At 62.7% G+C, this 56,745-nt stretch carries 49 protein-coding genes and 5 tRNA genes (1 of these 54 only partly in view); 42 read left to right on the top strand and 12 right to left on the bottom strand.

From position 1 onward, the window contains the following. The 7 genes from AB5Y51_RS06140 to AB5Y51_RS06110 form a co-directional block, all read left to right on the top strand. On the top strand, nt 1-1,103 hold the 3' portion of the coding sequence (locus AB5Y51_RS06140; protein WP_368178163.1) for a M3 family metallopeptidase. It extends 748 nt beyond the left edge of the window; only the last 1,103 of its 1,851 coding nucleotides appear in the window; its start codon lies off the left edge, out of view; its stop codon occupies nt 1,101-1,103. Nucleotides 1,104-1,505: 402 nt separating this feature from the next. Next, entirely contained in the window at nt 1,506-1,982 is a 477-nt protein-coding gene (locus AB5Y51_RS06135) for a murein L,D-transpeptidase family protein (protein WP_029313677.1), read from the top strand. A 121-nt stretch (nt 1,983-2,103) separates the two neighbouring features. Beyond that, nucleotides 2,104-2,817, top strand: coding sequence for an AzlC family ABC transporter permease (locus tag AB5Y51_RS06130; RefSeq protein WP_048206875.1), 714 nt, complete (start codon nt 2,104-2,106; stop codon nt 2,815-2,817). 2 nt (nt 2,818-2,819) lie between these two features. Beyond that, the gene (locus tag AB5Y51_RS06125; protein WP_010672834.1) at nt 2,820-3,155 is read left to right on the top strand and encodes an AzlD domain-containing protein; all 336 of its coding nucleotides are present in this window, start codon (nt 2,820-2,822) and stop codon (nt 3,153-3,155) included. Nucleotides 3,156-3,277: 122 nt separating this feature from the next. Further along, nucleotides 3,278-4,804 carry a YjjI family glycine radical enzyme gene (locus tag AB5Y51_RS06120; RefSeq protein ID WP_368178162.1) on the top strand — a complete coding sequence of 509 codons (1,527 nt, stop codon included), beginning with the start codon at nt 3,278-3,280 and terminating at the stop codon, nt 4,802-4,804. A gap of 10 nt (nt 4,805-4,814) precedes the next feature. After that, nucleotides 4,815-5,696, top strand: coding sequence for a YjjW family glycine radical enzyme activase (locus AB5Y51_RS06115; protein ID WP_368178161.1), 882 nt, complete (start codon nt 4,815-4,817; stop codon nt 5,694-5,696). Between the two features lie 117 nt (nt 5,697-5,813). Then, nucleotides 5,814-6,137: a DUF1820 family protein gene (locus AB5Y51_RS06110; protein WP_010672837.1), complete on the top strand. Its 324-nt coding sequence runs from the start codon at nt 5,814-5,816 to the stop codon at nt 6,135-6,137. 16 nt (nt 6,138-6,153) lie between these two features. Here AB5Y51_RS06110 and AB5Y51_RS06105 read toward each other — a convergent pair whose 3' ends face one another. Together AB5Y51_RS06105 and AB5Y51_RS06100 are read right to left on the bottom strand one after the other, a co-directional pair. Next, nucleotides 6,154-7,086, bottom strand: a complete 933-nt coding sequence (locus tag AB5Y51_RS06105; RefSeq protein WP_042880335.1) for a LysR family transcriptional regulator — start codon at nt 7,084-7,086, stop codon at nt 6,154-6,156. Nucleotides 7,087-7,144: 58 nt separating this feature from the next. Then, nucleotides 7,145-8,341, bottom strand: a complete 1,197-nt coding sequence (locus AB5Y51_RS06100) for an amino acid aminotransferase (protein ID WP_102949194.1) — start codon at nt 8,339-8,341, stop codon at nt 7,145-7,147. Nucleotides 8,342-8,734: 393 nt separating this feature from the next. Here AB5Y51_RS06100 and bcsG point away from each other — a divergent pair, with 393 nt between their 5' ends. From bcsG to bcsC, 7 genes are read left to right on the top strand one after another with little or no spacing between them, the layout of a single operon-like run. Continuing rightward, nucleotides 8,735-10,381, top strand: a complete 1,647-nt coding sequence (gene bcsG, locus AB5Y51_RS06095; protein ID WP_368178160.1) for a cellulose biosynthesis protein BcsG — start codon at nt 8,735-8,737, stop codon at nt 10,379-10,381. A 14-nt stretch (nt 10,382-10,395) separates the two neighbouring features. After that, nucleotides 10,396-10,620: a cellulose biosynthesis protein BcsR gene (gene bcsR, locus AB5Y51_RS06090; protein WP_010672842.1), complete on the top strand. Its 225-nt coding sequence runs from the start codon at nt 10,396-10,398 to the stop codon at nt 10,618-10,620. Continuing rightward, a complete protein-coding gene (gene bcsQ, locus AB5Y51_RS06085; RefSeq protein WP_039039465.1) occupies nt 10,617-11,279 on the top strand; it encodes a cellulose biosynthesis protein BcsQ in 663 nt (220 codons plus the stop codon). Before bcsR ends, bcsQ begins: the two co-directional genes overlap by 4 nt. Next, nucleotides 11,276-13,843: a UDP-forming cellulose synthase catalytic subunit gene (gene bcsA / locus AB5Y51_RS06080; protein WP_368178159.1), complete on the top strand. Its 2,568-nt coding sequence runs from the start codon at nt 11,276-11,278 to the stop codon at nt 13,841-13,843. The genes bcsQ and bcsA overlap by 4 nt, the downstream gene beginning before the upstream one ends. After that, on the top strand, nt 13,843-16,065 hold the full coding sequence (gene bcsB / locus AB5Y51_RS06075) for a cellulose biosynthesis cyclic di-GMP-binding regulatory protein BcsB (RefSeq protein ID WP_042880032.1): 2,223 nt from the start codon (nt 13,843-13,845) through the stop codon (nt 16,063-16,065). The genes bcsA and bcsB overlap by 1 nt, the downstream gene beginning before the upstream one ends. A 3-nt stretch (nt 16,066-16,068) precedes the next feature. Next, on the top strand, nt 16,069-17,178 hold the full coding sequence (gene bcsZ, locus AB5Y51_RS06070) for a cellulose synthase complex periplasmic endoglucanase BcsZ (protein WP_223925101.1): 1,110 nt from the start codon (nt 16,069-16,071) through the stop codon (nt 17,176-17,178). Then, nucleotides 17,163-20,603 (top strand): cellulose synthase complex outer membrane protein BcsC, encoded by a 3,441-nt coding sequence (bcsC, locus tag AB5Y51_RS06065; RefSeq protein WP_368178158.1) that lies wholly within the window; start codon nt 17,163-17,165, stop codon nt 20,601-20,603. The genes bcsZ and bcsC overlap by 16 nt, the downstream gene beginning before the upstream one ends. Nucleotides 20,604-20,631: 28 nt before the next feature. Here bcsC and AB5Y51_RS06060 read toward each other — a convergent pair whose 3' ends face one another. Next, nucleotides 20,632-20,907, bottom strand: coding sequence for a metal/formaldehyde-sensitive transcriptional repressor (locus AB5Y51_RS06060; RefSeq protein WP_041214512.1), 276 nt, complete (start codon nt 20,905-20,907; stop codon nt 20,632-20,634). A 71-nt stretch (nt 20,908-20,978) separates the two neighbouring features. On the opposite strand from AB5Y51_RS06060, the gene dmeF reads away from it, so the two are divergent. After that, entirely contained in the window at nt 20,979-21,920 is a 942-nt protein-coding gene (gene dmeF, locus AB5Y51_RS06055) for a CDF family Co(II)/Ni(II) efflux transporter DmeF (RefSeq protein WP_041214513.1), read from the top strand. A 15-nt stretch (nt 21,921-21,935) separates the two neighbouring features. On the opposite strand, the gene AB5Y51_RS06050 is transcribed toward dmeF, so the two are convergent. Then, nucleotides 21,936-22,337, bottom strand: coding sequence for a hypothetical protein (locus tag AB5Y51_RS06050; protein WP_041211001.1), 402 nt, complete (start codon nt 22,335-22,337; stop codon nt 21,936-21,938). 261 nt (nt 22,338-22,598) lie between these two features. On the opposite strand from AB5Y51_RS06050, the gene pulA reads away from it, so the two are divergent. Next, nucleotides 22,599-26,636, top strand: coding sequence for a pullulanase-type alpha-1,6-glucosidase (pulA, locus tag AB5Y51_RS06045; protein ID WP_368178157.1), 4,038 nt, complete (start codon nt 22,599-22,601; stop codon nt 26,634-26,636). Between the two features lie 193 nt (nt 26,637-26,829). On the opposite strand, the gene AB5Y51_RS06040 is transcribed toward pulA, so the two are convergent. Continuing rightward, a complete protein-coding gene (locus tag AB5Y51_RS06040) occupies nt 26,830-29,253 on the bottom strand; it encodes a zinc/cadmium/mercury/lead-transporting ATPase (protein ID WP_368178156.1) in 2,424 nt (807 codons plus the stop codon). A gap of 253 nt (nt 29,254-29,506) precedes the next feature. Here AB5Y51_RS06040 and tpx point away from each other — a divergent pair, with 253 nt between their 5' ends. Both tpx and AB5Y51_RS06030 read left to right on the top strand, forming a co-directional pair. Continuing rightward, nucleotides 29,507-30,007 (top strand): thiol peroxidase, encoded by a 501-nt coding sequence (gene tpx, locus AB5Y51_RS06035; RefSeq protein ID WP_010672853.1) that lies wholly within the window; start codon nt 29,507-29,509, stop codon nt 30,005-30,007. Nucleotides 30,008-30,153: 146 nt separating this feature from the next. Then, a complete protein-coding gene (locus AB5Y51_RS06030; RefSeq protein ID WP_368178155.1) occupies nt 30,154-31,374 on the top strand; it encodes a DEAD/DEAH box helicase in 1,221 nt (406 codons plus the stop codon). A 96-nt stretch (nt 31,375-31,470) separates the two neighbouring features. On the opposite strand, the gene AB5Y51_RS06025 is transcribed toward AB5Y51_RS06030, so the two are convergent. From AB5Y51_RS06025 to AB5Y51_RS06015, 3 genes are all read right to left on the bottom strand, one after another. Then, nucleotides 31,471-33,030, bottom strand: coding sequence for a PAS domain-containing methyl-accepting chemotaxis protein (locus tag AB5Y51_RS06025; protein WP_042014595.1), 1,560 nt, complete (start codon nt 33,028-33,030; stop codon nt 31,471-31,473). Between the two features lie 151 nt (nt 33,031-33,181). Beyond that, a complete protein-coding gene (locus AB5Y51_RS06020) occupies nt 33,182-33,481 on the bottom strand; it encodes a hypothetical protein (RefSeq protein ID WP_167826205.1) in 300 nt (99 codons plus the stop codon). Nucleotides 33,482-33,591: 110 nt separating this feature from the next. Beyond that, entirely contained in the window at nt 33,592-35,196 is a 1,605-nt protein-coding gene (locus AB5Y51_RS06015; protein ID WP_128318329.1) for an ABC transporter substrate-binding protein, read from the bottom strand. Between the two features lie 174 nt (nt 35,197-35,370). Here AB5Y51_RS06015 and AB5Y51_RS06010 point away from each other — a divergent pair, with 174 nt between their 5' ends. Together AB5Y51_RS06010 and AB5Y51_RS06005 are read left to right on the top strand one after the other, a co-directional pair. Continuing rightward, nucleotides 35,371-36,078: a ParB-like protein gene (locus AB5Y51_RS06010; RefSeq protein ID WP_041214520.1), complete on the top strand. Its 708-nt coding sequence runs from the start codon at nt 35,371-35,373 to the stop codon at nt 36,076-36,078. A gap of 85 nt (nt 36,079-36,163) precedes the next feature. After that, complete coding sequence (locus AB5Y51_RS06005; RefSeq protein WP_039039476.1) at nt 36,164-36,592, top strand: DUF2753 family protein; 429 nt, start codon at nt 36,164-36,166, stop codon at nt 36,590-36,592. Nucleotides 36,593-36,594: 2 nt separating this feature from the next. On the opposite strand, the gene AB5Y51_RS06000 is transcribed toward AB5Y51_RS06005, so the two are convergent. After that, nucleotides 36,595-37,344, bottom strand: a complete 750-nt coding sequence (locus AB5Y51_RS06000; RefSeq protein WP_368178154.1) for an enoyl-CoA hydratase-related protein — start codon at nt 37,342-37,344, stop codon at nt 36,595-36,597. A gap of 89 nt (nt 37,345-37,433) precedes the next feature. On the opposite strand from AB5Y51_RS06000, the gene AB5Y51_RS05995 reads away from it, so the two are divergent. From AB5Y51_RS05995 to AB5Y51_RS05985, 3 genes are all read left to right on the top strand, one after another. Next, a complete protein-coding gene (locus AB5Y51_RS05995) occupies nt 37,434-37,874 on the top strand; it encodes a copper chaperone PCu(A)C (RefSeq protein ID WP_039039478.1) in 441 nt (146 codons plus the stop codon). A 92-nt stretch (nt 37,875-37,966) separates the two neighbouring features. Beyond that, nucleotides 37,967-38,596 (top strand): TIGR04219 family outer membrane beta-barrel protein, encoded by a 630-nt coding sequence (locus AB5Y51_RS05990; protein WP_010672862.1) that lies wholly within the window; start codon nt 37,967-37,969, stop codon nt 38,594-38,596. Between the two features lie 18 nt (nt 38,597-38,614). After that, complete coding sequence (locus AB5Y51_RS05985; RefSeq protein ID WP_041214522.1) at nt 38,615-39,295, top strand: SDR family oxidoreductase; 681 nt, start codon at nt 38,615-38,617, stop codon at nt 39,293-39,295. 195 nt (nt 39,296-39,490) lie between these two features. Here AB5Y51_RS05985 and AB5Y51_RS05980 read toward each other — a convergent pair whose 3' ends face one another. From AB5Y51_RS05980 to AB5Y51_RS05970, 3 genes are all read right to left on the bottom strand, one after another. Further along, entirely contained in the window at nt 39,491-40,120 is a 630-nt protein-coding gene (locus AB5Y51_RS05980) for a PolC-type DNA polymerase III (RefSeq protein ID WP_368178153.1), read from the bottom strand. Between the two features lie 194 nt (nt 40,121-40,314). Then, nucleotides 40,315-42,039, bottom strand: coding sequence for a proline--tRNA ligase (locus AB5Y51_RS05975; RefSeq protein WP_128296422.1), 1,725 nt, complete (start codon nt 42,037-42,039; stop codon nt 40,315-40,317). Between the two features lie 137 nt (nt 42,040-42,176). Next, the gene (locus AB5Y51_RS05970) at nt 42,177-44,186 is read right to left on the bottom strand and encodes a methyl-accepting chemotaxis protein (protein ID WP_368178152.1); all 2,010 of its coding nucleotides are present in this window, start codon (nt 44,184-44,186) and stop codon (nt 42,177-42,179) included. 232 nt (nt 44,187-44,418) lie between these two features. Here AB5Y51_RS05970 and ruvA point away from each other — a divergent pair, with 232 nt between their 5' ends. The 19 genes from ruvA to AB5Y51_RS05875 all read left to right on the top strand — a co-directional run bounded on the left by ruvA (nt 44,419) and on the right by AB5Y51_RS05875 (nt 56,737). Beyond that, on the top strand, nt 44,419-45,033 hold the full coding sequence (gene ruvA / locus AB5Y51_RS05965) for a Holliday junction branch migration protein RuvA (protein ID WP_010672867.1): 615 nt from the start codon (nt 44,419-44,421) through the stop codon (nt 45,031-45,033). A gap of 8 nt (nt 45,034-45,041) precedes the next feature. After that, nucleotides 45,042-46,052 carry a Holliday junction branch migration DNA helicase RuvB gene (gene ruvB / locus AB5Y51_RS05960; RefSeq protein ID WP_041211014.1) on the top strand — a complete coding sequence of 337 codons (1,011 nt, stop codon included), beginning with the start codon at nt 45,042-45,044 and terminating at the stop codon, nt 46,050-46,052. Between the two features lie 10 nt (nt 46,053-46,062). Next, nucleotides 46,063-46,305: a hypothetical protein gene (locus tag AB5Y51_RS05955; RefSeq protein ID WP_029313687.1), complete on the top strand. Its 243-nt coding sequence runs from the start codon at nt 46,063-46,065 to the stop codon at nt 46,303-46,305. 686 nt (nt 46,306-46,991) lie between these two features. Beyond that, nucleotides 46,992-48,548, top strand: a complete 1,557-nt coding sequence (locus AB5Y51_RS05950; protein WP_010672869.1) for a cytochrome ubiquinol oxidase subunit I — start codon at nt 46,992-46,994, stop codon at nt 48,546-48,548. A gap of 12 nt (nt 48,549-48,560) precedes the next feature. After that, complete coding sequence (gene cydB, locus AB5Y51_RS05945; protein ID WP_010672870.1) at nt 48,561-49,697, top strand: cytochrome d ubiquinol oxidase subunit II; 1,137 nt, start codon at nt 48,561-48,563, stop codon at nt 49,695-49,697. A gap of 14 nt (nt 49,698-49,711) precedes the next feature. Continuing rightward, nucleotides 49,712-49,828: a cytochrome bd-I oxidase subunit CydX gene (cydX, locus tag AB5Y51_RS05940; RefSeq protein ID WP_005331536.1), complete on the top strand. Its 117-nt coding sequence runs from the start codon at nt 49,712-49,714 to the stop codon at nt 49,826-49,828. Continuing rightward, on the top strand, nt 49,815-50,126 hold the full coding sequence (locus AB5Y51_RS05935) for a cyd operon YbgE family protein (RefSeq protein WP_039039483.1): 312 nt from the start codon (nt 49,815-49,817) through the stop codon (nt 50,124-50,126). Before cydX ends, AB5Y51_RS05935 begins: the two co-directional genes overlap by 14 nt. A gap of 286 nt (nt 50,127-50,412) precedes the next feature. Continuing rightward, nucleotides 50,413-50,820, top strand: a complete 408-nt coding sequence (ybgC, locus tag AB5Y51_RS05930; protein WP_010672872.1) for a tol-pal system-associated acyl-CoA thioesterase — start codon at nt 50,413-50,415, stop codon at nt 50,818-50,820. Beyond that, nucleotides 50,810-51,496, top strand: coding sequence for a protein TolQ (gene tolQ / locus AB5Y51_RS05925; RefSeq protein ID WP_010672873.1), 687 nt, complete (start codon nt 50,810-50,812; stop codon nt 51,494-51,496). The genes ybgC and tolQ overlap by 11 nt, the downstream gene beginning before the upstream one ends. Then, the gene (gene tolR / locus AB5Y51_RS05920; protein WP_010672874.1) at nt 51,496-51,942 is read left to right on the top strand and encodes a protein TolR; all 447 of its coding nucleotides are present in this window, start codon (nt 51,496-51,498) and stop codon (nt 51,940-51,942) included. The genes tolQ and tolR overlap by 1 nt, the downstream gene beginning before the upstream one ends. A gap of 5 nt (nt 51,943-51,947) precedes the next feature. Continuing rightward, nucleotides 51,948-53,078: a cell envelope integrity protein TolA gene (gene tolA, locus AB5Y51_RS05915; RefSeq protein WP_042014603.1), complete on the top strand. Its 1,131-nt coding sequence runs from the start codon at nt 51,948-51,950 to the stop codon at nt 53,076-53,078. Nucleotides 53,079-53,170: 92 nt separating this feature from the next. Continuing rightward, on the top strand, nt 53,171-54,496 hold the full coding sequence (gene tolB, locus AB5Y51_RS05910) for a Tol-Pal system beta propeller repeat protein TolB (protein ID WP_010672876.1): 1,326 nt from the start codon (nt 53,171-53,173) through the stop codon (nt 54,494-54,496). A 48-nt stretch (nt 54,497-54,544) separates the two neighbouring features. Further along, a complete protein-coding gene (gene pal, locus AB5Y51_RS05905; RefSeq protein ID WP_010672877.1) occupies nt 54,545-55,069 on the top strand; it encodes a peptidoglycan-associated lipoprotein Pal in 525 nt (174 codons plus the stop codon). A 157-nt stretch (nt 55,070-55,226) separates the two neighbouring features. Next, nucleotides 55,227-56,036 carry a tol-pal system protein YbgF gene (ybgF, locus tag AB5Y51_RS05900; RefSeq protein ID WP_183149320.1) on the top strand — a complete coding sequence of 270 codons (810 nt, stop codon included), beginning with the start codon at nt 55,227-55,229 and terminating at the stop codon, nt 56,034-56,036. Nucleotides 56,037-56,210: 174 nt separating this feature from the next. Further along, nucleotides 56,211-56,286 (top strand) — tRNA-Lys (locus AB5Y51_RS05895). 32 nt (nt 56,287-56,318) lie between these two features. Next, nucleotides 56,319-56,394: transfer RNA gene (locus AB5Y51_RS05890), tRNA-Val, on the top strand. A 48-nt stretch (nt 56,395-56,442) separates the two neighbouring features. Beyond that, a tRNA-Lys gene (locus AB5Y51_RS05885) sits at nt 56,443-56,518 on the top strand. Between the two features lie 19 nt (nt 56,519-56,537). Beyond that, a tRNA-Val gene (locus AB5Y51_RS05880) sits at nt 56,538-56,613 on the top strand. A gap of 48 nt (nt 56,614-56,661) precedes the next feature. Next, a tRNA-Lys gene (locus tag AB5Y51_RS05875) sits at nt 56,662-56,737 on the top strand. Nucleotides 56,738-56,745: the final 8 nt, after the last annotated feature.

Here is a 56,745-nt window from a genome sequence, read left to right as displayed (position 1 = left end):
ACCCTTACGTGCCTTTCTCCCGGGCGCTGAAGGATTGGGTCGAGAGCTTCCGCCGGCTCGGCATCCAGTACCGCGGTGCCACCCTCACCCTGGATCTGCTGACCCGGGAGGGAAAATACGAGAACGGCTTCTGTCACGGCCCGGTGCCGAGCTTCTGGCAGGAAGGGGAGTGGGTGCCGGCGGTGGTCAATTTCACCAGCCTGGCCAATCCGGCCCAGGTGGGCAGCGGCTGGAGCGGGCTCAACACCCTGTTCCACGAGGGAGGCCACGCGGCGCACTTTGCCAACGTCACCGGCAACGCCCCCTGCTTCTCCCAGGAGTTTCCGCCCACCTCCATGGCCTATGCCGAGACCCAGTCCATGTTCTGCGACAGCCTGCTGGACGACGCGGACTGGCTCAAGCGCTACGCCAGAAACGCGGCGGGAGAACCCATCCCCGATGCGCTTATCCAGGCCATGATTGAAGCGCGCCAGCCATTTCGCGCCTTCAACGAGCGCCAGATTGCGCTGGTGGCCTACTTCGAGCGGGATCTCTACGCTATGGCAGAGAGCGAGCGCACTCCCGACGCCGTGCTGGCCCTGGCCCGCAAGTGGGAGCGCAAGATCCTGGGGGTGGAGAGCCCGCGCCCGCTGCTGGCCATCCCGCACCTTCTGAACCAGGAGTCGGCCTGCGCCTATCACGGCTATCTGCTGGCGCTGATGGCGGTGGAGCAGACCCGCGCCTACTTCCTGAAACGCGACGGCTACCTCACCGACAACCCGCGCATCGGACCGGATCTGGCCGCCCACTACTGGGGACCGGGCAACGGCATGACCCATGACGAGACGCTGCAGAGCCTCACCGGCGAGGGTTTCAGTGCGGTGCCGCTGGCAGAGGCGTGCAACCGGAGTGCCGCCGAGGCGTGGCAACAGGCACAGACGTGCATGGCGGCGGCGCGGCAGCGCCCACCGGCAGGGGAGGGGACGCCCCTCGACGCCCATATCCGGGTGGTGCACGGGGCCGAGCTTATCGCCGACAACAGCGAGTCCGAGGCGCGCATGCTGGCAGACTTCGAGGCCTGGATCCGGCGCCTTGAGACCGCCGAACCAGTGACCCAGGCCTGAGCCCGGTGTTGCACAGTCAAAAGAGCCCCATCAGGGGCTCTTTTCTTGTGCGTTGAGATGGCCTGACCCCATGGTGCCAGCCGGGGATTGGCGGGTGGACAGGCTCAAGTGTCACTGGCGGCGGCGCTGCCCGCTGGTTTTTCTCCCTGCGCCATCTTCCTGGCCTTGACGACCTGCGCTGAGGTGCCCGGTTGCAGGCAAGAGACGACGCCCAGCCCTTGGCAGGGCCTCTGCATGGCGGGTTGACGGCCATTTCCCCCTGCTGGCCACAGATATGTTTCTCCCGATATATTGAGTATTCACGGCGATCCCATATCATGGCGCTCGCTCGCCACCAGAGAGTGGCGACATTCAGATGATTTGCTAACAAGAGAGCCCAGAAGGCTCGCAGAGGGATGGATAGTGAGAGCCGTATTGCTGTGTTTGCTGGGGCTGTGGCCCGCGTTGAGTTTTGCCACTCTGTCCGCCGATATGGTGGTGGTGAAGAAGTCGAGTTACAGCCTGACCCTGATGAAGGATGGCAAGGAAGTGAAGCGCTACTGGATTGCCCTGGGCCCGGCTCCCAAAGGACACAAGCAGCGTGAGGGGGATCAGCGTACCCCGGAAGGTCGCTATACCCTGGACTACAAGAAGAGCAACTCCGGTTTCTACAAGGCTATTCACATCAACTACCCGAATCTGGACGACATCAAGCGCGCCAACGAGCTGGGTGTGAACCCGGGCGGCATGATCATGATCCACGGCCAGCGCAACAGCCTGGGGGATCGCAGGGTGCAGCCGTCCAACTGGACCAATGGCTGCATTGCGGTGCTGAACCACGAGATGGACGAGATCTGGAACGCCATCGAGCCCGGCACTCCCATCATCATCGAGCCCTGATCCCGCCTGCCAACGCCCGCTCTCATGCGGGCGTTGCATTTGTCGCAGACCATGACGTGACACAGCCTCCTGCGCCGTGCTAGTTTTTCCGGTTCGCATTGGCTGTGACAAGGATGATCCCATGATGTTGGAAACCCGCCTCCCTGCGCCCGAGCGCACGGGGGCGCTCTGGTGGCGTGCCACCCTGGATATGCTCCCGCTCTCCATTTCCGTCATCCCTTGGGGAATACTGTGTGGCGCCCTGGCGCTTCAGGCGGGTATGAGCCCGCTCCAGGCACAGCTGATGTCGCTGCTGGTCTATGCGGGGGCGGCCCAGCTCTCGGCCACCACCTTGTTTGGGGCGGGGACGCCGCTGCTGCCCATCATGGGCTCCACCATGGTGATCACCTCCCAGCATCTGCTCTATGGCTTCACCTTCCGGCGCGACGTGCTGCCGCTCTCCCTGCGCTGGCGGGCCAGTCTCGCCTTCTTCCTGACCGACGAGATGTTTGCGGTGGCGCTGAAAGACAGGGAGCGCAGCGGCGCCTTCAATCCCGCCTATGCGCTCATCGCGGGCTTTGTCTTCTATCTGTTCTGGAACCTGGCGACCCTGCTCGGCATCGCCGCCGGCCAGTACATTGACGGGCTGGACAAGATGGGGCTGGATTTTGCCATCGCCGCCACCTTTATCGCCATGACGCTCCCCGCCATGAAGAACCTGCCCATGGTGGCGGCCACCCTGGTGAGCGGCGGGACGGCGCTCGTCACCAAGCCGCTGCTGGCGGAGATCCACATCATCGTCTCGGCCCTGGCCGGCATGGTGGTGGGCTATGTGCTGCACCGGATGAGGAGGTGATCATGGGCTGGCTGATGATAGGGCTGCTGGCCCTGATCACTTTCTTCAACCGTTTTGCCTTCTTCTCGCGGTTGACCCGCTATCAACCGGGGGCCGAGATGGGGGCTTTCCTCAGCTTCTCGGCCCAGTCGGTGCTGACCGCCATCTGGCTGCCCATCGTCTTCAGCTATGAGCCCGGCCACGGGCTGGACTGGGATCCGGACTACCTGGCCGCCACCCTGCTGGTGACGGTGCTGACCCTGCTGCGCCTGCCTACCCTGGTGGTGGTGGTCGTCGGCATGGGGGGCTTCTTCCTGCTGCGCTGGCTGGGGGGCGTGGCCCTGTTCTGGCCCTGGTGAAGGGCGTGCCGTGATCCGGCATGGCGGATGTCTTGATGGGATATCCGCCTTGTTGGGAATGTCACTTCAAAAAAGGCCTCTCAAGTGTGAGGATTTTGGCTCCACCCGCCACGGAGTGAACCATGTCCTTCACCGAAACCTGCCAGCGCATCGTGCGCGACCCTCTGCTCTCACCGGCCCAGAAGAATCGGGCCCTGGCGCTCGCCGTCGAAAACGCGTTGCCTTACCCCGAGTTGCCTGCCGCCGTGCAGGATGCCATGGCACAAGGGATGCTGTGCGACATGTTCGAGGGGCACGCCCCCTACAAGCCGCGCTATGTGCTGCCGGACTACGAGAAGTTCCTGACCCAGGGCTCAGCCTGGCTGGAGCTGGCAGCGCCGCGGGATTTCGATGAAGCGCTCGATGCCCTGCGCATCCTCTATCACCACGTTCCTTCCGTCACCGGCATGCCGGTCTGGTTGGGACGGCTCGATCAGCTGCTGCTTCCCTTTGTCGGCGAGCTGGATGACGAGACTCTCTACCGCAAGCTGAAAGGGTTCTGGATCTATCTGGACCGGGTGCTGCCGGACGCCTTTATGCACGTCAACATTGGTCCCGACGACAACCGGATCTGCCGCCTGATCCTGCGCATCGACAACGAGCTCAAGCAGGTGGCCCCCAACCTCACCTTCTTCCACGATCCGGAGCAGACTCCCGACGATCTGCTGCTGCTGGCGGTGAAGAATATCGCCGAGTGCAGCAAGCCGCACATCGCCAACTACCCGATCCATCGCGATACCTTCGACCAGCGTGGTTTTGGCATCGTCAGCTGCTACAACTCCCTGCCGCAGGCCGGTGGTGCCAACACCCTGGTGCGCATCTCCCTCAAGCGGGTCGCCGAGCAGGCACAGGGGATCGATGACTTCCTCGGTTGTCTGCTGCCCCACTACTGCCGCCTCACGTCCCAGCTGATCGCGGTGCGCGCCGCCTTCCTGCACGAGGAGTCCGGTTTCTTCGATAGCTTCCTGATCAAGGAGGGGCTGCTGGATGAGGAGCGCTTCGTCCCCATGTTCGGCATCTACGGCATGGCGGAAGCGGTCAACATCCTGATGGATAAAGAGAATCTGCCGGGCCGCTACGGTCACGACGAAGAGGCGAACCAGCTTGGCTATCGCATCTCGGCCCAGCTTTCGGAATATGTTACTGCGACGCCGCAGGCCCATGCCTGGGGTGGGCACGCTCTGCTGCACTCACAGGGCGGCCTCAGCATCGATGTGGCGGTGACCCCGGGGGTACGCATTCCCTACGGGCAGGAGCCGGATCCAGCCAGCCATGTGCTGGCGCTGGCGCCGCACCACGGCTACTACCACTCGGGGATCAGCGAGATCCTGACTCTGGAGCCCACCATCCGCCAGAATCCGCAGGCGCTGCTGCAGCTCTGCAAGGGGGCGCTCGCCATCGGCATGCGCGAGTTCACCGCCAACGTGGCCGACAGCGATCTGGTTCGGGTGACCGGCTACATGATCCGCAAGAGCGACGTGGCCCGCTTCGCAGAGGAGGGCTCGCGGTTGCAGACCACCTGTCTTGGTGCCGAGGCGAGTGACGTGACCGCTATTCGCCAGCGGGCACCGCGAGTGGTGGCCAATGAGTCGACCATCAGCCAGTACTGAGCCGAGTCCGATGGATGAAGCTCTGCTGACGCGCAGCGCCCTGGTGAGCAGGGTGCTGCCTTTTTCCTGCGTAGACGGGCCGGGCAACCGGCTGGTCTTGTTTCTGCAAGGGTGCAACTTCCGCTGCCCCGGTTGTCACAATCCCCACACTATCGGGCTGTGCGACGATTGCGGCGACTGCCTTGCGGTCTGCCCGAGTGGCGCCCTCACCATGAGCGAGGGCAAGGTTCATTGGCAGGAGGCGCTCTGCACCGATTGCGACGCCTGTCTGGAGGCCTGCCCGCGCAGTGCCAACCCCAAGACGCGCCAGATGTCGGTGGCAGAAGTGCTGGCCCTGCTGCGTCGCTATGGCCCGCTGCTGAGCGGCATTACCGTCTCGGGCGGGGAGGCGACCACCCAGTTGCCCTTCGTGATCGCCCTGTTCACGGCCATCAAGGCTGCGCCGGATCTGGCCCGTCTCACCTGCCTGCTCGACAGCAACGGATCCCTGGGTGAAACGGGTTGGCAGCGGCTGTTGCCGGTGCTGGACGGCGCCATGATAGACCTCAAGGGGTGGCACGAGCCCGTGCATCTGGCCCTGACCGGGCGGGGCCGCGAGCGGGTGCTGGTATCGCTGCAACTGCTGGCGCAGGCGGGCAAGCTGGCGGAGGTGCGGCTGCTGATGGTGCCGGGGCGGAGCGATTTTCTCGATGCCACTGGCGCGCTGGAGGAGGCGTTGACGACCTTTTTGCTGTCGCTGGGGCCCGTGCCCATCCGCCTCAACGGCTTTCGCCACCACGGGGTGCGAGGGGAGGCGCTGTCATGGCCAGAAGCCGGGTCGGCTGATCTGACAGTGCTTGCCAACGCATTGAAGGCCAAGGGGTTTGGGTCGGTGATGCTGCCTGCGATCTGAGCTCTGCGGCACGTCGGGAGGCTGTGACCCGATATGACGCAACTGTGAACTCTGTCTATAGGGGCTGTCCGAGGGGACGGCTAGAATGGGCAAACCGTCCATCACCAACAGATACCCATGAGTGAATCCAACGCCCTTTATCGAGTGCAGTTCATTTGTCACAGCGAGCGTTACGAAGTCTATGTAAGAGAGGTGAATCAGGGCCAGCTGTTCGGCTTCATCGAGATCGCCCACTTCGTGTGGGACAACCACACGGCGCTCATCGTCGACCCCAGCCACGAGAAGCTGAAGAGCGAATTTGCCGACGTCACCCGCACCCTTATTCCCATGCACCACGTGCTGCGGGTCGATCAGGTGCGCAAGCAGGGGGCCGCCCGCATCACCGAGCTGGGTAACAACGTCACCTCTTTCCCAGGCCCCATCTATACCAAGAAGCCCTGATTCCTGCGGCCAGGCATCATTTTGGGGCGTCCAGCTCCCGGGCCAGTTGCAGGATGCGCTGACGGAACCAGCGCAGGGCGGGATCTTCCCCCAGGGGGCCATACCACACCAGGCTGTGGGTCACGGCGCCGTAATCGAAGGGGACAGGGCGGCTCACCAGCCCCTGGGTACAAGCCCGGGTAGCCCAGCCCTTCACGGCCGTGAGAATGAGATCGCTCTGGCGCAGCAGGGCGGCGGCGCTGCCAAAATCCGGCAGGGTGGCCCCCAGTCTGCGCCGTACCTGGCGCTGGGCCAGACTCTGCTCGAAGAAGGGATCGGCCAGCTCCTGATCGCGAATGGCGATGTGGCGCCAGCTCAGGTAGGCATCGAGATCCCAGGGGCGCGTCAACGCCGGATGATCCGCGCGCATCAGGCAGACCAGCTCATCCTCCCGCAAGGTTTCCCAGACGAGGCCGGGCTGATTGACCCCGGGCTGGCTCTGATCGTGGGGCAGGATCACGAAGTCGAGTTTGCCCGCCGCCAGAGCAGCCAGTCCCTGCTCGTCCTTGTTACGCACGACGGGCATCAGCCCCGGCACCTCCTGCATCAACTGACCCAGTACGGCTCCCATGGGCCAGATCATGCTGCTCTCCCGCATCGCCAGGTTCAGCTCCCCCTGCCAGTTGGCAGGGGCAAATCCTTCCTGGCTGGTGAGGCCGTTGAGCTCCCCCAGCAGGCGGCGCAGCGTCGGGCCGAGGCGTTCGGCAAACGGGGTCAGCAGCAACTGGTTGCCCTGGCGGTAGAGCAGTTGATCCCCCAGCAGTTCGCGCAACTGGTTGAGGGTCTTGCTGACGGTGGAGGGGGTGGTGCAGAGGCGCTCGGCGCTGCGGGTGACACTGCGGGTGTCGAGCAGCAGATGCAGGGTCACCAGGTGGCGACCGCCGAGGCGGGAGAGGGCAATGAGATCCATCACGGTTCCACGGGCAAGGGGACAAACGAAAAGCCCCGCCTGAGCGGGGCTTGCGGGCTTAGCCCTTGAGCACAGCGGCCATGGCGTCGGCCACGTAGTCGACGTTGCGGCTGTTGAGGCCCGCCACGCACATGCGGCCGGAGCGCACCAGATAGACGGCGAACTCTTCCCGAAGGCGGTCCACCTGCTCCGGCGTGAAGCCGGTGTAGCTGAACATGCCGCGCTGGTTGATGAAGTAGCTGAAGTCACGGCCCGGCACCTTGGCACTCAGCACCTCGAACAGCTTCTGGCGCATGGCCTTGATGCGGGTGCGCATCTCGGTCACCTCACCGACCCACATGGCATGCAGTTCGGGCTGGCTCATTACCGCCGCGGTGATCTGGCCACCGTGAGTGGGGGGGCTGGAGTAGTTGCGGCGCACGGTGGCCTTCATCTGGCCCAGCACCCGGCTCGCCTCTTCGGCATCCTGGCAGATGACCGACAGGCCGCCGCAGCGCTCGCCGTAGAAGGAGAGGTTCTTGGAGAAGGAGTTGCTGACGAAGAAGCTGACACCGGCGGCCACCATGGCGCGGATGGCATAGGCATCCTCTTCCAGCCCGTCACCGAAGCCCTGATAGGCGATGTCCATGAAGGGGATCAGGTTCTTCTCGACCACCAGGGCGATCACCTGGTCCCACTGGGCACGGGAGAGATCCACCCCGGTCGGGTTGTGGCAGCAGGGGTGCAGCAGCACGATGCTTTTCGCAGGCAGGCTGCTCAGGCAGTCGATCATGGCGTCGAACTGCACGCCGCCGGTGGCCGCATCGTAATAGGGGTAGTCGTGCACCTTGATGCCGGCCCCCTCGAACATCGCCTTGTGGTTGTCCCAGGTGGGATTGCTGACCCACACCTCGGAGGTCGGGAAGTAGCGCTTGAGCAGATCGGCACCGATCTTCAGGGCGCCGGAGCCACCGATGGTCTGGATGGTGGCGATGCGACCCGCCTTGACCGCTTCGTGCTCGGCGCCAAACAGCAGGTGCTGCACCGCGGTGCGGTAGTTGGCGGCGCCTTCCATCGGCTGGTAGGGGCGCGGGGCCGGGGCGGCGGCGCGCTGCGCTTCGGCCTGCTGCACCGACGGCAGTAGCGGAATGCGGCCCTGCTCGTCGTAATAGAGGCCAATCCCCAGGTTCACCTTCTGCTCGCGGGTATCTTTGTGGAAGGTTTCGACTAGCGTCAGTATGGGGTCGCCAGCATAGGCATCGACGTGTTCAAACATGGGGGGTCCTTGAAGTTGACTGTCCAATTCGGCCGGCCATCAGCCGGGCCGATATGATGGCGCAATCCAGAGGTAGCCTCAAGTTGTTCGAGATGGCGACAGGGCTGACAAAGTCTGTCGCAGTGGTGAACGCGGGGCCCTTGCCAGGATCCTGCATCCCGTCTGCACGTTCCCCCCATTTTGTCAGAGAAGGCTGCCTTATCGGCATCGTTTGGATAATATATGGATGCATACGGCCCCTCTCATTCCCCTCCCACCCATCCGGGGGAGCCAGGTTCGGCGCCGCCTGAGACAAAAGAAATAGTTGCATAATAGTCAGGCTATTCTTTTGACAACCATTGCAGTGTGCCCGGCCCCTTCGGGGGGCCCACGATAACAGGTGACTCATCGCCGATGACCCGACATGTTTCTGATGCCGATTCCCCCTGGCTGGACTGGCACGGCCTGGGTGGCTGGAATGTCTATTTTCTTGCCAAGTTCGCCCTGCTCTGGGGGGGATATCTCAACTTCCACCCCCTGATCAACCTGGTGTTTGCCGCCTTCCTGATCTTTCCCCTGCCAAGGGTCGGGTGGCGCCGTGCGCGGCACTGGCTGGCGTTGCCGGTGGGGGCGGGGATCTTCTATCACGATACCTGGTTGCCGGGGATAGAGAGCATTCGTGCCCAGGGCAGCCAGGTCTTCTCCTTCACCCTGGATTACTGGGCTGAGCTGCTCGGGCGTTTCATCAATTGGGAGATGGTCGGCGCGGGGTTCGTGCTGCTGACGCTCTATCTGTTCATCGCCCAGTGGTTGCGCTTCACCCCCTGGATCCTGCTGGCGCTGCTCTGGCTCTGGGTCTCTCCCCAGGTGAGCAATCCCTTCGCGAGCAGCAAGGGGGCGAGCGAGCACGCCCTGAACACGCCCCGGGAGGAGACCCGCCCCTCAGTGCTGCCCATGGAGGAGCAGCTTGACCAGAGTGCCCCGCCGACCAACGAGAACCTCAACGCCTATCTCGATGACTTCTATCGGGAGGAGCAGGAGAGGCTGGTGCGCTTCCCGGAGAGCCTGCCAGCCCAGGCGACCCCCTTCGATGTGCTCATCATCAATGTCTGCTCCCTGGCCTGGCGTGACGTGGAGGCGAGCGGCCTGACCGGGCACCCGGTCTGGTCCCACTTCGACATTCGCTTCAACCGCTTCAACTCCGCCACCTCCTACAGCGGCCCGAGCTCCATTCGCCTGCTGCGGGCCAGTTGCGGGCAGACCAGCCACCAGGGGCTTTATGTGACGGCGCCGAAGCAATGCCTGCTGTTTGAGAACCTGGCCCAGCTCGGCTTTGCCAAACAGGTGGCCATGGATCACTCGGGGGATTTTGGCAACTACCTGACCGGCCTGCAGCAGTATGCCGGGCTGGATGTGACCCCCATGGACAAGAAGGGGCTGGCCCATGATCTCGCCTCCTTCGATGGCGAGCCCATCTATCGCGGGGATGCCCTGTTCGGCCGCTGGCTGAACGAGCGGACACAGAGTCAGGCGGCACGCAACGTCACCTTCTTCAACCTCATCGCCCTGCACGATGGCAACCGCTATGTGGCGAGCCGCCAGATAGCGCCCTACAAGGCGAGGCTCAAGACCCTGCTGGATCAGCTGGACGACTTCATGACGACGCTGGAGCAATCCGGCCGCAAGGTGGCCGTGGTGATGGTGCCTGAGCACGGCGCCGCTCTCACCGGCGACAAGATGCAGATGGCCGGGCTGCGGGACATTCCCAGCCCGAGCATCACCCAGGTGCCGGTGGGGGTTGCCCTGCTCGGTACCAAGGCGCCCCACGAGGCGACCCGCAACGTGGACACCCCCAGCAGTTTCCTGGCGGTATCAGAACTGGTCTCCAGGCTGGTGGGGAAGGATGTGTTCGGGAGCGAGACCATCGATTGGGATGCCCTGCTGGGCGACCTGCCGCAGACCCCGTCGGTGTCCGAGAACCAGGGCTCGGTGGTGATCGAATATCAGGGCAAGTACCACATCAAGCTGGGGCAGGGGGACTGGGTCCCCTATCCCCAATGAGACCGGAGGTGACGATGCGCAGCGAACGGCAATCAGACATGCAGACCCCCTTCGGTGTCCCGGTGGAGGGCACGGTGATCAATGACGTGGCCATGGTCCAGCAGGCCTTTGGTGTCAGCCTCTCCTACCAGGATATTGCCGCCAGGGAGCGGCTCGCCGCCTTGTGCGCACGCTTCCCCCTGCTGGCGGAGGTGGCAGTGAAAGGGCCCGAGGGGACTGGCGAGGGGAGGTCTGCATGAAGGTGATCGCCCTGCAGGGGATCCGGGGAGGTGTGGGGACCACCGCCATCGTGGCCGGACTGGCCCAGGCAGCCCATGAGCAGGGGGCAAGGGTGTTGGCGGTGGATCTCTGCCCGGACAACCAGCTTGGCATCCACCTTGGCCTGCCCCATGACGATCCAGGAGGCTGGAGCCGGCTGACCCAGCCGGCGCGGGAGTGGCGAGGAGCGCTTCACCGCCGGGAGGAGGGACTGGATCTGCTCTCCCATGGCGGGGGGCAGGGGGCGTCAGCCGAGTGGCTGGCAGGGATCGATGGTTATGATCTGGTGCTGCTGGATCTGCCCCTGGGCATGGCCCCCGTCATCCCCTGCAGGCGCTTGCTGGTGGTCAATGCGGATGCCAACTGCCATGTGCGGCTTCACCGCCACCCCTGGGCGGCCGATGAGCGTCTGCTGGTGACCCAGTTCTCCAGCCAGCGGGCCCTGCAGCAGGGGTTGCTGGATCTCTGGCTGGCAGGGGGGCTCCCTCTGCTCAATCTTCATCTGCACAGGGACGAAGCCATGGCGGAGGCCATGGCCGCCAAGCTGCCGGTCGGCCGCTATGCGCCCACCAGTCTGGTTGCCCACGAGCTGGCCGCCCTGGCGACCTGGTGTCTGGCAGAGGGGGAGGCGCCCCGATGAGAGTGCGGCTGCTGACGCCGGCTGCGGACCTCTGGTGCTCGCAGCGCTATCGCGCACTGCGCGAGCGGGGGGCTTCCCGCCCGGGGGCGGCCGCATTGACCCTGGGCTGGCTGCTGGCCTGGGTTATCTTCCCCCTCGAGCGTCATGGCTGGCAATGGGTGCTGGGCCATGCCCGGGGGCTCTATCCCCAGCTGACGCACCCCCGGGTGGGGGATCCCCTGCGCGTTCTGTTGCAGAGCCTCTGGATGATAGTGCGTCGCCCACAGCCCATCCCTCTGCGCTGGCCTGCCTCCTGGCAGCGGCTCTGGCATATGGGTACTCAGACTCTCGGTGCCTTCCTGGCCCGCCAGGAGGAGAAAGGGCTGGCCGCCGCCAGGGCCACGCCCCGCGAGGCACGCTGGAAGAGCGTGCTGCTCTGTGTGGTGGCCGGGAGCCTCTCCCTGCTCTGCGTCACCCAGCCGTTCACCCTGCAGGCGCAGCTGGTGTTCGTCCTCCTGCTGGCGGCCATGGCCTTCATCCTGCGGGCCGTGCCGGGCCGTTATCCCATGCTGATGATGATGGTGCTCTCCCTCACCATCTCCTGCCGCTACATCTGGTGGCGCTACACCTCGACCCTCGACTGGTTCGACCCCGTCAGCCTGACCTGCGGCCTGCTGCTGCTGGCCGCCGAGACCTATGCCTGGCTGGTGCTGCTGCTCGGCTACTGGCAGACCGCATGGCCCCTGCACCGCCCCCCGGCACAACTGCCGGCGGATCCGGCCCAGTGGCCCAGCGTGGATCTGATGATCCCCACCTACAACGAGGATCTCGCCATCGTGAAGGGGACAGTCTACGCCGCTATGGGGCTCGACTGGCCCGCCGACAAGCTGACCATCTGGCTGCTTGACGACGGGGGACGGGCGGCGTTTCGCGACTTCGCCGAGGAGGCCGGGATCCGCTATGTGGCCCGGTCGACCCATGAGCACGCCAAGGCGGGCAACATCAATCACGCCCTCAAGATGGCCACCGGGGATCTGGTCGCCATCTTCGACTGTGACCACCTGCCGACCCGCTCCTTCCTGCAGATGACGGTGGGCTGGTTCTACCGGGACCCCCGTCTGGGCGTGGTCCAGACCCCCCACCACTTCTTCTCCGCCGATCCGTTCGAGCACAACCTGCAACGGTTTCGCAAGATGCCGAACGAGGGGGCTCTCTTCTACGGCCTGGTGCAGGATGGCAACGACATGTGGGATGCCAGCTTCTTCTGCGGCTCTTGTGCCGTCATCAAGCGCACTGCCCTTGACGAGATCGGCGGCATCGCGGTGGAGACGGTCACCGAGGATGCCCACACCTCCCTGCGGCTGCACCGCCTCGGCTACACCTCGGCCTATATCCGGATCCCGCTGGCGGCGGGGCTGGCCACCGAAAGCCTCTCTGCCCACATCGGTCAGCGCATCCGGTGGGCGCGCGGCATGGTGCAGATCCTGCGTCTGGACAACCCCCTCTTCGGCAAGGGGCTCAAGCTGGGGCAGCGGCTTTGCTACTTCAATGCCATGCTGCACTTCCTCTCGGGCATACCGAGGCTCATCTTCCTGACGGCGCCGCTCGCCTTCCTTATCCTGCACGCCTACATCATCTATGCCCCGGCGGCGGCCATCGCCCTCTACATGTTGCCGCACATCTTCCACAGCGCCCTGACCAACTCCCGGTTGCAGGGCAAGGTCCGCCACTCCTTCTGGGGCGAGGTCTATGAGACGGTGCTGGCCTGGTACATCGCCAGGCCGACCACGGTGGCGCTCTTTGCACCCCACAAGGGGACGTTCAACGTGACCGCCAAGGGGGGCATGACGGAGGAGGTGTTCCTCGATCTGTCGGTCTCCCGCCCCTATCTGCTGCTGATCCTGCTCAATCTGTGCGGGCTGGGGTTCGGCCTCTGGCGCATCGGCACCGGCCCTGCCGACGAGGTGCCGACCCTGATCCTCAGCATGATCTGGACCCTCTACAACATGACCATACTGGGCGGCGCCCTGGCGGTGGCCTTCGAGTCGCGGCAGGTCCGTGCCAATCCCAGGGTGGAGATGGTGATGCCGGCGGCCATCAGGCTGGCGAACGGTCACCTCTACCCCTGTACTGTCAGGGATTACTCCAACGGGGGGGTCGGGGTGCTGCTCGAGGCGCCCCTGCCCCTGGCCGACAAGGAGAGGGTCTGGTTGCTGCTGCGCCATGACCAGCGGGAGCAGGCGTTCGCCGCCAAGGTGCAGCGGGTGTTCGGCTGCAAGCTGGGACTGGAGCTGGAGCCCATGGCGCAGGCACAGCATGTCGAGTTCATCCAGTGCACCTTCGCCCGGGCCGATACCTGGTCCCTGTGGCAGCAGCGTCTGGGCAAGGATCGCCCCCTCCACAGCCTGATCGACATTACCCTGCTCGGCTGGGGGGCTTACTGGCGTCTGGCCCGTACCTCACCCATCGGCTTTGTTTGTATCCTCCTCGAGAAGCTGGCTCGCTGGCTCCTCTCCTTCGTTCCCCGTCGCGTCTCCCCAGATTTCCGGGCCGGGACTCCGACCTCACAGACAGTGAAAGGATGATGAAACCACAACGCTACCTTATTCCTCTCCTGCTGATGGCGCAGGGTGCGACCGCCGCCGAGGCCGTCGGCCCCCTGCCGCCCGTTCCCGCTCCGGTGCGCACCCAGGGGATGAGCTTCGAACAGATGGCGTCATCGCCAGGCACCCTCTCCCTGCGCGGCAATGCGCCAGACGGACTGGCCGACTTCACCGTGCGGCGGGACGAGGTGGTGACCCGGGCCACCCTGGACCTGAACTTCACGCCATCGCCCTCCCTGCTGCCGCTCATCTCCCAGGTCAAGGTCTATCTCAATGACGAGCTGATGGGGGTGACGGCTCTCAACCAGGATCAGATGGGGACGATGACCCATGCCAGCATCGAGCTGGATCCCCGCTATGCCAAGGATTTCAACCGCCTCAAGGTGAGCTTCGTTGGCCACTATCAGAAAGTGTGCGAGAACCCGGCGAGCGATACCCTCTGGCTCAACGTCAACCGGGACAGCAAGCTGACCCTGCAGTTGCAGACCCTGCCGGTGCGCAACGAGCTCTCCTTCTTCCCCATGCCGTTCCTCGATGTGCGGGACAATGGCAAGCTGACTCTGCCCATGGTGTTCACGGGCTCAGTGCCCCCGGAGCAGCAGCAGGCGGCGGCGGTGCTGGCCTCCTGGTTCGGCACCAAGGCCCAGTGGCGAGGTCAGCATTTCCCGGTGCTCATCAACCAGTTGCCGGATCGCAACGCCGTGATCTTTGCCACCAATGACGCGCGCCCCGATTTCCTGGTGGACTATCCCGAGGTGAAGGGGCCCACCATCGACATGATCAGCTCCCCCGACAACCCCTATGTGAAGCTGCTGCTGATCCTGGGGCGGGATCAGCAGGATCTGCTGACGGCGGTGCAGGGGCTGGCGCGAGGCGATGTCATGCTGCGTGGCCAGAGCGTCATGGTGGACGAGGTGAAGCCGCTCTTGCCGCGTCAACCCTACGATGCCCCGAACTGGGTGCGACTGGATCGCAAGATGCGCTTTGATGAGCTCACGGAGTACCCGGGCCAGTTGCAGGCAACGGGACGCACGCTGTGGCCCATGAGCCTGACGCTGCGCCTGCCGCCGGATCTCTATCTGCTGGGGGAGAACGGCATCAGGACGGAGCTGAAGTATCACCATACCTCGCCCACCCTGCGCGACGGTTCCCGGCTGGATGTGGGGGTCAACGGCCAGCTCATGAAGTCGTTCACGCTCGAGCCCGGCGAGGTCAAGAGTGAGCGGTTGCTGACCCTGCCGCTCTGGTTTGCCGACGACGGCGACACCATGGCGCTGCGCATGCCCGGGCTCAAGACCACCCAGGCCAACAGCCTGAGCTTCTCGTTCGAGTATGCCCAGCAATACATGGGAGGAACGGAGGATGGCCGTTGCGACCTGGTGATGCCGCCTGCCCATCAGGTGCGCATCGACGAGGGCTCCACCATCGACTTCACCGGCTATCGCCACTTCATCGAGATGCCCGACCTCAAGGCGTTCGCCTATGCCGGCTTCCCGTTCAGCAGGATGGCGGATCTCGCCGACACCCAGATTGTCATGCCGGCCAGACCCCATCCCGGGCAGATCACCACCTTGCTCGATGCCGTCGGTGCCATCGGGGCCGAGACCGGGTATCCGGCGCTCTCCCTGCAGGTTCTGGACGACTGGGAGCGAGCGCGCACCGCGGATCGGGATACCCTGCTCATCGGCACCCTGCCGGAGGAGTTTCGAGGGGATCTGGCTCCCGACGCCCTGCTGCAATCCACGCGCAGCTGGGTCAACGAGCCAACCCGCCAGCACAAGGGGGATCTGCTGCACACCATGGCCGATCGCCAGCCCCAGGCCCGGGTGGGCATGACGGGCAACCGGGCCATCGCCGTCATCCTGGGGCTGCAATCGCCGACCCATGATCAGCGCAGCCTGGTGGCCTTGCTGGCGGATGGACCGGCGGGGGTCACATTGCTCAATGATGCCCTGCAGACCCGGACCCTGCGCGATCAGGTGGCAGGCTCGGTGGCCATCATCCGGGAATCCGGGGTGAAGAGCCTGGTGGTGGGGGATCGCTACGAGGTGGGCTACCTGCCGTGGTGGGAGCGTCTCTGGCAACTGTTTGCCCGTTATCCGGTGCGTCTTGCCGGGCTGACCCTGCTCTGCATGCTGGTACTGGGCTGGGGCCTGCGGGTGCTGCTTGCCAGTGCCAGTCGCCGCCGTCTGAAGGAAGATTAAGAGATGACTCAGATGAAAAATGTCTGTGGTGCCCTGCTCCTCTGGGCCCTTTGTTCCCTCCCGGCGCAGGCCGTCTGTCACTGGCCGGAGTGGGATCACTTTCGCCAGCACTACATCAGCGAAGAGGGCAGGGTCATCGACCCTGCCGACGGGCGCCGCATCACCACCTCGGAAGGCCAGAGCTATGCCCTCTTCTTCGCCCTGGTCAACGATGACAGGGAGACCTTTGCCCGCCTGCTCGACTGGACGGAGCGGCAGCTCGCCCGCGGGGATCTGACCGGCTTCCTGCCATCATGGCTCTGGGGCAGGCAGCAGGACGGCAGTTGGGGTGTGCTGGATGCGAACAGCGCGTCCGATTCGGATCTCTGGATAGCCTACAGCCTGCTGGAGGCGGGTCGCCTGTGGGAGAACCACAGCTACTCTGCCCTCGGCACCCTGTTGCTGCGCCGTATCGCCCGGGAGGAGGTCGCCACGCTGCCGGGTCTCGGCCCCGTGTTGCTGCCCGGGGCGAAAGGCTATGAGGGGGAGGGACGCTGGACCCTCAACCCCAGCTATCTGCCTCCACAACTGCTGGCCAGATTCGCCTCCTTCAAGGGGCCCTGGGGGGAGATGCGGGCCCTCTTGCCCAAATTGTTGCAGGAGAGTGCGCCCCGTGGCTTTGCCCCGGACTGGGTGGACTGGCAGGCCGACAAGGGATGGCAGGTGACGGCGGACAAGGGCGACACCGGTGGCTATGACGCCATCCGCGTCTATCTCTGGCTCGGCATGTTGAGCGAAGAGGATCCCGCCAGGGCTTCCCTGGTGGCCCACTTTGCCCCCATGCTGGCGCAGCTGACCGAATCGGGTCATCTGCCCGAGCGGGTCTCCAGCCAAAGTGGTCAGGTTCAGGGCAAGGGGCCGAGCGGCTTTGCCGCCGCCCTCCTGCCCCTGTCACGGGGCTTGCCGGCGCAGGTCACCTTGCGCAAGCAGGTCTCCGATCACGGGCTGGATGCGGATGCCTACTACGGCAGCGTGCTGACCCTGTTCGGCGCAGGCTGGGATCAGGGGCGTTATCGCTTTGCCGCCGACGGTACCCTGCAGCCGGATTGGAGCGAGTCATGTCAGGCAGAGTGACCCTGGGGTGCCTGCTCGCCTGCCTGATGAGCGGAGCCCTGGCGCAAGGGACGGTACAGCCGGTGGCCTGGCTGCTGGAGCAGGTCAGGATTGGCGAGGCCCGTGGGCGGGAAGATCTCGTCAGCAACAGCCTCTATTCCCTCTCCCTGGTGGAGCCTGATCATCCGGAGCTGCTGGCAGCCCAGGCCCGTCAGGCCCTGCGCCAGGGCAAGGTCAAGGAGGCCGGGGCACTGCTGGCCCGCCTTGGCAAGCAAGACCCCGACTCTGCGCTCTATCGTCAGGGCATGGCCAACCTGGCCCTGAACGAACCGGCCAGGCGCCAGCAACTGCAACAAGCCAGGCTGCTGACCAGCGCCGGCAGGCTGGAGGAGGCCGAGCGTCTCTATCGCTCCCTGTTCTCCGGTGATTTGCCCCCCAATCTCGACGTGGCGGTGGATTATGCCCTGTTGCAGACACGGATCCCGGCCATGAAGGCAAAGGGGCTGGCGGCCCTGGAGGCACTCAACCGGCAATATCCGGGTGAGCCCAGAGTGCGTGGTGGGCTGGCTCGCCTCTATCTGGCGGAGGGTCGGCGCCAGGGGGCGCAGAACCTGTTGCGCGAGATGGCGCGAGATCCCTATCAGCGGGACGAGGCCGCCGAGATCTGGCTCGCGGACATCGAATCCCTGCCCATCGGGCCCGGGAGCATCGCTGCCTTGCAGGAGTACATGGTGCTCTTTGGCGAAGGGGATACCACCAAGGCGGAACAGCTGCTCGCTACCCAGGAGGAGAAGTGGGCCTCGCCCGCCTATCGTGCCCGCCAGTCGGCGCTCGCAAGCACGGCGGGAGGTGGTGTCTCCATCTCCCGCTTGCAGCGTGCCCTGGCTGCCAACCCGGGGGATCCCGAACTCATGGGGGCCCTGGGGCAGGCCTACTCCCGCAACGATCAGCGAGCGCTGGCCATCGCCCAGTTTGAACGGGTGCTGGCACACCCCGAGGTGACCGACAAGGACAAATGGCGCAGCCTGCTGGCCACCAACCGCTACTGGCTGCTGGTGAGCCAGGGGCGCAGCGCCCTGGAACGGGAGCAGTGGGATGAGGCGGCGACCCTGTATCGCCGTGCCATCGCCCAGGATGGGCGTGAGCCCGAAGCCTGGCTGGGGCTTGGAGACAGCGAGCGTGGCCGCCATCGCGATGCCGACGCGGAGTCTGCCTACCGCAAGGCGCTCGCCATGGGGAGCGCGCGGGAGCGGGCCCTGGCCCGCCTGTTCGATCTCTACAAGGAGCAGGATCCGGCGCGTGCCCTGGCCCTGCTGGAGCAGCAGGGCACCCCCGGGATGCAGGCCGAAGGGCGGCGGCTCAAGGCCGGGCTGTTGGAGGAGGAGGCCGATCAGCTTGATCGGGCCGGCAAGGTGGCGGCGGCGCTGCGCCTTCGCGAGCAGGCACTCGCGCTGACCCCGGAAGAGGTGTGGCTGGCCTATCGAGTGGCCGATACCCGGGCCCGCCTCGGGGAGGCTGGCAGCGGGGAGCGGCTCTTGCGGGAACGTCTGGCGGCGCACCCGCAGGATGCCACCCTGCGCTACGCCACCGCCCTCTATCTCTCCGGGCAGGACAAGACGGTGGAGGCGAGAGGGGTGCTGGCCGCCATCCCTAGGTCCGTCTGGACACAGGACATGGATGCGCTGGATCAGCGCCTCGCCCGTGACGAGGTGCTCGCCAGGGCGAGGGCGCGTCACGAGGCCGGGGATGATGAGGGGGCCGAACGCCTGCTTCAGCCGTTGCAGCCGGATGAAGAGGCGAGCCTGATGCTGGCGGAGTGGGCCACGGATCGGGGGGCCTATGCACTGGCGGAGCAGCGCTATCAGGAGGTGCTTGCCCGCACGCCGCAACAGCCCGAGGCCAGGCTTGGCATGGCCGAACTGGCCCAGGCCAGGGGCGATCTGGCAAAGGCCCGTCACTGGCTGCCCGCCTGGCCGGTCAGCCCGCTGCCCCCGGAGGGGGCCAACTACTACCGCCGGGTAGCCAATCTCTATCAGGCGCTGGGAGAGGGCGAGACAGCCCGCGCCATCTTCACCGACTACGACCCCCTGGTGGCGCTGCAACCGGCCTCCCAGCAGGCGGCACTGTTCTGGCGCGATGCCGCCCGCCAGCGTTTTGCCGAGCATGATGTGGAAGGGGCTCTGGTGCGGGATCGCAAGGGGCTGGTGGCCGCAGGTCTGGCCCCCCGCGAGGATCTGGAGGGGGGCGAGCTGACCCGGCTGGCCCGCAGTCAGGATGGGGAGGGATGGCTGGCATCCGGCCTGCGCAGCGATCTCGACAGGCATTACCGGCAGAGCCAGACCACCTTCTTCCTCGACAGCGATTACTGGGGCTCCAGCGGTACCGGGGGCTACTCGGATTTGCGGGCGCTGACCCAGATGGCGCAACTGGATACGCCGCTGGCCGGTGGTACCGCCTTCGGCCGCCTTGAACTGGTCGACATGGATGCCGGAGATCTGCCGGACTCCCCTTACCGGGCGCAGTTCGGTACCTGTGCGGCCAGGGACTGCCGCGGGGACGCGCACCGGCAGAGCCGGGGGACCACCCTGGCGGCAGGCTGGCAGTGGGGGGCCTGGGCGTTCGATCTGGGGACCACGCCCCTCGGTTTCGAGGTGGTGGACTGGGTTGGTGGCGCCACCTTGACCGGTGACTGGCACACGCTGGGGTGGGGGATGACCCTCTCGCGTCGGCCCGTCAGCAGCTCGCTGCTCTCCTATGGGGGAACGGTGGATCCGGGCACGGGCATCAGTTGGGGCGGGGTGCGGGCGAACGGTGTCCGCCTCGATCTCAGCCGGGATCTGGGAGGGGCCGTCGGGTTCTGGGGCAGCGCCCAGCAGCACCTGCTGACCGGCAAGAACGTGCCCGACAACTGGCGCACCCGGCTCATGGGAGGGGGCTATTACAAGTTCGTCAACGAGACCCATCGCCGTGCCAGCGTGGGGATCAGCACCATGCTGTGGCACTACCAGCAGGATCTGGGGGGCTATACCCTGGGGCAGGGGGGGTATTACAGCCCGCAGGGGTACTTCTCGCTCTCGGTGCCGGTGAGCTACCGGCAGCGAACCCCGGACTGGTCGTGGGAGCTGGGGGGATCGGGATCCTGGTCCTACGCCCGTACCGACGACAGTCGCCGCTACCCGCTGGAAGGCTTGTTGCCAAGCGGTTTGCCAGACAGGAATGCGCCTGTGAAAGGGGGCAGTAGCAGTGGATTCGGCTACACCCTGAATGGCGTGGTGGAACACAGGCTGACGGAGCACTGGCGCATCGGTGGCCGGGTGGACATCCAGCAGGCGGATGACTATGCCCCCAGCCATGTCACCCTGTTCCTGCGCTACACCTTCAAGCCCTGGCAAGGGGATCTCGATATGCCGCCAAGGCCTCTCACTCCCTACGCGGACTTCGACTGACAGGGGCGCCCGTCATCACCGGGCGCCCTTATTTCAGATAGGAACGCAGTACCCTCACCACCTGATCCAGATCCTCCAGCCGCTCGGCATGGGTCGCCTCCTCGGCGCCAAGATGCTCGCGCATGTGCCCCTCCAGTACCTCCAGCATCAGGCCGTTGACGGCGCCGCGGATGGCGGCGATCTGCTGCAGGATGGCGGCGCAGTCTGTTTCCTGTTCCAGAGCGCTCTCCAGGGCACCGGTCTGCCCCTTGATGCGCCTGACCCGTGCCAGCAGCTTCTTCTTGTCGTGAACCGTGTGTGACATCCAGGATCCTCTCGATCAATAAAACTATACTGGGGTATAGTATATAGCATCCTCGTTTTCAGGAGAAATCCATGCCATCCCTCGCCTCATCCCACTGCCACCACCCCGTCGTCCACGAAGGGAATCCCCTGGCCGAACAGAAGACCCGCTGGGCCGTGCTGCTCACCGTCGTCATGATGGTGGCGGAGATCGGTGGCGGCTGGTTCTACAACTCCATGGCGCTGCTGGCCGACGGCTGGCACATGAGCTCCCATGCCCTTGCCCTCGGCCTCTCGGTGCTGGCCTATCGCGCAGCCCGCCACTTCGCGCGGGATCACAGGTTCAGCTTCGGTACCTGGAAGATAGAGGTGCTGGGGGGCTTCAGCAGCGCCCTGCTGCTGGTGGGGGTGGCGGGGTTGATGCTGTTCGAGTCGGTGGCCAGGTTGCTGGACCCCAGCCCCATCCATTATCAGCAGGCGATCGGCATTGCCCTGCTGGGCCTGCTGGTGAATCTGGCCTGTGCCTGGCTGCTCAGGGACGATCACGGCCATCACCATGGTCACGACCACCATCACGGTCATCACGACCACTCGCACGATCACCACCACGGCCATCAGGATCTCAACCTGCGCGCCGCCTACCTCCACGTGCTGGCGGACGCGGCCACCTCGGTGCTGGCGATTGTGGCGCTGGTGGGAGGCATGTTGTGGGGGGCGGACTGGCTGGATCCCCTGATGGGCATCGCCGGGGCCGTGCTGGTGGCGGTGTGGGCCAGGGGGCTGCTGCGTGATACCGGGCGCGTCTTGCTGGATGCGGAGATGGATGCGCCCCTGGTGGACGAGATCCGCGAGGTGATCGCCGAGCTGCCTGGCGCCGAGATCCGCGATCTGCACGTCTGGCGGGTGGGGCAGACGCAGTATGCCGCCGCGATGTCGTTGCAGATGGCGACCCCGGTCCCGGCACAGGCGATCCGCGAGCGCCTCGCCATCCACGAGGAGCTGGTGCACCTGACCATCGAAGTGTCTGCCGACTGACGCCCCTGGCGGGGGTCAGCGGGGAGGCTCGCTCCCCTGATCCTGCCAGAGGGAGCCCAGCATCAGCCTCAGCAGCAGTCCCGGCGGGTCGTCGAGCAGGCGGCCCGGCTCCAGCAGCAGGTGCCCGTCGGCATGAAAGCCCAGGCTGGCGTGAACCTTGCCTTCCTCGCCACACACCTGGAGGAGGCCGTTTAGGGAACCCCCCTCGCCGGGTTGACAGCGCAGCCGCAGCTCCCGTGGTTCCCCCAGCAGGGTGAAGGCGCGGGCGAGGGGCGGGCTCTCTTCATAATCCGGCCAGTTGAAGAAGTGATAGCGTTCGGCGAGCACGCCGGCCTGCTGGCAGAACTGATCGAACAACTGGGCAATGCCCTGATACTCCTGGTCCAGCCGCCTGGCCTGCTCCTCAATCCGTTTCATCACCCAGCCCCCTCTATCCATTTGATTGGACATTGATTTCGTCACTCGCTCCCCTCTTCCCGCTGGTATGGGCCGAAAGCGGTGCCAGGTCTGTGAGCGCGATCGAATTTTCGTTATGAAAACGTTATCTTGTTGATGCGGATTGGTTTTTTTTGCCCATCCGCTCACATTTACGGCAATTCCCGCTGATTAATATGACACCGCTCGGCAATGACCGGGTACTCGGATATCGAGACTAACTACAGCGGGAATTATAAAAAAATGGATATGAAAAAGACCAAAGTGGCGCTGGTAACAGCCTCACTGCTCGCGCTTTTGTCAGGCTGTAACGACAACAGTTCTTCTGCTCCTGCCCCTCAGGATGAGCCCGTCGCTCGTCTTCCCAACGTCCAGCCACCGGCCGAACTGCTGACGGCCGGCCCCGACGAAGCGGTCATCGCCCTGGTGGATACCCAGACCAGCGCGGCGCGCGGTGTCACCGGCCCCTTCGCCAGCCACAGCCTGCACCTGTGGAACAACGACGCCTGCAACTCGACCTCGGAGGGCGGCCTCAACACCGGTTGGGATGACAAGAGCAAGACGCCGTCCGCGGCGGACAGTTTTGGTCCGGCCTGGGTCGTGCCGCTCTCCAAGATGGAAGGCTGCATCAACTTCATCGCCCGCAACGGCGATCTCGCGAACCTGACCGGCAGCGACATGAAGGTGGTCTTCAGTGATCACCCGGATCGCACCGTGGCCATCGTCGCCGGCAAGAACGAGATCTTCGGCAGCCGGGCGGAAGCCTTCACCGCCGCCTTCGGCGTGGCGGGGGCCAGTGCCCATCTCATCGACGACAACACCCTGATTTGGCAAGGGGGCAAGGACAAGCCCTATGTGCGCCTCTACTACACAGAGTCAGGCACCATCACCGCAAACAGCGAGGGTGTATTCGATTTCCCCTACCTCAAGCTGACCCCGACCAGCCTGACCGAAGAGCAGCAGGCCAAATACCCGCACCTCAAGGATGCCGCCGCCTTCGCCCTGCCTGCGGGGAAAGATCTCAAGCCCCTGCTCAAGGGTGAGCTGGTCGCCATCGGGACCGATGCGGACGGCATCTTGCAGGGGGCGACCCTGGTGCAGAGTGCCGGTGCCCTCGATGCCCTTTACAGCGAAGCGGCCACCAAGCTGGCCTACGGCGCCGTGGTGGAGGGGGGCAATGTCACCTTCCGGCTCTGGGCACCGACCGCCAAGTCGGTCAAGCTGGCGCTGTTCGACGAGCAGCACAAGTCGCTTGGCGAGCGCGCCATGACTCTGGACGAGGCCAGCGGCAGCTGGAGCGTGCAGGGGGGCAGCGATCTTGTCGGCAAATACTACCGCTACGATATCCAGGTCTATCACCCGGTCAGCCGCAAGCTGGAATCCTATCAGGTGACCGACCCCTACTCCCTGAGCCTGGCGATGAACTCCGAGTTCAGCCAGGTGGTTGATCTCGACGATCCGGCCCTCAAGCCGGAAGGCTGGGACAGCCTCAAGGCGCCCCACAGCCAGAAGAACCCCGCCGACATCACCATCTATGAGGCCCACGTCCGGGATCTGACCGGCAACGACGAGTCGACGCCGGTGGAGCATCGCGGCAAGTTCCTCGGGCTGACCGACAGCGACAGCGTGCCCGTCACCCACCTGAAATCCCTGGCCAAGAGCGGCGTCAGCCACCTGCACCTGCTGCCGGTGTTCGACATCGCCACCGTCAACGAGGACCCGGCCAAGGTGGCCAACATCGGCGATGACTTCAGCAAGCTGTGCGAGGTCAATCCCGAGGTCAAGAACTCCAGGTTTGCCAGCCACTGTGGTGGCGGCGAGACCATCGAAGCCGTGCTCGGTGATCTGCAAGCCAGCGACAGCAAGGAGAACCCCGTGGTGCAGGAGCTGTACGGCTATCTGCGCGGGGTGGACTCCTTCAACTGGGGCTATGACCCCTACCACTACACCACCCCGGAAGGCTCCTACGCCACCAATGCAGAGGGGACGACCCGGATCAAGGAGTTCCGCGAGATGGTGCAGGCCATCAAGCAGAACATCGGCATGAACGTGGTGATGGACGTGGTCTACAACCACACCAACGAAGCGGGTCTCGGTTCCAAATCCGTGCTCGACAAGATTGTGCCCTGGTACTACCAGCGCCTCAATCCGGAGACCGGTTCGGTGGAAAACTCCACCTGCTGCTCCAACACGGCGCCGGAACACGCCATGTTCGCCAAGCTGATGGATGACTCCCTGGTAACCTGGGCACGGGACTACAAGATCGATGCCTTCCGCTTCGACCTCATGGGCCATCACCCGAAAGATCAGATGGTGCAGGCCCTGGCCGAGGTGAAGAAGGTCAATCCGGACATGTACTTCTACGGCGAGGGGTGGAACTTCGGCGAGGTACAGGATGACAAGCGCTTCGTGCAGGCGACCCAGAAGCACCTGGCCGGTACCGGCATCGGCTCCTTCTCCGACCGGCTGCGTGATGCGGTGCGCGGCGGCAGCCCGTTCGACGGCGGCGAAGCCATTCGCAAGACCCAGGGCTTTGGCAACGGCGCCCTGGTGGATGCCAACGAGCTGGACGGCGTCGATCTCGCCACCGCCCTGCATCAGTCCGATCTGGTGCGCCTCGGCATGGCGGGCAACCTCAAGGAGTTCGTGCTGACCGACAAGGACGGCATTCCGAAGAAGGGCTCCGACATCGACTACAACGGTCAACCGGCGGGCTATGCCCAGGATCCGACCGAAATCCAGAACTATGTCGACAAGCACGACAACCAGACCCTGTTCGACAACCTGGTGTACAAGGCACCCGCCGGGGCCGACCTGGTGCGGATGCAGGGGGTTTCTCTGGCGACAGCCATGCTGGGTCAGGGCATTCCCTTCACCCACGCGGGTGTCGAGCTGCTGCGTTCCAAGTCCATGGAGCGGGACAGCTACGACTCCGGTGACTGGTACAACCGGGTCGACTACGGCTTAAATGACAATAATTTTGACAAAGGGTTGCCGCGCAAGGACAAGGACGAGGCCAACTACGAGCTGATCGAGCAGGTGCTCGGCCAGCACGCCAAGCCGGGTTCGGCCGAGATGCATCAGATGGTGAACTTCTACCAGGAGCTCTCCGAACTGCGTCAATCCTCTCGTCTGCTGCGTCTTGGCAGCGGCGCCGAGGTGATCAAGCGGGTCGACTTCCGCAACACCGGCCCTGAGCAGATCCCGGGTCTCATCGTGATGAGCGTGGATGACGGGGTGGGCGCCGGTGCGGATCTGGATCCGGCCATCGACGGCCTGGTGGTGATGATCAACGCCACCAATCAGCCCCAGAGCATCGGCGATTTCCGTGACGGCAAGGATCAGCCCATCGATCTGACCGGCATGGTCCTGAGCGGTGCCCACCGTGACTCCGACAGCATCGCCAGCGGGGCGGCCAATGACAGTGGTCAGCTGACCCTTGGCGCCTGGTCGGCGGCGGTGTTCATCAAGCCGCAGAGCGGTGCCCAGGGCGCGGGGCTGCCGGTGAGCAAGAAGACGGATCTGAGCACCTTGCCTCCCTTCGGTGATACCGCACTCTTCCTGAAGGGTTTCTTGGACTCGGGCTTCGGTGACAAGAACCCGCTGACCTTCACCAGCAACTTCATGTACGAGTTCAGCGCCGACGTGACGACGGATCAGCTTGGCAACACCGAGCTGAAAGTGGCCGATGCAGGCTGGAACATCAACTACGGCAGTTGCAACGCCGGTGACAAGCTGGTGGTGGGCACGCCGCTGACCCTGTGCAAGGGTGGAGATACCGGCAATATCGGGCTGGATCTGGCCAAGGCAGGTAGCTACAAGTTCGTGTTCACCGCCATGAACAAGGACAAACCCACCTTAAGCGTCAGCTTCACCGAGCCGGTGCAGGGCTGCAAGGTGCTGGATACTGTGGCGGGCAATCCGCTGGAACATAACCTGTTCGTCAAAGGCGGCTTGAATGAGTGGGGCGTTAAGCCTGAACACCAGCTCTCCTACAAAGGAATGGATGGGGACCTGGCCATTTATCAAGTGGTGTTTAACTACAGCGGTACTACAGAGTTCAAACTTGCTGATGAGGATTGGAAGTTTGAGTACCTGTACAACGGTGGTGGAGCCATTGAACCGGAAGTGGGTTATGCATTCGCTTATGCCAAACCCGGCTCTGGCGCAAAGAACAATAGCCTGACTCTCCCGCAGGGTTACTGGAGTTTCTTGGTGAAGGTCGATCCAACCGGTGCCAAGCCAGGGACTGGTATTGTTCAGGAGTGCACACCCAAGTAAGCAATCCCATCGAGCCCGGGGTTGGCTCGGCAGCCCCGGGTTGAATTCCGCCTCGCCAAGGGCGGGATAACACCGAGAGAGTAAGCAAAGCGCGACTGCCGACCGGCAGCCGCGCTTTTTCTTTGCTCGTGGGCGAGGCAATAAAAAAGCCGCCCCGTTGGAGCGGCTGTTGGTTGTTCAGTTTACGGCCGGCCTAGCGTTTTCGCAGCAGGCGCAGGGCGTTGGCGGTGACCAGGGCGGTGGCGCCGGTGTCGGCCAGCACCGCAATCCACAGGCCGGTGATGCCGAGCAGGCTGGTGACCAGGAAGATGGCCTTGAGCCCCAGCGCCAGCGCGATGTTCTGGTGGATGTTGGCCAGTGCCGCGCGGGAGAGCCGGATCATGGCGGCGACCCCGCCGAGCTGGTTGTGGGTCAGCGCCGCATCGGCGGTTTCCAGCGCCACGTCGGTGCCGCCTCCCATGGCGATGCCGATACTGGCACGCTTCATGGCCGGTGCGTCGTTGATGCCGTCGCCGATCATCGCGACTTTCTGGCTGAGGCCGAGCTTGGCGATCTCATCGACCTTGCCCTCCGGCAGCAGGCCGGCGCGCCAGCCCATGCCGAGCTCGCCGGCGATGGCCTCGGCGGCGCGGGGGTTGTCCCCGGTCAGCATGATGCTCTGCAGGCCGAGCTGGTTGAGCTCTTGCAGCGCCGCAGCCGCCTCCGGCCGGATCTGGTCGCGCAGGGCCAGCAGGGCGGCCGGGGCGACGTCAGGCTGACCGAGCACCACCACTGTCTTGCCTTGCTGCTCCAGGGTGGCGACCCGGGCCTGCATCGCCGCATCCAGGGTGGCGACCCGGCTCGGTGCCAGCAGCCGCCAGAGGACGCCGTCGATGCGACCTCCCACGCCCATGCCGGGCAGGGCGCGCAGCTCCTGGGCGGCAGCGAGGCTGAGGCCCCGTTCGCTGGCCGCCGTCACCACGGCGCGGGCCAGCGGGTGGTGGGAGCCCTGCTCGATGGCCGCCGCCAGTGCCAGCAGGTCGGCCTCAGGCTGGCCATTGAGGCTCACCAGTTCGGTCAGTTGCGGCTTGCCCAGAGTCAGGGTGCCGGTCTTGTCAAAGGCCAGGGTATCGATGTGGGCGAGGCGCTCCAGGGCGGCGCCCCCCTTGATGAGAGCCCCCTGCCGGGTGGCTGCCGCCAGTGCCGAGGTGACCGCCGCCGGGGTGGAGATGACCAGGGCGCAGGGGCAACCGATCAGCAGCAGCGCCAGCCCGCGATAGACCCACTCGTCCCAGCTCTGGCCGAAGGCGAGCGGCGGTACCAGCACCACCAGCAGGGCGACCAGCATCATGGCCGGGGTATACCAGCGGCTGAAGCGGTCGATGAAGCGCTCGATGGGGGCGCGCTGGGTCTCGGCCTCCTCGATGAGATGCAGGATGCGGTCGATGGCGTTGTTGCCGGGTTCGGACACCACCTCGAGGCGCAGCACCCGATCCGCCGCCAGACTGCCGGCGGGGACCTTGTCACCCCGGCGGCGCTCCACCGGGATGGATTCGCCGGTCAGGGCGCTCTCGTCAAAGGCGCCGAGGGGGTCGAGCAGGCGGGCATCGGCGGCCAGGCGGGCACCCGGGGTGATTTCGATGATGTCACCGGGGCGCAGCTGGTCGGCAGCGACCTCTTCCCGTACCTCGCCCTCGGCAGTGGTGCGGATGCGCAGCGCCTTGTCGGGCACCAGCGCCATCAGGGCGGTGACCCCGGCGCGGGCGCGGCCGGCGGCATAGGCTTCCAGATGTTCCCCCAGCATGAAGAGCAGCAGCACCATGGCCGCTTCGGCGGTTTCGCCGAGGAACAGGGCCCCCACGGCGGCGACCGTCATCAGGGTCTCGATGGCGAAGGGGGAGCCGCTCTTGGTCAGTGCCCACGCCTTGCGGGAGATGGGCCACAGGCCCCAGAGGGTGGCCAGGGTAAAGAGCGGCTGACCGATCTGGCTCGGCAGCAGGGCCGCCACCCCCATCAAGCCGGCGAGCGACAGGGGCTGCCAGTATTTGCCGAGCAGGTTGCTGACTCTCTGCATCAGCGGGCTGCGGCCCGGTTCGCTGCGAGCCGTGTTCTGAGCGCCCCCTTTGAGCTGGAAGCCGGCGGCCAGCACGGCGGCGGTAACGGGATCGGGGGAGAGGCCGGGGGCCAGATCCACCACCAGCTTCTCGGTGGCAAACAGCACCCGAGCCTGCTGTACGCCCTCCACCCGGCTGACGGCGGTCTCTATCTTGCGTGCACAGCTGGGACAATCCATGCCCAGCACCTGCCAGCTATGGCGGCGGCTGTTCTGCTCGGGGGTAGCCAGCGGCGGCTCGGTCGCGGCGGCCGTGTGGGCGTGCCCCTGCTCATGATGATCGTGATCGTGGTCGTGGGCTGTGTCGGTGGCGCAAGCGCCTCTGGGGGGCTCTTCATCCCCCGGGCCGTCTGCGCCACTTTGCCCCTGATGATCGTGGCGGGTCGGGTTGGCGACACTACTGGCCTGTGTCGCGTTGTCGCAGCAGTGGCTGGTGTGGCTGTGCCCGGCCTGTGGGGTGGCGGCCTTGCTGACGGCCTTGATGGGGGCAGCGGCGTGTTGATGGCTGCAGCAGGATTTGCTCATGATGCGTTCCTCTTGAGGGATCCCGCCCCTGCGGGATCCTGGATGACTGAGCCGAGTGTAAACCTTGGTGTAAAGTCCAAGGTCAAGTCCTCTTCTCCTCTTTGTTCGGGGCCATGACAGTGGCCGCTGATCTGCCCCTGGAGCAGGGGGACGCAAAGGGATGCCAAATCCCTTTCATTAGCGGGTGTTTGTCATCCCGTGGCGGGCCTATACTGGGGACCCTGGATCCCACATCAATCATCAAGGACCTAACATGAGCAATACCGTCACCCTGCAAGGCAACCCCGTCTCCGTCTCCGGCCACTTCCCCGTTGCCGGTGAGCAGGCCAAGCCCTTCTCCCTGGTTGCTGGCGATCTGTCCGATGCGACCCTGGCGACCTTCGCCGGCAAGCGCAAGATCCTGAACATCTTCCCGAGCGTCGACACCCCGACCTGCGCCACTTCCGTGCGCAAGTTCAACGAGCAGGCAAGCGCCCTGAACAACACCGTCGTGCTGTGCATCTCTGCCGACCTGCCGTTCGCCCAGGCCCGTTTCTGCGGCGCCGAGGGTCTGGACAAGGTGGTGAACCTCTCCACCCTGCGTGGTGTCTCCTTCCTGCAGGACTACGGCGTGGCCTTCTCCTCCGGCCCGCTGGTGGGTCTGGCTGCCCGTGCCATCGTGGTACTGGATGAGCACGACAAGGTGCTGCACAGCGAGCTGGTGGCCGAAGTCGCCGACGAGCCGAACTACGCCGCCGCCCTGGCCGTTCTGTAAGTCGCGCCACAGGCTGATTGCCTGACGGCCTGCCCCGTTCACACGGGGCAGGCCGTTTTTATTGCGCTCCCGAACCTTTTACTTATGGGGTGGGTCTGGCTAGACTTCGCCTCCACATCCTCGTTCAGCCTGTATCTGCGATCCCCATGACGTTTGACGAACTCGCCCTTGCCCCCGCCCTGTTGCGCCTGCTGCCCGCCGCGCTGGAAAAACCGACCCCCATTCAGCAGCTAGCCATTCCTGCTGCCTTGTCAGGACGGGATCTGCTTGCCCTGGCCAGGACCGGCAGTGGCAAGACCCTGGCGTTCGGCCTGCCGCTGCTGCAGAGGCTGGACGCAGCCAGTGACCGGGTACAGGGATTGGTACTGGTCCCCACCCGGGAGCTGGCAAGCCAGGTGAGCGCCGCCCTGCAGGAGATTGCCGACGGGTTGGGGGTGCGCCTTCTGACCCTGTGTGGCGGGGTGGCCCAGGAGTGGCAGGAGCGGGAACTGGCTCTCGGCCCCCAACTGCTGGTGGCGACCCCCGGACGGTTGCGGGACTTGCTGGCCCAGCAGACGCTGGAGCTGGGTGCCCTGCGCATGCTGGTGCTGGATGAGGCGGATCGCCTGCTGGAGATGGGGTTCTGGCCCGATATCCAGTGGCTGATGAAGGCAATGCCGGAGGCGCGGCAGCAGATGCTCTTCTCCGCCACCTTGCCGATCGAACTGGAGAGCCTGGCCTCGGGCCTGCTGCAGGATCCGGTGCGCATCGAGGCCGAGCCGCTCAACAGCCTAGTGAGCGACATCGAGGAGCGGCTCTATCTGGTCAACAGGAGCAGCAAGGTGCCTGCGCTGATCGCCCTGCTGGAGGCCGGAGAGTGGCCCCAGGTGCTGGTCTTCATCAGTGCCAGGGACGACGCGGACGGGGTGGCCAAGAAACTCGCCAGGGCTGGCATGACGGTGGCGGTCCTGCACGGAAACAAGGATCAGACCACGCGGGAGCAGGCGCTGGCGGATTTCAAGGAGGGCAGGGTGCGGGTGCTGGTGGCCACGGACCTGATGGCGCGCGGCATCCACGTGGAGGCATTGCCGGTGGTGATCAATCTGGATCTGCCGGACCATGCCCCCGTCTACGTGCATCGTATCGGTCGTACCGCCCGTGCCGGGCAGAGCGGTCTGGCCATCTCCCTTACCTGCCACGGGGATGGGGAGGCGCTCGAGGGGATCCGGGCCCTGACCGGTCGGCCCCTGCCCCTGGCGGCGCTGGCAGGTTTCCCGGTGACCGACAAACCCGCCAGCGGGGAGAGCAAACGGGCGCCAAGAGACAAGCAGGCGAACCGTCGCACCCAGGGCAAGCGCAGCATCAAGCAGTTCAAGGGCAAATCCTGAGACGGACTTCCTGCCCCCGGCGGGAGCCTGTCGTCGTGAAGGAGAGGAGAGATCGGCAGCGCGCCCGGGGGCGCGCCAAACTACACGGCAAGGGGGTCAGTCGTGGAACTGGTTGATCAGGCGGGAGAGGTTTTGCAGCCGCTCCACCAGCAGGGTGATGCCATCGAGGGCCTGACGGCTGTTGTCCGCGGTGTGGCTCGCCAGTTGGTGGATCTGGTGGATCCCCTGATCCAGGGTGCTGGTGACATCCGCCTGCTGGCTCACCGCCTGAGCTATCTCGTCGCTGGTGTGGGTCACCCGGGCCAGCATCCGGTTGATCTGGTCGAGCACCTCGGCGGTGGCCCCCATGTGCTGCTGGCAGAGCACTGATGTCTGGGCCCCCTGCTCCATGCCATCGGACAGTTGCCGGGTGCTCTGTTGCAGCGCCCCTATCATGTCGCTTATCTCGCCGGTGGAACTGCGGGTCTTCTGGGCCAGGGCCCGTATCTCGTCGGCCACCACCGCAAAGCCGCGCCCCTGTTCACCGGCCCGTGCCGCCTCGATGGCCGCATTGAGGGAGAGCAGGTTGGTCTGATCCGCAATCTGCCCGATCACCTCCAGAATGCCGTTGATCTTCTGGCTGTCCTGGGTCAGGCGCGCCAGCACGCCCTGGCTGGCGTCCAGCTCCTGATGAAGCCTGTCGACCGAATCCCGGGTGGTGGCCAGCGCCTGCTGACCACTGGCGGACACCTGCTGGACCTCGCCCACCAGCGCATTGGCCTGGTGGGCATTGTCAGCCACATCGCGGATGGACTGGCTCATCTGGGTGATGGCCGCCGCCAGTTGCTCGCTCTGGGCCCGCTGCTGTTGCAGGTGAGTGTCTATGGTCTGGATATGCCCCCTGTCATCCTCCGCCGCCTGCAGGATCTGCTGGTTGGTGTCCGCGCTGCGACCCACCACGGCGCGCAGCTCCGCCTTCTTCATGCGCAGCAGCAGTTCAAGGGCGGCCAGGCTGTCCTGACGCCTGGCATAGAGTACCTGGCAAAGGGCGCTGCCCTGCTCCTCGCCCGCCATGGCCAGCAGTCTGGCCAGCCGCCGTTGCAGATGCCAGCCATGCCCCATCTGGGCCAGCAAGCAGAGCAGGGTGATGACGCCCCACCCCGGCTGGCCGGTGACCAGACTGGCCCCCATGCCGAGCAGGGCGGTGCCAGAGAGCAGCAGACACAGCGGCCCCGGCTCCAGGGTCAGCCGGGTCAGCCAGGGCAGTGCCTTGCCGTCACGGATCCGGGCATAGAGCAGCTCTGCCCAGGCGATGTCGTGATCCTGGGGACGGGTGCGGACAGACTGGTATTCGATGATCTGCTGCTGATCGTTGAGAATCGGCGTGACGTAGGCGTTGACCCAGTAGAACTGACCACTCTTGGCGCGGTTCTTTACCAGTCCCATCCAGCTCTTGCCTTGTTGCAGGCGGCGCCACATGTCGGCGAACGCGGCCTTGGGCATGTCGGGGTGGCGGACCAGATTGTGGGGCTCCCCTTCCATTTCGGTCGCGCTGTAGCCCGCCACATCGCAAAAGTGCTGGTTGGCATAAGTGATGTGACTGGCGGGATCCGTGGTCGAGATCAGTGATATGTGATCGGGGAAACGGATCTCCCCTTCGTGCCGGGTTGTGGTCATGTGCGCATCCTGAATGAGCCAAGTAACTGATAAAATTATTTTTTATTTTTGTGATTGTTACGGCGTCATTGTAGATGCGGACTGTTGCACCACCTTGGCTTGGGTCAATAAATCAACACGGGAAAGGCTGAAAAAAGTCGTAGATGGCGGCTCAGCTGCGGGGAGTGAAGTCGTGGATCTCCCCCGTCCTCGGCTTGAAGCGGGGGTCATTGTCTTCTGCGCTGGCGACCCAGGCCATGGCCTGGCAGAAACTCTCCTGCTTGGCGAAGGCATCCCGGGCCTGATCGATGGCTCGTTCGGCATTGCGCCGCTCCATCTTGCTGGCCTTGCGGTCGCTGAACTGCTTCTGCTGGCTCAACATCCATTCGAGGAAGGCCTGGCGGCATTCGGTTTCATCGGCGGCCTTGGCGGGAAGGGCAACAAACAGGGCAATCAGGAGCAGAGCACGCATGGCAGGATCGGATCACGGGGTTGATGAATGAAAAGAGGCGGCATTTTATGCCGGGAACTTGAACAGGAACAGTGCCAGGAGGGGTCAGATGTCCCGACCCCTCCCCGGACTCAGTGTTTGACGAGGTAGAGCTGACGGCTGTAGGCCACGTCTTCCGGGTTGTTGATGGGATACCCCTTGAGCCAGGGCTTGATGAGCCGGGCATTGGTGTACTGGTAGATGGGGGCGATGGGGGCCTCCTTCTGCAAGATGGCCTCGGCCTCATCGAACAGGCGGGCCCGTTCTGCGGGATCCTGACTGTTGGCCGCCTGCGCCAGCAGCTTGTCGTAAGCCGGGTTGGCGAACCGGGCCATGTTGCCGCTGTGGCCCGATCCCCAGAGCCCGAGGAAGGCGGAGGGGTCGTTGTAATCGGCGACCCAGGAGGAGCGGATCACCTCGAACTGGCCGCTTTGACGGCTGTCGAGATAGGTCTTCCACTCCTGATTGGTGAGCTCGACCCGGGCCCCCAGCTTCTGTTTCCACAGGTTGGCGATGGCCAGCGCCATCTTCTTGTGAATTTCTGCCGTGTTGTAGAGCAGGGTCAGCTTGAGAGGATTGCTTGGGCCGTAGCCCGCTTCTTTCAGCAGGGCTCTGGCACGCTCGTCCAGCGCCTGCTGACTGCTGGTGGAGAGCAGATTGGGCTTGGGGTCGAAGTCGGCGGTCACGTCCGGGGTGAAGTGGTAGGCCGGTTTCTCCCCGGTGCCCAGCACCTTGTCGGCAATCAGGCCCCTGTCGATGGTGTAGGAGAGCGCCTGGCGAACCCGAACATCATTGAGGGGCGGGCGCTGGGTGTTGAAGGCGTAGTAGTAGGTGCCGAGCTGTTCCGGGGTATAGACCTCCCCCGGGATCTGGGCCATCAGGCTCTGGTACTGCTCCTTGGGGAAGGATTCGGTGATGTGCAGATCCCCGGCCAGATAGCGGTGTGTGGCCGCGCTCTCCTGGTTGATGGGCACGAAGGTGACGCGGGTCAGCACCGTGTGGGCGCGATCCCAGTAGTAGGGATTGGGCGTCAGCTCCAGTTTCTCGTTCACCACCCGGTGACTCAACACGAAGGCGCCGTTGCCCACCAGCTTGCCGGGCTGGGTCCACTGGTTGCCATATTGCTCCATGCTGGCCCGGTGCAGGGGCGACAGGCTGGGATGGGTCAGCAGGCTCAGGAAATAGGGCACCGGCTGGGAGAGGGTCACCTTCAGGGTATGGTCATCGACGGCCTCCACCCCGAGCGCATCGGGGGCCAGCTTGCCTGCCACTATGTCGTCCACCTTGTCGAAGCGGGCGAGCTGGGCGAACCAGGCGAAAGTGGCGGCTTCCCTGGGGTCAACCAGCTTGCGCCAGCCATAGACGAAGTCGGCGGCGCGCACGGGGTCGCCGTTGGACCAGCGGGCATCCGGCCTCAGGTGGAAGGTGAATGTCTGGTTCCCCTCGTTGTCCCAGCGGGATGCCACCCCGGGCAGCACCTTGCCGTCCGGCCCCTGGGTCAGCAGCCCCTCGTAAAGGTCTCTGAGGACCTGCAGCTCCGGCAGTCCCACCAGCTTGAGGGGGCTCAGGCTCGCCGGTTCATCCTTGAGATGACGGACGACGGCCTGTTCAGCGGCGAGTGGGGTACCGGGCGGCACATCGGCGGCCTGGACGCAGGCACAGCCCAGCAGGGCCAGCAGGGGGCTCCATCCTTTCATGGTGAATCCTTCAAAATGTGTGAAGCGAGGAGAAAACTCGGCGAGAATGCATCGCCGGCAGATGGGAAATCATGATATCCCCTTTGCTGGTCAGACCGCCAGCATGAGTCCCATGATATCCGATGCGGCTGTCAACGAGGGGGCGCCGTGAGCGCCAGGAATAAGGAGAGAGTGATGAGAGCATGGATCTTGTTGGCCTGCGTGCTGAGCCAGGGCGCCTGGGCGTTGTCCCCGTGCGAGAAGAGCAGCTCGGTGGGAAGCTGGTGCGAAGTGAACATAGAGGCGCTGCACCCCACCCAGGGCGGCGTCGGTCAGTTGCAGGTGGATACCACAGCCCGGGAGCTGGCGGACAAGAGCGAGAAGCAGCTCGACAAGCTGATGAAAAAGAAAGAGATCCCCATCGTCATCGCGCCGGATGGGGGTTACTGGCTGGTGGACAGGCACCACCTGACCAAGGCGCTGTGGCAGCAGGGGGTGAAGCAGGTCAGGGTCAAGGTGATTGCACGGTTGCAGGACAGGGCCAATTTCTGGAGCCAGATGCAGAACAACCACTGGGCCTGGCTCAAGGATGAACGGGGTCAACCCCTGACTCCCGAGCAGTTGCCCGGCCATATCGGTGAATTGCCGGATTACCCCTACCGCACCCTGGCGGGGCTGTTGCAGGATGCGGGCTACTTCAGCAAGAAGGATCAGGTCTACTTCGTCGAGTTTGCCTGGGCCAGCTGGCTCGGCCAGCAGATGGCCTGGCAGCCGATCGATGAGGTCAACCTCGCAGATCGCCTCGCCGAAGCCAAACGGCTGGCGTGCAGCAGCAAGGCGTCGGATCTGCCTGGTTACCCCGGCAAGCAGTGTCGCGTCAATCAGCCCAGAACGGCGGGTTGAGGGATCCTGCACAAAGGGTCTGGTTGATATTTGTTCTCGATTGGCCATGATACAAACTCCACTCGTGTCGGCAAAGGAGAGGAACATGGAACATCAGAACTGGCAACGTTACATGCTGGAGGCGGAGAACGCCCTTGGCATGGGGGCTCTGGGCACGGCGATCTGCCTCTATCAGCAGGCCCTGGGGGAAGTGTATGAGCTGGCCTCCGGGGATCTGGACGAACTGGCCAGCATGCGGGTCGCCACCTGTCACCGCATGGCCGACTTCTGGCGTGCCATGGAAGAGCCCGCCTATGAACTGCGCTACCTCAAGCTCGCCTCCGAGCTGGTCACCGCCCTGGTGCCCCAGTGCCCCAACCGGGCGTGCGAATCCCTCATCAGCGAGCTGGGCTGCTGCCGCGCCGCCCTGCTCTCCTTCTTGAAGCGCCACCCCAATCCGGAGATTGCCCGGCTTATCCAGGTGCAGGACAGGGTGCAGGGCTGCGAGCTGATAGGCCGGTTCCGTCTCAACTAAGTTCAGCGCCGTTTTTGCAGCTTGTTGGCGATGCGGCTTTGCGCCTCTTCCCCTTGGAGGGCCTGGGCGAAGGCGCGCGCTTCCAGGTCGATGACGAAATGCACCGCCTGTTTGAGCTCCTGCTTGAGCAGCGCCTTGCTCTTCTGGAGCGCCATCGGCGGCTTGGCCGCCAGTTTCAGTCCCTGCTCCCGAGCGAAGGGGAGCAGGTCCGCCGGGGCCAGCACCCGGTTGGCGAGCCCGAGACGCAGCGCCTCTTCCCCATCGATGGCCTCTGCCAGCAGCAACAGCTCCGCCGCCTTGAGGTGACCGACGGCGCGTGGCAGCAGCAGGCTGGCGGCAAACTCCGGCACCAGCCCCAGCTCGACGAAAGGCAGTTGCAGCCGGGCGTTGTCACCCAGATAGACCAGGTCGCAGTGCAGCAGCAGGGTAGTGCCGATGCCGACTGCCGGGCCGCCCACGGCGGCGATCACCGGTTTGGGGAAGTCGGCCAGGGTGTGCAGAAATTGCAGGATGGGGTCGTCCGGCTCAAGGGCGTGCTTGCCAACAAAGTCGGCCAGATCGTTGCCGGCGGTGAAGCACTCCGCCTGGCCTTGCAACAGCAGTACATGGACCTCTTCGTCCCGGGCGGCCTGGCGCAGTGCGTCGGTCAGCGCCATATAAGTCTCCGTGTTGAGGGCATTGCGCTTTTCCGGTCGATTGAAGGTCAGGGTGAGCAAGCCGTCCTGCTGTTCAGCCAGAATTGTGAGGGCCATGTCTGAATCCTTGTTGTCGGGGGCTGTCAAAAGCTTGCCACAGGGGTAAGCTTTGTCTCGTTTAACAACATCATAAAAGGATTTCAACCATGTTTAAACGTGCGTTTTATTCCACCATGGCACTGCTTCTGGCCGCCCCGGCCCTGGCCAAGGTCGACGCAGTCGATGGTTATGTGCGTCTGCTGCCCCCTGGCTCGCCGAACACGGCGGCGTTCATGGTGCTCAGGAACGATGGGGACAAACCGGTGAAACTGGTGGCGGGAGCGTCTCCTGAGGCGGGCCGTGTCGAGCTGCACACCCATTTGCACGAGAACGGCGTCATGAAGATGCGCCAGGTGGAGAGCATCGAGATCCCGGCCAAGGGGGAGGCCGTGCTCAAGCCCGGCAGCCTGCACATCATGTTGTTCGACATCCATACCCTGGCCCAGGGCACGCCCTTCCCGCTGACCCTGACCCTGGACGATGGGCAGACGCTGTCACTGAGCCTGCCCGTGAAGCCGGTCGAACCCATGAAAGGGATGAAGCACTGACATTTATGGACGCTTGTTCAGCTTTTTACTCTAGGTATTCCTTGCCCAGCGGGTAAAATGATGGCCTTTCCAGTCCAAAATGGAGCGAAGTGATGAAGAAGACCCTGATTGCCGGCACTGTGATGGCTCTGCTCAGCCATGGGGCCATGGCCGCCAATGACTGGCGTTTTGCGGCGGGTGCCGATCTGTGGAATGCCCAGGGAAGTGGCCAGGTCAGCAGCGTGGGTGCCGATGGCAGCTACGACGAGAACTACAACTGGAGCGGCTACCTGCAACTGGAGCACGGCATCCTGCTGCTGCCCAACGCCAAGTTTGAAATGTCCGACTTCAGCAGCAGCGGTGGCAGCTTCAACAACGATCTGCTGGCTTACGACCTGAGCCTCTACTATCGCCTGTTCAACAACGATCTGTTCCAGATCGATCTGGGTCTGACCGGTCGTCGCTACGACGGTGATTTCAACACCCAGCACTACTCCTATGACAAGGATGTGCTGATGGCCTACACCGGGGGTGAAGTACGCATCCCGGGGACCGGCTTTGCGGCGTTTGGCGATATGCGGGTGCAGGATGCCGACAACTACGACTACCGTCTGGGCGGCTCCTACAAGTTCTCTTCCGTGCCGCTCAAGATCCGCGCCGGCTGGCGTGAGGCCGAGATGGACTTCGATCGCGTCGATCAGACCATCGACGGCTGGTTCATCGGTGGTGAATTCACCTTCTGATCTCCCTGAGGAGCACACATGGGCCACATCATAGTGACTGGCGCGGGGTCCGGACTGGGCCGCGCCCTGACCATAGGGCTGGTTGAACGCGGCCATCAGGTTTCCATGATGGGTCGCCGTTACCAGAAACTGCAGGAGCAGGAAGAGCTGCTCGGCAAGGCGGTGATCGGCATTGCCGCCGATCTCGCACACCACGAAGAGGTGGATGTCGCCTTTGCCGCTGCGGTGGAGTGGGGCGGCCTGCCCGACATGGTGATCCACTGTGCCGGTGTCGGCGAGTTCGGCCCGGTGGGTGTCTACACCGCCGAGCAGATCCGCCGGGTGGTGGAGAGCAATCTCATCTCCACCATACTGGTGGCCCAGCAGACGGTGCGCCTCATCGGTGACAAGGGCGGCGTGCTGGCGAATGTGCTCTCCTCTGCCGCCCAGACCGGCAAGGCCAACGAGAGCCTCTATTGCGCCTCCAAATGGGGCATGCGCGGCTTTCTCGAATCCTTGCGGGCCGAGCTGAAGAGTGCTCCCCTGCGACTGGTGAACCTCTATCCGAGCGGGATCCGCAGCGAGTTCTGGGAGAATTCGGATCACGTGGATTCGAGTGGCTTCATGACGCCGGAAGACGCTGCAGCCTACATGCTGGATGCGCTGGCCGCGAGAAGCAGCTGCCATGTGACCGATCTCTTTATCGGTCGCAATAGTTGAGATAGTGGGCTCCGGCCCTTGCCGCCCAGAAGAGCAGAAACAAAAGGCGCGCCATTTGGCGCGCTTTTTCATTGATGTGCAGTGCTAAATTATCTGCTTGCCTGCCTCTCTTTACGCCGGGCCATCATGGATGTGAAGGCGGGTAAATTCAGTGCCGACATGGCATGGATGATTGATGATGCATGTCGGCACATATTATTTCCGAGTCGCATATTCCCGCAGGAAGGATGAAATCACCTGTTTTGGCTTCTTGCCAAGGGTCAGCAGCAATTCAAAGTCCGGGTCGATAATGCCATGTCGACACGCCAGCTCTTCCAACAAGGCAAGCCAGAGGTGAGCCGTCACCTCGGCATCCGCCAGGGCACGGTGAAACACCCCGTCATTGGGCAGGCTCCGGTATTGCACCAGGGTACCCAGCTTGTGATCCGGGGCATCGGGAAACAGGCGCCTCGATAGCAGCAGGGAACAGGCGAACTGGCCGCGGTATTGCGCCGACAATCGCTCTATTTCCGCATCCAGAAAGCGCTTGTCGAAGGAGGCGTTGTGGGCGACCAGATTGTCATCACCGATAAAGTCGACGAAATCCGCCATCACCTCGTTACAGGGGGGAGCCTGTTTCAGCATGGCATTGCTGATCCCGGTATATTGCTCGATGAAGCTGCTCACGTTGAAGCCCGGATTCATCAATGCCGAGAAACGCTCACTGATATGGCCATCCTTGATTCTGACGGCACCGATCTCGATGGCTCTATCCCCTTGTCCGGGTGAAAGCCCTGTGGTCTCGAAGTCGAGCACGACAACGGTATTGGCTGAGGCGATGGACATAACTTCTCGGGCAAGCTCGGTAAAGAGCGCCAGTCTAGGAAATCAGCCGTGCCGTGTACAGGGCAATGCAGTTATCTCATTGGTTCACGCTGGAGACGCATTTTTGTGCATCATGGCTGAGAGCCATATAAAAAGCCCCGAGTGCCGTGGCACTCGGGGCTTTCCTATGAAAAGCGAAAGGCGGTGTCGCGTTATCAGCGACCCAGCTTGGCCTTGAGCAGGGCAACGATCTCTTTGATCGCCACTTCCTGCTTCTCGCCGGAGCGGCGGCACTTGTACTCCACCACGCCGTTGTCCAGACCGCGGTCACCGATGACGATGGCGTGGGGCACACCGATCAGCTCCATGTCGGCGAACATCACACCCGGGCGCTCCTTGCGGTCGTCAAACAGCACGTCCACACCGGCGGCTTTGAGCTCGGCGTAGAACTGCTGCGCCTGCTCGGCCACGCGCTCGGACTTGTGCATGTTCATCGGCACGATGGCTACTTCGAACGGGGCGATGGCATCCGGCCAGATGATGCCGTACTGGTCGTTGTTCTGCTCGATGGCGGCAGCCACCAGACGGGAAACCCCGATACCGTAGCAACCCATTTCCATGGTGACGGACTTGCCGCCTTCGTTCAGCACGCTCGCCTTCATCGCTTCGGAGTACTTGGTACCCAGCTGGAAGATGTGGCCCACTTCGATACCGCGCTTGAGCAGCAGCTTGCCCTGGCCGCACGGGCTCGGGTCGCCTTCTACCACGTTGCGCAGGTCGGCAACCTCAAAAGAGGTGATGTCGCGATCCCAGTTGGCACCGGTCAGGTGGAAACCGGTCTCGTTGGCGCCGCAAACAAAATCGCTCAGATGGGCGGCGCTGCGATCGACGATGATGCGACCGGCAAAGCCGACCGGGCCGATGGAGCCTGCATCGCAACCGGCGGCCGCTTTGATCTGCTCGTCATTGGCGAAGGTCAGCGGGTTAGCCACGCCAGAAAGCTTCTCGGCCTTGATTTCGTTCAGCTCGTGGTCGCCACGCAGTACCAGGGCGATGACGGCCTGTTTGCCGTGCTCGTCTTCCTCGGCCAGTACCAGCAGGGTCTTGGCGATGGCGGTCGGCGCCACGTTCAGGAAAGCGGCTACTTCATCGATGGTGTGGACAGCCGGGGTGGCCACCTTGGTCAGGGCTTTGGTTGCGGCAGCGCGCTCGCCAGCCGGTGCCAGGGCTTCGGCCATCTCGATGTTGGCGGCGTAATCGGATGTATCGGAGAAGGCGATCAAGTCTTCACCGCTCTCAGCCAGCACCTGGAATTCGTGGGAGCCGGTGCCCCCGATGGAGCCGGTATCGGCCTGCACCGGGCGGAAGTTCAGGCCCATGCGAGTGAAGGCGGTGCAGTAGGCCGCATGCATCTTCTCATAGGTATCGACCAGGGAGGCCTTGTCGATGTGGAAGGAGTAGGCATCCTTCATCAGGAATTCGCGGCCGCGCATCACGCCGAAACGGGGGCGCACTTCATCGCGGAACTTGGTCTGGATCTGGTACAGATTCAGCGGCAGTTGCTTGTAGCTGTTCACTTCGTAACGGACCAGCGCGGTGATCACCTCTTCGTGGGTCGGACCCAGCACGAAGGGGCGGTTGTGACGGTCGGTCAGGCGGCACAGCTCGGGGCCGTAGTCATCCCAGCGGCCGGACTCCTGCCACAGCTCGGCGGGCTGTACCACCGGCATGGATACTTCGACGGCACCCGCATTGTTCATCTCTTCGCGGACGATGTTTTCAATCTTCTTCAGGACCCGCAGGCCGGTCGGCAGCCAGGCGTACATGCCGGAAGCGAGTTTGCGGATCATCCCGGCGCGCAGCATCAGCTGGTGGCTGACAACTTCAGCGTCGGAGGGGGTTTCCTTGAGAGTGGAAAGCAGATATTGGCTGGTACGCATCGCGGTAGACCTTCGCTAGTTCGGGCGGCTTGGCCCTGGAAAATTTCAAGTGCGGAATTTTAACAGGCGAAGTCCCCCGGCCCAAGGGCTAAATTCAGCGGCACTGGGGGGAGGGCGGGGGCCTTGCCCCGCCCGCACTAGACCCGAAATTGCGACAGCAACTGCTGTTGCTGCTGGCTGGCCTGATGGAGGGAGGAGGCCAGTTGCAGGCACTCCTGGGCTTCCTGTTCGCCCGTCTGGGCCTGCAGGCTGATATCCGAAACCTTGCCCGTGGTGTGCCCCAGGGTGTGGGAAAGCTGGCTGGTCGCCTCTGCTACCTGTTGCACCATGTCGGCGAGCTGATCGATGGCCTCTTCTACCTTGAACAGGATCTGTTTGGTGTTGTCGGAGTCCGCCATACCCGATTCCACGGTTTTCAGGTTACGTTGCATCATCAGATAGGCCTGCTCTGTCTGCTGCTGGATGCTGTTGATCACGTCCGTTATCTCGGCGCTGGAGGTGGCGGTGCGATTGGCCAGGGTGCGCACCTCGTCGGCCACCACGGCAAAACCGCGCCCCATCTCGCCCGCCCGGGCGGCTTCGATGGCGGCATTGAGAGCCAGCAGGTTGGTCTGCTCCGAGATATTGCTGATGGTGGAGATGATCTGGCCAATCTGCCCTGCCTGCTCCTTGAGGGCGTTGATGGCGGTGGCACATTCACCCACCTCCATGACCACCCGCTGCATGCCGGCGGTGGCGGAGGAGACATACTGGCTGCTTTGCGTGGTGAGCTGGCGTACCTCGTTGGCGTTGTGTGCCGCCAGGTTGCAGTTGTCCGAGATGGTGGTGGCCACCTGCACCATCTGCTCGCTGTCGTGGTGCAGCGCCTGGGCATGTGCAGCGGTCTGGCGGCTGCTCTGGCTGATGGCCTGGACCCGGTTGACCGAGGTGTGCACGTGTTGGTTGATGTGCTGGTTGTTGTCCATGGTGGCGCTGATCATCATCTGCAGCTTCTCGATGAAGCGATCCACGCTGCCGGCCAGGGAGCCAATCTCGTCGTCGCGTGAGAGGTTGATGCGGGCATTGAGATCTCCTTCCCCGGCGGCGATGTCCTGCATGCGCTTGTCGACCTGGAGTAGCGGGCGAACAATGGTGCGCACCAGCCAGAAGCCGCAACAGGTGACGATCAGCAGGCTGAGCAGCAAGCCCCCCAGGATGAGTCCCCTGGTGTAGTCGATGATGGCGTTGAGCTGGTGAACCTGATCCTCGACGGTGGCGTCCCCCTGGGCCTCGACCTCGACCAGCGCCAGCCTGAGCTGGTCGGCACTGTGTTCGTAACGGGCCAGCTGGTTCTGATAAGCGCTCAAGGCTGTGGTCCATTCACGGATCAGGCGGGCATTGTCGGCTTGCAGGGCGCGATACTGGGTGGAGAGCATTTGGCCTGCAAACTCCCCGTCACCGGGCACATCGAACTGGCCGGTTGCCAGCATGCCGTCAACCGCGTCCTGATAGAAGCGGGTGGCTTGTGCCAGCTCGGCCTGGATGGCAGGAGTAGGGCCTTCGCTCTGCATCTTCTCCAGCGCATAGAGCTGGCGCAGGAATCCGATGTTGGCCTCCATGCCGCCATCGGCCGCCTGCCAGCGGGTCGCGAGGCCGCCGTGCCAGCTGATGGCCTGATCCGGTGAGCGGGTGAGGCTCTCGACGGCCTCGTCACCGATCACCTCCAGCCTGGTCGAGAGGCGTGACATGCGTTCAGAACTGGCGCGCAGCGCCTCATCGGTGCTTGTGAAGGTGCGATAGAGGGTCAGCAGCTGTGCCTGCTCTTGCTGATAGGTCTGCTCATGCTGCTTCAGTGTGGTAATGGCCGCCCCATCGATGAGCCCGCCTTGCTCCACCCGGCGCAAGGCGTCGCTGGCCGCTTCTTTTGCCCGTTGCAGTTCCGGTGCGTCGAGGGGGATCCCCGAGAGCATTTTCTGGATATAGAGCGACTGGTTGCCGAGTTCGATGGAGCCCTCCATGGCACCATCTGCCGTCTGCCAGGCGGCACCCAGGACGTAGGAGAGCAGATCAGCCAGCCGCTGGCTGCCATACCAGCCGATCGCCCCCATGCCCAGGGTGCAGCCGAGTAGAATGGTGAGTCCGAGGTTGGATGTGGTGACGATTTTCATGAATCAAGCCTTCCCTGGTGCCGAACAAGACCATTTCAGTGTTCAATCAATGACGAAGATGTGCCATCCCCGATGGAAAATAAAGTGACAGACTGTGTTCTGAACGAGGGAAATGGCCGGGTATGAAGAGCTGGTCATCCCATGATCTGCATGGACCTATGCTGGATACTTATCCAGTTATTCTTTATGCTATGACCCAATTTGCGAGAGTCTGCGTGGCGAGGAAAAGAACATGATCGGTCGCTTGAGAGGCGTCATCATCGAGAAGCAACCCCCCGAGGTGTTGCTGGAAGTCGGAGGGGTGGGATATGAGGTTCATATGCCCATGAGCTGCTTCTATGATCTGCCCGAACTCGGGAAGGAGGCCGTCATTCACACCCACTTCGTGGTGCGTGAAGATGCCCAGCTGCTCTACGGCTTCAACCACAAGCAGGAGCGGGCGCTGTTTCGCGAGCTGATCAAGACCAACGGGGTCGGCCCCAAGCTGGCCCTGGCCATTCTCTCCGGCATGACGGCCACCCAGTTTGTGATGAGCGTCGAGCGCGAGGAGATAAGCTCCCTGGTCAAGTTGCCCGGCGTGGGCAAGAAGACCGCCGAGCGCCTGGTGGTGGAGATGAAAGACCGCCTCAAGGGCTGGGTCAGCCACGATCTCTTCTCCCCGGCCGAAATCACCCTGCCCGCGAAAGAGAGCCCGCTGCGTGCCCCGGATGCGAGCGAGGAGGCGGCCAGTGCACTGGTGGCCCTCGGCTACAAGCCGCAGCAGGCCAGCCAGATCGTCAGCAAGGTGGCCGCCGATGGCATGTCGGTAGAGGAGATCATTCGTGAATCCCTGCGCAGCCTGGTGTGAGGTAGACAATGATTGAAGCGGATCGCCTCATCTCGGCCGGTGCCGCCCGTGAGGACGAGATCATCGATCGGGCCATCCGGCCCAGAAAGCTGGCCGATTACACCGGACAGGATCACGTCTGCGATCAGATGGAGATCTTCATCGAGGCCGCCCGCCAGCGCGGGGAGGCCCTCGATCATCTGCTGATCTTCGGGCCTCCCGGCCTTGGCAAGACCACGCTGGCCAACATCGTCGCCAACGAGATGGGGGTCAACATCAAGACCACCTCGGGCCCCGTGCTGGAGAAGGCCGGCGATCTGGCGGCGCTCCTCACCAACCTGGAACCGAACGATGTGCTCTTCATCGACGAGATCCACCGTCTCAGCCCGGTGGTGGAGGAGGTGCTCTACCCGGCCATGGAGGATTATCAGCTCGACATCATGATAGGGGAGGGGCCCGCCGCCCGCTCCATCAAGCTCGATCTCCCTCCCTTCACCCTGATCGGTGCCACCACCCGGGCCGGCTCCCTCACCAGCCCCCTGCGGGATCGGTTTGGCATCGTGCAGCGCCTCGAGTTTTACAACGTCAAGGACCTGACCGACATCGTCTCTCGCAGCGCCCGCTGCCTCGGGCTCGACATGACGGAAGACGGCGCTCTCGAGGTAGCCCGTCGCTCCCGGGGGACACCGCGGATTGCTAACCGTTTGTTAAGGCGGGTACGGGATTTTGCCCAGGTGAAGTCTGACGGGCGAATTGACGGACCCATTGCGGCCCGTGCCATGGACATGCTGGACGTGGACAACGAAGGTTTCGACTTCATGGATCGCAAGCTATTGTTGGCCGTCATCGACAAGTTTATGGGGGGGCCCGTCGGGCTCGACAACCTGGCCGCCGCCATCGGTGAGGAGAAGGACACCATAGAAGACGTGCTGGAACCTTATCTGATCCAGCAAGGCTATCTGCAACGTACACCCAGAGGGCGGATCGCAACTCAGAGAGCCTATGCACACTTTGGCCTGGAACGACCGGCAGATCAGTAGACGTTGCGATATGAACCAAAAAGCCGCCCTTGAGGCGGCTTTTTGTTTTGCGGGCAAAAAAAAGCCCACGGCACAGGCGGTGGGCAAAGACAATTCAGGATGGATGTTCACAGACAGTGAGCGCGTCTGCAGACCGGTCGGGAAAAAACAGAGGAGCCGTCGCGAGGCTTCAGAGTCGGTTCATTTGATAGAGTTGAACGAAAGAAAGCTTGTAGTAACGGATGGTCTTGGCAACAAACTTTTTCATCATTAATCCCAACAAACAGGTTCGAAATGTTCATCGAATACGTACCGGGAACCCGGAATGACCGGCCTGTATTCAGAGGTATGCCCTCACTGCGAGGCGCATTGTAGGAGCTCTTTCCGGGTGGGGCAAACAAGAAAATCTATGGGCTTTTGATTAGATAAACTAATGACTTTGGTGGGGGTGTCAATCCGCATAAACATGTGTTTTTACTGGGTTTAAATTGATTTTTGGATGAGCCTGGCCATTTATTGAAATAATCGAGACGCGAAGGCTTTATTCCCGGGGTTGTGTATTTGTTTAACAGAATTGAAACTATTTTGGTGAGTCACAAAATTGATTTAAATCAATTATTTACGACTTGTCGTTTTTTGTGATGAAGCTCCCATAATTAATGGGAAAAGCCCCATAAGTTACCTTGAAAAAACATGTATTGAGGGTGGTTTTACATTGATTTCAATCAAATAAAGGTGATATAAAACAGCGATCATTATAGGCGGGAATAGAACCCTGGTTATTGTTTATTAGATGTTAAACATTAGCTTTTTTTGTTCCTGTATATTGCCTTGTTGTTAATGTGGTGGCAGTCGAATCCGGTCAGTCCGCGAGGGGTGACCGACCGTTCGGGGACTTCCAATGGAAGCTTTGTCCTTAAAACTTAAAATAGCCGTGCCAATAATCGGTGAGGAAACATCATGATTGCTGAGCATGTGGTAGACCTATCGCGGTTCCAATTTGCTGCGACGGCCCTTTATCACTTCCTGTTTGTACCCTTGACGCTGGGGATGGCCTTCATCCTGGCGATCATGGAGTCTGTCTATGTGATGACCAACAACACAGTGTACCGGGACATGACCAAGTTCTGGGGCAAGTTGTTCGGTATCAACTTTGCCCTCGGGGTTACCACCGGGCTCACCATGGAGTTTCAGTTCGGTACCAACTGGGCTTACTACTCCCACTATGTCGGCGACATCTTCGGGGCCCCGCTGGCCATCGAAGGCTTGATGGCCTTTTTCCTGGAGTCCACCTTCGTCGGTATGTTCTTCTTCGGTTGGGATCGTCTCAGCAAGCGCCAGCACCTGGCGGCTACCTGGCTGATGGCGCTCGGGACCAACCTCTCCGCACTGTGGATCCTGGTCGCCAACGGCTGGATGCAGAACCCGGTGGGTGCCGAGTTCAACTTCGAATCCATGCGCATGGAGATGGTGAGCTTCGCCGACCTGGTGTTCAACCCGGTTGCCCAGGTCAAGTTCGTCCACACCGTGGCGGCAGGCTATACCACGGGCGCCATGTTCGTGCTCGGGATCTCCTCCTATTACCTGCTGAAGAATCGTGATGTGGCGTTCGCTCGTCGCTCCTTCGCCATCGCGGCCGCGTTCGGCATGGCCTCCATCCTCTCCGTGCTGGTGCTGGGTGACGAGTCCGGCTACGAGACCGGGGAAGTGCAGAAGGTGAAACTGGCGGCCATCGAGGCCGAGTGGAACACGGAGCCGGCTCCGGCATCCTTCACCCTGTTCGGGATCCCGAACCAGGAAGAGATGCGCACCGACTACGCCATCAAGATCCCCTATGCCCTCGGCATCATCGCCACCCGTTCCCTGGACGGTCAGGTGACTGGTCTCAAGGATCTCAAGAGCGAGCATGAGCTGCGCGTGCGCAACGGCATGACCGCCTACGACCTGCTGACCAAGCTGCAATCCGGTGACAAGTCCGACGATACCCGCGCCCGCTTCGACGAAGTGAAGCAGGATCTGGGCTATGGTCTCCTGCTCAAGCGTTACACCCCCAACGTGACCGACGCCACCGACGAGCAGATCAAGGCTGCCGTGGATGACTCCATCCCGCAGGTACTGCCGCTGTTCTTCGCCTTCCGCATCATGGTCGCCTGCGGCATCCTGATGCTGGTGCTGATCGGTCTGGCCTTCTATGACAGCACCCGCCACAAGATCGGCGAGCGCAAGTGGCTGCTCAAGGCGCTGCTGTACGGCATTCCGCTGCCCTGGATCGCCATCGAGGCGGGCTGGTTTGTCGCTGAATATGGTCGTCAACCCTGGACCATCGCCGAGATGCTGCCGACTTATGTCTCTGCATCCAACATTCCTGCGTCCGAGATCTGGTTCTCTCTGATCGGGATCTTCCTGTTCTACACCGTACTGCTGATCATCGAGATGTACCTGATGTTCAAGTATGCGCGCCTGGGCCCAAGCAGCCTGAAGACGGGCAAGTACCACTTCGAACAGAGCAAGGCATAAGGAGAGTGACCCATGTTTGATTACGAACTGTTGCGTCTGGTCTGGTGGGTGCTGGTCGGCGTGCTGCTGATCGGGTTTGCCATCACCGACGGTTTCGATATGGGGGTGGGCGCCCTGCTCCCCTTCGTCGGCAAGAAGGATGTGGAGCGTCGCGTGATGCTCAACACCATGGGGCCGCACTGGGAAGGCAACCAGGTCTGGCTGGTGACCGCCGGTGGTGCCCTGTTTGCCGCCTGGCCCATGGTCTATGCGGCGGCCTTCTCCGGCTTCTACATTGCCATGATCCTGACCCTGATGGCGCTGTTCTTCCGTCCGGTCGGCTTCAAGTACCGCTCCCTGCAGGAAGATGCCAAGTGGCGCTCCAACTGGGACTGGGCTCTGTTTGCCGGTAGCGCCATTCCCCCTGTCATCTTCGGGGTGGCGTTCGGCAACCTGCTGCAGGGTGTACCGTTCAGCTTCAACCAGTTCCTGATGATGACCTATCACGGCAACTTCTTCGGTCTGCTCAATCCGTTCGGTCTGCTGGCCGGTCTGGTGAGCCTCTTCATGATCATCACCCAGGGTGCAACCTGGCTGATGATGAAGACCGAAGGTGAAGTGCTGGCGCGCTCTCGCACCGCCGCCATGATCTTCTCCCTGCTGACCCTGGTGCTGTTCGCCCTGGCCGGTGTCTGGGTGAGCGGCATGGATGGTTATGTGATTGTGGGCTCCGTCGCCACCGACGCCGTCACCAACCCCCTTCACAAGGAAGTGGTGGTGCAGGCCGGTGCCTGGATGCAGAACTACAACCTCTATCCCTGGATGATTGCCGCACCCGTTCTGGGTCTGGTGATGTGTCTGCTGACCGCCGTGGCGGCCAAGCTGGACAAGGGTTGGGTGGCGTTCCTGTTCTCCTCCCTGGCCATCGCCGGCATCATCCTGACCGCGGGCTTCTCCATGTTCCCGTTCGTGATGCCCTCGAGCCTCGAGCCGTCCCAGAGCCTGACCATGTGGGATTCCACCGCCTCCTTCAACACCCTCAAGGTGATGACGGTAGTCGCAGTCGTCTTCGTGCCGACCGTGCTGGCTTACACCATCTGGACCTACATCAAGATGTTCGGCCGGGTGAGTAACAAGCACATCGAAGACAACCAACAATCGCTCTACTAAGAAGGTGCCCTGATATGTGGTATTTCACCTGGATCCTGGGGCTGCTGCTGGCCTGTGCGTTTGGGATTATCAATGCGCTCTGGCTGGAGCACACCGAGAACCTGGATCGTCAGATTGATGAAGACAAGTGACAGGCTCGCCCGGCTGGCCGCTCCTCTGGAGCGCCAGCCATGGCAAGGTCTGATGCTGCTGGCGGCGGCCCTGCTGGCTGTCGCCATCTTGCAGGCGCCCAACCTGGTCGCGGCCAACACCAGTGAGCACGGCCTCTGGCTTGCGCCCTGGCTGATGTGGGCGGTCTGTTGCGGTGTCATGCATGGACTGGGGTTTCACCCGCGCAGCCTGGTGGGTCGCGTGCTGTTCTTCCCCTGGCTCGCCCTGCCCAGCCTGCTCTGCGGGCTCTGGCTGACCAGCAGCTACTACCTGCCATAAATGATGAAGGAGGTCGGCATGAGCCCACCTCCTTCTTCTTTTTTGACGGGCGTGCCGTCGCCCGGTCAGAGCAACCGAACCTCGCTCGTCACGCCGCTCGCAGCCACTTCTCTTTTCCGCTTTTCTTGCGATGCTGACAGCCCTGTGGTCTTCGGCCTGTCGGCGCCGCAGCACGCCATAAAAAACAGGAAGAGACGGGATTTCCCTGTCTCCCCCTGCTTCTTTCCTATTCAGCCCTGCGCTATGATAGCCCCCCATCTGACTGTCGAATGGATCACAGATTTTTATGGGGGAAGTCTCTGAGTTTCCGGTGCGTGTCTACTACGAAGACACGGATGCCGGAGGCATCGTCTACAACGCCAATTATCTCAAGTTTATGGAACGGGCCCGCACCGAATTCCTGCGCGCAGGCGGCATCGAACAGGATGTCCTGCTGCAGGCAGGGATCGCGTTTGTGGTGAGTCGCACCGAAATCGACTTCCGCGCGGCGGCCCGCTTCAATGAACTGCTGACCGTAATGACGCAAGTAACTGAAGTGAAACGCGCTTCCATGCGTTTTTCACAGCAGATCCTGGCGGCTGATGGACGGCTGATCACTCAGGCCATGGTACAGATCGCCTGTGTCAGTCATCCGCAAATGAAACCTGTTGCAATACCTGAAAAAATCAAGGGAGTGCTGTTAAGTGCACGCTGAAATTTCGTTTATTGGCCTGTTCTGGCAAGCCAGTCTGTTGGTGAAACTGGTCATGATGACCCTGATGGGCATGTCGGTCGTCTCCTGGGCGCTGATCATCCAGCGCTCCAAGGCCATCAAGGCGGCCAACCTCGCCTCGGAGCAGTTTGAAGACAGATTCTGGTCCGGGGTCGACCTCAATCGTCTCTACCAGGAGTCCTCCTCCCGTCGTGACGACATCGAAGGCATGGAAGACATCTTCTACTCCGGCTTCAAGGAGTATGCCCGCCTGCTCAAGGCCGGTGCCCGCGGTCAGGATGCGGTGATGGACGGTACCTATCGCGCCATGCGCGTCTCCCTGTCCCGTGCAGTGGACGATCTCGAGTCCAACCTGCCGGTCTTGGCGACCATCGGTTCCATCAGCCCCTATATCGGTCTGTTCGGTACCGTCTGGGGGATCATGAACGCCTTTATCGCTCTGGGCCAGGTTCAGCAGGCGACCCTGCAGATGGTGGCACCGGGTATCGCGGAGGCGCTGATCGCCACCGCCATGGGTCTGTTTGCCGCCATCCCGGCCGTTATCTTCTACAACCGCTTCACCAACAAGGTCGAACGGCTGGAAAACGCCTACGCCAACTTCATGGACGAGTTCACCACCATTCTGAACCGCCAAATCGCACAGCAGGGTGAGAAGTAATGCAAACCTATCAGCGGCTCAAACGCAAGAAGGTCGCCGAGATCAACGTGGTGCCCTATATCGACGTCATGCTGGTGCTGCTCATCATCTTCATGGCGGTCACGCCCGTGATCACGCAGGGGGTCAAGGTCGACCTGCCCCAGGCGGAGTCCGAGCAGTTGCCGGAAGACTCCAAGCCGCCTTTCATCGTCAGCGTCAATACCGAGGGTGAGTACGTCATCAAGGCCGGCGAGGCGGATGACGAACCCGTACCGAGCGGCACACCAGAGGCGATGCAGCAGTACATCACCGAGAAGGCCATGGGCTATCTGGCCATCAACCAGAACGCGCCCGTGGTGGTCGCCGGTGACAAGTCCGTACGCTACGAGGAGGTGATCCTGCTGATGGTGGCCCTCAAGAAAGCCGGTGTGCCTCAGGTTGGTCTGATGACGGATCCGGTGAACTGACGGAGATGGATGTGAAGCGTGGTATTTCCGGTTATCTCGTCGCGTCGCTGCTGCTGCATCTGATCATCGGCATCATCCTGCTGGTCGGTGTCGACTTCAGCAAACCCAAGCGCCCCGAGTCCAAGGGACAGATCGTCAATGCGGTCATGATGGACAGCGAAATGCTGGAGCAGCAGATGCAGCAGGTCCAGCAGCAGAAGCAGGCCCAGCCCAAGGCTGCACAGCAGCAGAAGGACAAGGAAGACGCTGAGCGCGTCAAACGCGAGCTGGCACAGGAGCAGGAGCGTCTGCGTATCGCCGAGACCAAGCGCAAGCAGGCCGAAGAGGCGACCCGCAAGGCCGAAGCCGACAAGCAGAAGAAAGAGGCTGAACAGAAGCAGGCGGAAGAGAAGGCCCAGAAAGCCGAGGAAGCCCGCAAGCTGGAAGAGCAGAAGACCAAGAAGGCCGAAGCCGAACGCAAGGCGGCGGAAGAGGCCAAGGCGCTGGCGCTCAAGAAGAAAAAAGAAGAGCTGGAGAAGAAGCAGGCTGAAGAGAAGGCCAAGGCGGAAGAGGCCAAGGCCAAGAAAGCGGAAGCCGAGAAGAAGGCCAAGGCCGAAGCCGAGAAAAAGGCGAAGGCGGAAGCCGAGAAGAAAGCCAAGGCCGAGGCCGAGAAGAAGGCGAAGGAAGAGGCGGACAAGAAGGCAAAAGCTGACGCAGAGAAGAAGGCGAAGGCCGAGGCCGACAGAAAGGCCAAGATTGAGGCGGAGCGCAAGCGCAAGGCGGCCGAAGAGGCCAAGTTGCAAAAAGAGATGGAAGCCATGATGGAGCAGCAGCTGGCCGCCGAGGCCAATGCGCGCAGTCAGGCAGCATCGGCAGCCGCCAAGGGCGAGGTCGACAAGTATGCCGCCCTCATCAAGGCCACGGTCGAGCGCTACATGATTTTGGATCCCACCATGCGGGGCAAAACATGTACTATCGGTGTCAAGTTGGCCAGTAGCGGCTTCGTCATCTCGGTGGACAACGGTCAGGGTGATCCGGCGGTCTGCCGCTCCGGCAAGGCGGCGGTGCTGAAGGCCAACCAGTTGCCGGTGCCGAAGGATCCGGCGGCATTCGAGATGTTGAAGGAGTTTAACCTCAAGTTAGAACCGAGCATCTAAGCGTGATAGAACGGGGTCAATGACCGTGGTTGGCAGCATCTGCTGATAAAGGGATTTCACCTCTCATTTTTTTGGAACAGAGTATTTAAGCCATGATAAGAAAAGTGTTTTTTGCTTTGGTTGGCTGCCTTCTGCTAGGCCAGAGCGCTCAGGCGGCCTTGGACATCGTCATCACCGGCGGTATTGACAGTGCACGCCCCATTGCCATCGCCCCCTTCAAGTGGGAGGGCAATGGCCAGTTGCCGCAGGATATCGCGGAAGTGGTCTCCAACGACCTGATGCGCAGCGGCAAGTTCAAGCCGCTGGCCCGTGGCCAGATGCCGCAGACGCCGAGCACCAGCGGCGAGATCAACTTCGCGCCCTGGGCTTCCCAGGGGGTCGAAGCCGTGGTGGTCGGCTCCATCGCCGCCGTGGGTGATGGCACCTACAAGATCAACTTCGAGCTGGTCGACGTCCTGAAAGGCCAGCTGGCCAAGACCCAGGGCGGTGAAGCGAACGGTTACATCCTGGACAGCCGCATGGCGACCATCCCGGGTGCCCAGATGCGCCAGTTTGCCCACCGCATCTCCGACATCGTCTACGAGCGTCTGACCGGTGAGCGTGGTGCCTTCCTGACTCGTCTGGCCTATGTCTCCGTGCAGCAGGGCACCCAGTTCCCGTATCAGCTGCGGATCTCCGACTACGACGGCTACAACGAGAAGACTCTGCTGCGCTCCCGTGAACCCCTGATGTCCCCGGCCTGGTCGCCGGATGGCAGCAAGCTGGCTTACGTGAGCTTCGAGAACCAGAAGTCCGAGATCTATGTGCAGGACATCTACACCCAGCAGCGCAGTCTGATCACCAGCTTCCGTGGCATCAACGGTGCGCCGGAGTGGTCTCCAGATGGTCGTCGTTTGGCTATTGTTCTGTCCAAAGATGGGCAGCCTGACATCTATGTCGTTGATGTTGCTAGCAAGCAACTCACTCGAGTCACAAATAACCGCACCATCGACACCGAACCCTCCTGGATGCCGGACGGTCAAACTTTGCTGTTCACCTCTGAACGTGGTGGCAAACCCCAGATTTATAGCGTAAATTTGGCGACTGGCATGACTCGCCGGATGACCTGGGAAGGGGATTCCAACCAGGGGGCATCCATCACACCGGACGGCAAGTCCATGGTGATGGTGACCCGGGTTCAGGGACAATATCGCATCGCTCGCCAGGATATGGAAAATGGAGCCATGCTGGTACTGACCCAGAGTGCTCTGGATGAATCGCCAAGTGTGGCTCCCAATGGCAGCATGATCATTTATGCCACCATCTATCAGGGTCGTAAGAGTCTTGCATTGGTGTCGACCGACGGTCGCTTCAAGGCAGTGCTTCCGACCAGTAGCGGTGAAATTCGTGCACCAGCTTGGTCGCCCTTCTTGAATTGATAAAAATCGATTGTTTTTTGTTTTGTTATAAAGGTTTAAGGAAATAGCATGCAACTCAATAAACTGCTCAAGGGTCTGGCCATCGCACTGCCACTGTTCACCCTGGCTGCCTGTAGCTCCTCTTCCGACTCCGACGCCGCTGGCGCCGAGTCCGGCATGACTGATGGCATGGGCGGTGTACAAACCGGCGGCGCCAACGGCATGTTGTCCCCGGAAGAGCAGATGCGTCAGAAGTTCGAAGCGCTGCAACGCGACAACGTGATCTACTTCCCGTACGATGGTTACGACATTCAGGGTCAGTACGCCGACCTGCTGGATGCCCACGCCAGCTACCTGCGTGAACGTCCGAGCGTCAAGGTACTGATCGAAGGCCACGCCGACGAGCGCGGTACGCCGGAATACAACATTGCGCTGGGTGAGCGTCGTGCCAAGGCTGTTGCCAAGTATCTGCAAACCCTGGGTGTGCAGGCCGAGCAGCTCTCCATCGTCAGCTATGGCGAAGAGAAGCCGCTGGATCTGTCCCATACCGAGGAAGCCTTTGCCAAGAACCGCCGTGCGGTCCTGGTTTACTAAGGTTTGAGTCGAACGAAGTTCGTTTATATGCAAGCGGCCATTTCGATGGCCGTTTTATTTGCACTAAACGTCAAGGTTTGATCCGAATGAAATCTGTATCAGCGAGCGACTATGCGCTGGCCGTTTTATTTGCACTAAACGCTAAGGTTTGATCCGAATGAAATCTGTGTACAAGCAAGCTGGTGTTGCGCTGGCCGTGTTGGTTGCTTTGAATGTGCAAGCGGCAGCACCCGTGAGCGATCTGAGCGGGGATTCTGGCAGCAGCGGCGTGGTGCTGAGCGGCAACAATGGTGCCATCGTACCGACCGGCAGCCTGGAAGACCGGGTTGCTCTGCTGGAGCGTACCCTCAACGCCCGTCTGCGTCTGCAGGCCGAATTGCAGCAACAGGTCGACTCCCTGCAAGGGGAGGTCTCCGAGCTGCGTGGTCAGCTGGAACAGCAGACCTACCAGATGGAGCAGTCCCAGGAGCGCCAGCGCCAACTCTACCAAGAGCTCGACAAGGTGGCCAACAGCCAGCCTGCCGCCACGCCCGCAACACCTGCTGCAGGTGCTGCAACGCCTCCTGCCGCGGCTGCCAACTACTCCACCAACCAGGATGAGAACCAGGCCTACGACGCGGCCGTGAACATGGTGCTCAAGGAGAAGAACTACGACAAGGCCATTCCTGCCTTCGAAGGGTTCATCAAGCAGTTCCCGAACTCCAGCTATGTCCCCAATGCCCACTACTGGCTCGGCCAGCTGATGTTCAACAAGGGTGACAGGGCGGGGGCCGCGAGCCAGTTCTCCACGGTGGCGAACAAATACAGCAAGTCACCCAAGCGGGCCGATGCCCTGCTGAAACTCGGCATGCTCGCCCAGCTTGACGGCAAGAAAGCAGAGGCCAAGGCCTTCTATGAGCAGGTGATCAAGGGTTACCCCAACACCTCGCCGGCCCAGCTGGCCAAACAGAGTCTGGCCAAGCTGTGACATTGCTGCATGTCACTGTTTTCGTAACACTCTTGTAAATACCGCCGTGCTTTGTATGCGCAGTGAACAATCAGATTTAATTTAAGATTTTTCTATTGCGCCAGGATGATAAATCCGTAATATAGGCCGCCGTCAGAGCCGGAGCAGTAATGCAGTCGGCGCTGGTCGTGGTGAGGGTCGTTAGCTCAGTCGGTAGAGCAGTTGACTTTTAATCAATTGGTCGCTGGTTCGAATCCAGCACGACCCACCATTTCTTCACAGCAGGTGAAGACAATATTCCCAGGTCGTTTAGCTCAGCTGGGAGAGCACCTCCCTTACAAGGAGGGGGTCACTGGTTCGAGCCCAGTAACGACCACCATGTTGTAACGCTGGCCGCCACATGCGGTTGGTGAAAAGTTCAGGATGTGGGTCGTTAGCTCAGTCGGTAGAGCAGTTGACTCTTAATCAATTGGTCGTAGGTTCGAACCCTACACGACCCACCACTCTGAACATTTAATCCCAGGTCGTTTAGCTCAGCTGGGAGAGCACCTCCCTTACAAGGAGGGGGTCACTGGTTCGAGCCCAGTAACGACCACCATGTTGTAACACTGGCCGCCACATGCGGTTGGTGAAAGGTTCAGGATGTGGGTCGTTAGCTCAGTCGGTAGAGCAGTTGACTCTTAATCAATTGGTCGTAGGTTCGAACCCTACACGACCCACCACTCTGAAC

Source organism: Aeromonas sp. R7-1 (assembly GCF_040908115.1).
Classification (GTDB): Bacteria; Pseudomonadota; Gammaproteobacteria; order Enterobacterales; family Aeromonadaceae; genus Aeromonas; species Aeromonas caviae.
This window is presented reverse-complemented; position numbering and strand designations above follow the sequence as displayed.

Excerpts from the sequence above, each read along its gene's own strand:
- AB5Y51_RS06130 (WP_048206875.1), top strand. The coding sequence starts at position 2,104 with ATGATGTTGGAAACCCGCCTCCCTGCGCCCGAGCGCACGGGGGCGCTC.
- AB5Y51_RS06125 (WP_010672834.1), top strand. The coding sequence starts at position 2,820 with ATGGGCTGGCTGATGATAGGGCTGCTGGCCCTGATCACTTTCTTCAAC.
- AB5Y51_RS06120 (WP_368178162.1), top strand. The coding sequence starts at position 3,278 with ATGTCCTTCACCGAAACCTGCCAGCGCATCGTGCGCGACCCTCTGCTC.
- AB5Y51_RS06115 (WP_368178161.1), top strand. The coding sequence starts at position 4,815 with ATGGATGAAGCTCTGCTGACGCGCAGCGCCCTGGTGAGCAGGGTGCTG.
- AB5Y51_RS06110 (WP_010672837.1), top strand. The coding sequence starts at position 5,814 with ATGAGTGAATCCAACGCCCTTTATCGAGTGCAGTTCATTTGTCACAGC.
- AB5Y51_RS06105 (WP_042880335.1), bottom strand. The coding sequence starts at position 7,086 with ATGGATCTCATTGCCCTCTCCCGCCTCGGCGGTCGCCACCTGGTGACC.
- AB5Y51_RS06100 (WP_102949194.1), bottom strand. The coding sequence starts at position 8,341 with ATGTTTGAACACGTCGATGCCTATGCTGGCGACCCCATACTGACGCTA.
- bcsG (WP_368178160.1), top strand. The coding sequence starts at position 8,735 with ATGACCCGACATGTTTCTGATGCCGATTCCCCCTGGCTGGACTGGCAC.
- bcsR (WP_010672842.1), top strand. The coding sequence starts at position 10,396 with ATGCGCAGCGAACGGCAATCAGACATGCAGACCCCCTTCGGTGTCCCG.
- bcsQ (WP_039039465.1), top strand. The coding sequence starts at position 10,617 with ATGAAGGTGATCGCCCTGCAGGGGATCCGGGGAGGTGTGGGGACCACC.
- bcsA (WP_368178159.1), top strand. The coding sequence starts at position 11,276 with ATGAGAGTGCGGCTGCTGACGCCGGCTGCGGACCTCTGGTGCTCGCAG.
- bcsB (WP_042880032.1), top strand. The coding sequence starts at position 13,843 with ATGAAACCACAACGCTACCTTATTCCTCTCCTGCTGATGGCGCAGGGT.
- bcsZ (WP_223925101.1), top strand. The coding sequence starts at position 16,069 with ATGACTCAGATGAAAAATGTCTGTGGTGCCCTGCTCCTCTGGGCCCTT.
- bcsC (WP_368178158.1), top strand. The coding sequence starts at position 17,163 with ATGTCAGGCAGAGTGACCCTGGGGTGCCTGCTCGCCTGCCTGATGAGC.
- AB5Y51_RS06060 (WP_041214512.1), bottom strand. The coding sequence starts at position 20,907 with ATGTCACACACGGTTCACGACAAGAAGAAGCTGCTGGCACGGGTCAGG.
- dmeF (WP_041214513.1), top strand. The coding sequence starts at position 20,979 with ATGCCATCCCTCGCCTCATCCCACTGCCACCACCCCGTCGTCCACGAA.
- AB5Y51_RS06050 (WP_041211001.1), bottom strand. The coding sequence starts at position 22,337 with ATGAAACGGATTGAGGAGCAGGCCAGGCGGCTGGACCAGGAGTATCAG.
- pulA (WP_368178157.1), top strand. The coding sequence starts at position 22,599 with ATGGATATGAAAAAGACCAAAGTGGCGCTGGTAACAGCCTCACTGCTC.
- AB5Y51_RS06040 (WP_368178156.1), bottom strand. The coding sequence starts at position 29,253 with ATGAGCAAATCCTGCTGCAGCCATCAACACGCCGCTGCCCCCATCAAG.
- tpx (WP_010672853.1), top strand. The coding sequence starts at position 29,507 with ATGAGCAATACCGTCACCCTGCAAGGCAACCCCGTCTCCGTCTCCGGC.
- AB5Y51_RS06030 (WP_368178155.1), top strand. The coding sequence starts at position 30,154 with ATGACGTTTGACGAACTCGCCCTTGCCCCCGCCCTGTTGCGCCTGCTG.
- AB5Y51_RS06025 (WP_042014595.1), bottom strand. The coding sequence starts at position 33,030 with ATGACCACAACCCGGCACGAAGGGGAGATCCGTTTCCCCGATCACATA.
- AB5Y51_RS06020 (WP_167826205.1), bottom strand. The coding sequence starts at position 33,481 with ATGCGTGCTCTGCTCCTGATTGCCCTGTTTGTTGCCCTTCCCGCCAAG.
- AB5Y51_RS06015 (WP_128318329.1), bottom strand. The coding sequence starts at position 35,196 with ATGAAAGGATGGAGCCCCCTGCTGGCCCTGCTGGGCTGTGCCTGCGTC.
- AB5Y51_RS06010 (WP_041214520.1), top strand. The coding sequence starts at position 35,371 with ATGAGAGCATGGATCTTGTTGGCCTGCGTGCTGAGCCAGGGCGCCTGG.
- AB5Y51_RS06005 (WP_039039476.1), top strand. The coding sequence starts at position 36,164 with ATGGAACATCAGAACTGGCAACGTTACATGCTGGAGGCGGAGAACGCC.
- AB5Y51_RS06000 (WP_368178154.1), bottom strand. The coding sequence starts at position 37,344 with ATGGCCCTCACAATTCTGGCTGAACAGCAGGACGGCTTGCTCACCCTG.
- AB5Y51_RS05995 (WP_039039478.1), top strand. The coding sequence starts at position 37,434 with ATGTTTAAACGTGCGTTTTATTCCACCATGGCACTGCTTCTGGCCGCC.
- AB5Y51_RS05990 (WP_010672862.1), top strand. The coding sequence starts at position 37,967 with ATGAAGAAGACCCTGATTGCCGGCACTGTGATGGCTCTGCTCAGCCAT.
- AB5Y51_RS05985 (WP_041214522.1), top strand. The coding sequence starts at position 38,615 with ATGGGCCACATCATAGTGACTGGCGCGGGGTCCGGACTGGGCCGCGCC.
- AB5Y51_RS05980 (WP_368178153.1), bottom strand. The coding sequence starts at position 40,120 with ATGTCCATCGCCTCAGCCAATACCGTTGTCGTGCTCGACTTCGAGACC.
- AB5Y51_RS05975 (WP_128296422.1), bottom strand. The coding sequence starts at position 42,039 with ATGCGTACCAGCCAATATCTGCTTTCCACTCTCAAGGAAACCCCCTCC.
- AB5Y51_RS05970 (WP_368178152.1), bottom strand. The coding sequence starts at position 44,186 with ATGAAAATCGTCACCACATCCAACCTCGGACTCACCATTCTACTCGGC.
- ruvA (WP_010672867.1), top strand. The coding sequence starts at position 44,419 with ATGATCGGTCGCTTGAGAGGCGTCATCATCGAGAAGCAACCCCCCGAG.
- ruvB (WP_041211014.1), top strand. The coding sequence starts at position 45,042 with ATGATTGAAGCGGATCGCCTCATCTCGGCCGGTGCCGCCCGTGAGGAC.
- AB5Y51_RS05955 (WP_029313687.1), top strand. The coding sequence starts at position 46,063 with ATGAACCAAAAAGCCGCCCTTGAGGCGGCTTTTTGTTTTGCGGGCAAA.
- AB5Y51_RS05950 (WP_010672869.1), top strand. The coding sequence starts at position 46,992 with ATGATTGCTGAGCATGTGGTAGACCTATCGCGGTTCCAATTTGCTGCG.
- cydB (WP_010672870.1), top strand. The coding sequence starts at position 48,561 with ATGTTTGATTACGAACTGTTGCGTCTGGTCTGGTGGGTGCTGGTCGGC.
- cydX (WP_005331536.1), top strand. The coding sequence starts at position 49,712 with ATGTGGTATTTCACCTGGATCCTGGGGCTGCTGCTGGCCTGTGCGTTT.
- AB5Y51_RS05935 (WP_039039483.1), top strand. The coding sequence starts at position 49,815 with ATGAAGACAAGTGACAGGCTCGCCCGGCTGGCCGCTCCTCTGGAGCGC.
- ybgC (WP_010672872.1), top strand. The coding sequence starts at position 50,413 with ATGGGGGAAGTCTCTGAGTTTCCGGTGCGTGTCTACTACGAAGACACG.
- tolR (WP_010672874.1), top strand. The coding sequence starts at position 51,496 with ATGCAAACCTATCAGCGGCTCAAACGCAAGAAGGTCGCCGAGATCAAC.
- tolA (WP_042014603.1), top strand. The coding sequence starts at position 51,948 with ATGGATGTGAAGCGTGGTATTTCCGGTTATCTCGTCGCGTCGCTGCTG.
- tolB (WP_010672876.1), top strand. The coding sequence starts at position 53,171 with ATGATAAGAAAAGTGTTTTTTGCTTTGGTTGGCTGCCTTCTGCTAGGC.
- pal (WP_010672877.1), top strand. The coding sequence starts at position 54,545 with ATGCAACTCAATAAACTGCTCAAGGGTCTGGCCATCGCACTGCCACTG.
- ybgF (WP_183149320.1), top strand. The coding sequence starts at position 55,227 with ATGAAATCTGTGTACAAGCAAGCTGGTGTTGCGCTGGCCGTGTTGGTT.